The sequence below is a fragment of the Amycolatopsis sp. NPDC059235 genome (assembly GCF_042754125.1).
In the GTDB taxonomy this organism is placed as follows: domain Bacteria; phylum Actinomycetota; class Actinomycetes; order Mycobacteriales; family Pseudonocardiaceae; genus Amycolatopsis; species Amycolatopsis albidoflava.
Genome location: NZ_JBHZAG010000013.1, coordinates 1 through 54,065, shown reverse-complemented (window position 1 = coordinate 54,065; position 54,065 = coordinate 1). Strand labels below are relative to the sequence as shown.

Sequence of the window (54,065 nt, the reverse complement as noted above, 5' to 3'; positions counted from 1 at the left end):
ATCCTCCACTCTGGACTGTCAGTTTTCCCCGGTTCCCGTGCTAGCTATGGGGATCCGTCGCTGCTGTCCGATGTGGTCGAAGACTTCCCGTCGGTGAACTTCGTGTTCGCGCACGGCGGCCGGGGCTGGTGGTACGACGTGGCGGCGTTCATGGCCCAGGCGAGGCCGAACGTGTGGCTCGACCTCGCCGGGCTGCCGCCGAAGAAACTGCCGGAGTACTACGCGCGCTTCGACCTCGTGCGGCTGGCGCGGAAGTGGATCTTCGGCACTGACTGGCCGGGAGTGCCGGGAACCGCGGTGAACGTCCGCGCGGTCGCCGATCTGGGGTTGCCCGCTGACGTCCTGGACGGGGTGCTCTCTGGCAACGCGTTACGGCTGATGCCCGGCTTGCGGTGAGCTACTTCCGCCAGAACAGAAGACCGGGGTGCGGAACGGCGGTTCGTCGCCCCACCAGCCCTGCCAGTCGTGATTCTCCCACGGACCGCGGTGCGGGCCGAACTTGTTGCGCCCCATGATTTCCGCGCCGACGTGGCCGCTGCGGTGCATGTCGCGGGTGAAGTAGTCGTCGAGCCCGCGGGTGCCGCCCGGTTCGCCGCGCATGGGCCAGCTGGCGGTGGCCCCGGCCCAGGCGAAGAGCGGTCCCGGATCGGGATGGCCGAACGGCTGCTCGAGAGTTTGGTCCGGCCCGGCGCCGTAGCCGTCGGCGGAAACGTTGAAGCACTGGACGCGTACCAGCATCGAGACCCCCTGCTTGTCTTTTGCAAGCACTATGCCGGAGGTGATGGTAAAGTGCAAGTGGTCGGAGGAGGTGTGCGATGCCGGACGGTCCGCGCTCGGGATGCCCGATCAACGCCGCGATCGAGGTGATCGGCGACCGGTGGAGCCTGCTGGTCCTGCGCGACATCATGTTCGGCGACCGGCGGCATTTCCGGCAATTGCAATCGCAGTCCGAGGAGGGAATCGCGTCGAATATCCTCGCCGACCGATTGCGCACGCTGACCGAAGCGGGATTGCTCACCCGTGATTCGGCAGGCCGTGGCCAGCGCGCGACTTACAGTTTGACCGAACCCGCGATTCAGCTGGTGCCGGTTTTGGTGCAGCTGGGAAGCTGGGGTTTGCGGCATCGCCCGACTACACCGGAATTGCGTGTGCGCGCGGAACTGCTGGAGGCGGGCGGGCCGCCGCTGTGGGAAGAGTTCATGGCGGAGCTGCGGGAGCGGCATTTGGGGATCGCCCGGCCTGATGGCGACGGGCCGACGGCGACGGAGCGTTTGGCGGCGGCTTATGCGGAGGCTGTCGCGCGGGGTTGACTGCGGGCCGGAGGCGCTTGCCCGGCCCTGGATACGTTCCGCTGGAGTTGATCACTCGATTTGGCATTCGTGCTGTTGGAACGGATCCGCCGTGTGCGCGCGGAACTGCTGGAGGCGGGTGGGCCGCCCGTTGTGGGAGGAACTCACGGCGTGGCTCCGGGAACGGCATTTGGGGATTGCCCGGTCCGGCAGCGGCGGAGCGTTCGGCGGCTTATGCGGAGGCTGTCGCGCAGGGCTGACCGCAGACCCGAGGCGCTTGCCCGGCCCTGGATACCTCCCGTCGAAGTTGATCACTCGATTCGGCATCCGTCCTGCTGAAACGGATCCGCCGAGAGGTCCGGATCGTCACCCTTCCCGACTGAGGAAGGGAGCCGGGAATGCCGGACGAGGACGAGGTGCGCCGGTTGTCGAAGAGAATGGCCGGGATTGTCGGCGCGAATCCGGGACTTCGTGACGACACCGACGACGCTTGCCAAACGGCCTGGCTGGAATTCCTGTGCCGACAGCCGGTTTTGAAGGGGCCGAATAATCTGGCCGGTTGGCTGACCACAGTCGCGCGCAGGCACGCGCTCCGAGCGGTGGAAAAGCGTTCGCAGGTGACCTTTGCCGACAACGCGCAACTGGAGACGCACAAACCGGCGGAGTCGCCCGAGAAGCACGCGTTGGCCGGTGAACTGGCGGCCGCGTTGTGGCGTGCGGTGGAGCAGTTCCCGGAGCGCCATCGGCGGATGGTGTTTCTGCTGGCGCATTATCCGGAGCTGCGACATGACCAGTTGGCGGCGGAATTGGGGGTCGCCACGTCGAGCGTGAGCAAGATCCGGCAACGCTGTTTGACGGCGCTTCGGCGGCGGCTCGAGTCGGAGGGGTTCAGTTATCCCTGACCGCTGAAACCGCCGGTCGGAGGCGCGAACCACGGTACGATCCGGGCCGTGATCCGGACGGCGATCAGGGGGGCGCGGTGAGCGGTGTCAAGGTGTTGGTGACGGGGGCGAGCATCGCGGGACCCGCGCTGGCCCACTGGTTGCGCCGGCGGGGAGCCGAGGTGACCGTGGTGGAACGGGCTCCCGAGTTGCGTCCCGGCGGGCAGGCGGTGGACGCGCGCGGGGTGGCCAAGGACGTCATCGCGCGCATGGGCCTGGACGCGGCGGTGCGCGCGGCGTGCACCGACACCGCCGGCGCGCACACCGTCGACGCGGACGGGCAAGTGCTGGAGACCTTCCGTGCCGACGACGACGGCGGCGACGGGTTCATCGCGGACATCGAGATCCTGCGCGGAGACCTGTCGCGGGTGCTCTATGAGGACACCCGCGACGGCGTCGAGTACCTCTTCGGCGACCGGATCGCCGAACTCGCCCAGGACACCGGCGGCGTCGACGTGGTCTTCGCGGGCGGCGACCGGCGGCGCTTCGACCTGGTGGTCGGGGCCGACGGGCTGCACTCGTCGTTGCGGTCGATGGCTTTCGGGCCGCACGAGCGGTTCCTTCGCCACCTCGGGCACGTGCTGGCCTTCTACAGCGTCCCCAACGAGTTCGGGCTGGATCGCTGGCTGCTCGAATACCAGGAGTCCGGGCGCACCGCGCTCCTGCGTCCCATCCAGGACGCGACCCGCGCGATGGCGATGTTCTACTTCGCCGCGCCTGATTTCGACGTCGACTACCGGGACGTCGCGGCCCAGAAGGTGCTGCTGCGGGAGCGGATGGCTGGCCTCGGCTGGCGGACCCCGGAGATCCTCGCGCACCTCGACGACACCCCGGACTTCTACCTCGACCAGGTCGCCCAGGTGGTGATGGACCGATGGTCGAACGGACGCGTAGGGCTGCTCGGGGACGCGGCGTTCAGCTCGTCGCCGATGTCCGGACAGGGCACCGGACTGGCCCTGGTCGGCGCCTACCTGCTGGCCGGCGACCTGGCCGAGGCCGGATGGGACGCCGACGCCGGGTTCGGCCGCTACGAGGCGCGAATGCGTTCGTTTGTCGAAGCCAATCAGGAGATCGGCCGGTTGAACGCGCGCAGCCGTGACGTCCCGGGGCCTGATGCTGAGCCGGGTCCTGATTTCGCCAGCGAAGAGTTCATGGAGTTGGTCGGGCGCGCGATCAACGGCGTCGAACTGCCGGACTACGCGGAGGTGGAGGACTCCGGACCCTCGGCCAAGCCGTAGGGGATCAGCCGTTCACCGAGCGGAGGGTCCGCATCGCCTCCGCCAACCCCGAGGCGTCTGGGCCCAGCGGAGTGAGAACGATCCGCCGCAAGATCTCCGCACAAGCGGCCCTCGCTTTGACCGCGACCTCCAGCCCGTGCTCCGTCAGCGCGGCGAACGTCACCCGGCGGTCCTCCGGGCTCGGGACGCGGCAGATCAGATCCGCGGCGACCAGCCGGTCCGCCACCTTCGTGAAGCCCCCGCTCGACAGGGCGGCTTCGGTGGCGAGCCGGGTCATCGGCATCCGGTGGTCCGGGGACCGCACCAGGCGCAGCAGGATGTCGAACGACGCGGGGGCCAGGCCGAATCGTTCGGCGATTTCGCCCATCAGCGCGTTCTGCGTGGCCAGATAGCCCTCGATCACGAGGCCCCACCACGTCACGATCTCGTCGTCGTCCGTCTGCGGATCCGGGGTCATCCGGCGGAGTCTACCCGGAATACATCTTGCGCGCGAGAAGTTACCGGGACAATGAAGGGAGCGCATACTCCTGGAAGCGAAGCCGCCGAACGAGGAGCGACGATGATCCACCAGTACACCGAGGGCGATCCCGATCTCCCGGTGCTTCTTCTGCTGCACGGAACCGGCGGCGGCCCGGACGATCTGCTCGGGCTGGCGAGCGAGTTGAGCCCCGGTTCGGGGACGCTCGCGCCGACCGGGCCGGTGTCGGAAAACGGTGCGGCGCGGTGGTTTCGGCGGTTGTCCGAAGGGGTTTTCGACCACGACGACGTCCTCGCGCGAGCGGACGAGCTGGCGGATTTCCTGACCGCCGCCCGCGAGAAGCACGGGTTCGGCAGGGTAGTCGCGGTGGGGTTTTCGAACGGGGCCAACATCGCCGCCGCGGTTGCGCTCACGCGGCCGGACGCGCTCAACGAAGCCATTCTCTTCTCGTCGATGTCCCCGTTGCCGAAGCCGCCACAGCTTGATCTCACCGGCAGCCGCGTGTTCCTTTCCAACGGCGAGCAAGACCCGATGGCGCCGCTGCCCGCCAACGACGAACTCGTGCGGCAGCTTCGCGAACGGCATGCCGAGGTGGCGACGCACCGGTGGCCGGGAGGGCATCAAGTGACCGTCGAAGGAGTAAGCGCGGCCAGGGCTTGGCTCGCTAGGGTCGAGGCATGACCGAGCTGACTCGCGCGCAAAACCTGCTCGCCACCACGATCCTCGCCGACGGACACAACGACCTGCCCTGGGCGCTGCGCGACAAGGCCGGTCCGAACCCGGTCGAAGCGGTGGCCGGCGTGGACCTCACGGTGGCGCAGCCGACGCTGCACACCGACTTCCCCAAGCTCGCCGAAGGCAAGCTGGGCCTGCAGTTCTGGTCGGTGTACGTCCCGTGCGAGTTCAAGGGCGACAGCGCGGTCACCGCGGTGCTGGAACAGATCGAGGTGGTTTACCAGCTCGCCGAGCGCTACCCCGAGCGGCTGCGGCTGGTGACCACGGCCGACGAGGCCGAGGCGGCGTTCGCGGATGGGCGGATCGCGTCGCTGCTCGGTGCCGAGGGCGGGCACAGCATCGCGGAATCCCTTGGCGTACTGCGGATTCTGCGCCGGCTCGGCGTCCGGTACATGACGCTGACGCACAACTTCAACACCACCTGGGCGGACTCCGGAACCGACAAACCCGAGCACGACGGGCTCACCGAATTCGGCCGCGAGGTCGTGCGAGAGATGAACCGGATCGGCATGCTGGTGGACCTTTCGCACGTCGCGCCGAGCACCATGCGCGCCGCGATCGAGGTGTCCAGCGCGCCGGTGATCTTCAGCCATTCGTCGTGCCGCGCGGTCAACGACCATCCGCGCAACATCCCCGACGACGTCCTCGCCCAGCTGCCCGGCAACGGCGGCGTCGCGATGATCACCTTCGTGCCCGCCTTCATCTCCGCCGCGGTCACCGAATGGGACAACCAGCTCCGGGACGCGATGACGGCCGCCGGACAGGAGTTCCTCGACCTCGGCCAGCGCGGCCGGTTCGCCGAGACCTGGGACGCGCCGCCCAAGCCGAAGGCGACGATCGAGGACGTCGTCGCGCACATCGAGCACGCGCGCGAGATCGCCGGGATCGACCACATCGGACTCGGCGGCGACTACGACGGCGTCGGCGAGCTGCCGGTGGGCCTCGAGGACGTGTCGACGTACCCGGCGCTCATCGCCGCGCTGATGGAACGCGGCTGGAGCGACGAGGACTGCGCGAAACTCGCCGGCCGCAACACGCTGCGGGTGCTGCGCGACGTCGACGCCAAGCTCTGAATTAGCGCATCACGGCGAGTGGGCGGACAATCACGGTATGTCCCACGCGCGAAACGACGACCCCACCGGGGCCGCGAAATCGGAAATTCCCGAGGCGCCGGGCACCGAGGTGCCCGGCGCGCTCGACCACGCCGCCCCGGGCGCCGCCCCGGGCGCCGCACCGGGAGCCGAACCCGGACCGCGCCCGCCCGCCGCGAAACCCGCGGGCCGCCGGGGCAAGGTCAAGTCCACCCGCATCAGCGGCACCTGGATCGCCGTGATCGTGGCGATCGTCGTGCTGGCGTTCCTGCTGGTGTTCATCCTGCAGAACCTGGACACGGCGACCGTCCACTTCCTCGGCGCGTCCGGCAGCATGCCGCTCGCGGTGGCGATGCTCTTCGCCGCCATCGCGGGTGCGGCGCTGGTCGCGCTGATCGGCGGGGCGCGCATTCTGCAGCTGCGGAAGCAGGCTCGCCGACGGCGTTAGCCGCATTCCTGTGCTCGCAGGCCCAGCAGGATCTCGCATACCGCGGGATCCCCGCTGAGCTGCACCCGCGTGCGCACTTCCGCCGCGGGCAACGTCCCGCTGCACAGCCGCCAGAACGCGTCCGCGTCGGTCGCCAGCGACGCCAGCGGAGACCGTGACGTAGCCGGGCCCCGGTCGATCGTCCAGCCCACCGCAGTGGCGCGCACGGTCCACCGCCCGGCCCCCTCCACCGAGCACGCCACCTGACGTCCAGCCCGAGCGGTCACCGCGCGCAACGTCTGCGGCAGCGAGCGCAGGAACGTGTCCACCACCGGCGTCCGGAACTCCGGCTCGTCGAGCAGCGGAGCCTCCACCGCCTCCCGGATCTGCTGCTGATGCACCCACTGCTCGGCGTAATCGCGAGCGACCGTCAGCCACAACGGCGTCGCGGCCGGTTCGTCCAGGTCCCGGTGTTTCCACAGCTCGGTCAGCTGCGTCGTGCTGTCCACGAACATCGCGAACAGCACCTCGGGCGACAGCTGCCGGCAGGCGGACACCCAAGACGCCCCCTCGCCGAAGTGGCCGTCGCGGTCTCGCGAGAGCCGCGTGAGCTTCCGGCCGAGGATGTGGGCGGTGAGGTCGTGCACCGTCCATTCGCCGAGCGCGGGCAGTGCCCACTCCGGCGTCCGGAGGTCGGAGAGAACTCCGATCAGCGCCTGTTCTTCTCCGGCGAGCAGCGGCAGCACGTCGATCGGCGGTCCCCACGGCGCGGTCATGCGCGTCATCCAACACCCACCGGCCAGGCATCACAGGGCCGTTCGGCCTACTCGCAGGTAGCATCAGCGCGAACAGTGAGGGGAGCAGCCCGTGGACTACCAGCGACCGAACGGCCGGGGCACCGCCGAGGACGTGGCCAACCTGGCCCGCCGGGCCGGCCAGCTCGCCGGATGGGCGGCGCGCACCGGCTTCGACCTGACCCGCAAACTCCCTGGGATCGACACCGCCGAACGCGGCCTCAAGCAGGTCGAACGCGGGCTGCTGAGCGAGCTGCGCCGCCGCCTCGACGAGGTCGACGATCCGTATCACGCGGCGCTGACCGCGGCGTCCGCGATGAACCGCGCCGACGCCGGAAGCCGCGCGGTCGAGACGACCGTGACGCTGGTGCCCGCGCGCGATCACGTCGAACCGCTGCGCGCGGCGATGGCCGAACTGCTCAACCACTCCATCGGCTTCGGCCGCGAGCGGGCCCGCGAGTACCTCTACGCGATCATCCTCCGCCAGCTCACGCCCGACGAGGCGCGCATCCTCGCCGCGCTGTCGGACGGCTCCCCGTTCCCCGCGATCGACGTCGCCGAGCGCAGCGCCATGGGCGGCACCGGCCGGATCGTGCTCCGCAACGCCTCGACGGTCGGCAAGGCGGCCGGGGTGTCGCTGCCGGACCAGGTGCCCGGCTACGTGACCCGGCTGATCGGCCTCGGGCTGGTCGAACTGGACGAGGAGGTGCCCTCGCTCGAGACGCAGTACGAAATCCTGCTGACCGACGAGTCGGTCCGCGAGGTGGAGAAGCAGGTGAAGCGGATCAAGATCATCCGCCGCACCATCCACGTCTCGCGGCTCGGCGCGCAGTTCTGGCAGGCCTGCGACCCGAGCCTGGGCTGACCCCGATGGGCGAGTTCGTCTCGAAGCTCCTCGACGACTTCGTCCGGCACTGGCCGCTGTATGTCTCCATCCCGATCGTCGCCGCGCTGATCGGGTACGGCACGAAGCTGGTCGCGATCCGGATGATGTTCCAGCCGGTCGAGTTCATCGGCGTCAAACCCTTCCTCGGCTGGCAGGGCATCGTGCCCAAGCGGGCCGCGCGGATGGCGAGCATCGCCTGCGACACGATGACCGAGCAGCTGATCAAACCGGCCGAGGTCGTCGCCCGGCTCGACGCCGACCGGATCGCCAAGGAAATCGAGAAACCGCTGCTCGCGGCGGTCGAGGACATCGTGCGAGAGGTGGCCGGGCACTACCAGCCGGGCCTGTGGGAATCGCTGCCGGTCGGCGTGCAGCGGCTGGTCATCCACCGCGTGCAGGCCGAATCGCCGCACATGGTCAAGGCCGTGCTCGAACTCATCCAGTCCGATGTGGACAGTGTGTTCGATCTCAAGGGCATGGTGGTGACTAGCCTCGTCAAGGACAAACGGCTGCTGAACCGGATCTTCCAGGAAGCGGGCGCCGAGGAGTTCAAGTTCATCGCCCGCTCCGGCCTGGTGTTCGGCGGCCTGATCGGCGTGATCCAGATGGTCGCGTGGGTGCTGTTCAAATTCCCGCCGATCATGCCGCTGTTCGGCCTCTTCACCGGCTGGTTCACCGACTGGCTCGCGCTGCGGATGATTTTCTACCCGCTGGAGCCCAAGAAATACTTCGGCGTCACCTGGCAGGGCCTGTTCCTCAAGCGGCGCGCGGAGGTCGCCGAGGCGTACGGCGAGTTGATCGCGAAAGAAATCATCACGCCGCACAACGTCATCGAGGCGGTGCTGCAGGGTCCGCTTTCCGACCGCGTGCTCGCGCTCATCCAGCAGCAGCTCGACCGCGAGCTGGGCCGCGCGGCGAACGTGGCGAAACCGTTGCTGGTCTTCGCCATCGGCAGCCGCCGCTACCAGGACATGAAGCTGGCCATCTCCGAGCAGATCATGACCCGGCTGCCGGAGACGATGCGCTACATCGAGGATTACGCCACCGACGCGATGGACATCCGGAATGTCCTGGTCGGAAAGATGAAGGAATTGTCGCCCGAGGAGTTCGAGCAGCTGCTGCGCCCGGCTTTCCAGCAGGACGAATGGATTCTCATCGCGACCGGCGCGGTGCTCGGGTTCGCGGTCGGCGAGGCGCAGGTACTGGTGCTGGAGCATCTCGCCGTGTGACGCCTCCCCCTTGTGGAGGAGCGGGCTGGGCCGGGAGACTGACCCTCATGGGTGAGACGGCGGTGCCGTGGCCGCAGGAAATCCGGATCGCGATGGCCATGGTGGGGGGATCCAGCCTGGCAGTGTGGATGGGGGGAGTCGCAACCGAGACGTCGGCGTTGCTGCACGCTTCGCGCACGCCGGACGAGAGTAACGGCTATCGGAAACTTCTCGACCTTTTGCACGCTTCGGTACGGCTTGACGTGCTCACCGGCACGAGCGCGGGCGGCATCAACGCCGCGTGCCTCGGTTTGGCGGAGGCGTACCGGTCGACGCCGGCGATCTTGCGCGACACCTGGTTCTCCGCCGGGTCGCTGGAAAACCTGATCCGCGATCCCGGCGAAACGCAGCCGCGTTCGGTGCTGAACGGCGACAAGGTGCTGCTGGGCGGCCTGGTCCAGGCGATGCACGACATCACCGGATCCGGCGTCGTGCCCACCGAGCCGCCGGACGTGACCGTGCTGCTCACCGGAACCATGCTCGACGGCGAGACCACGCAATACGACGACGCGCTCGGAAACCGCGTGCGGGACACCGAACATCGCATGCTGTTCCGCTTCGACGGTCCATTGTGGAATAACCAGGTACACGGCCCGCTCGCGCTCGCCGCGCGCTCGAGCGCGTCCTTTCCCGGCGCCTTCGAGCTGTCGCGCATGCCGATCGGCCCCGAGGCGGCGGACCGGCTGCATCCGGACATGACCGACTACACCGAGCTGGTGCGTTCGCATTGGCTCGCCGACGGCGGCGTGCTGGTGAACAAACCGCTGCGACCGGCGTTGCGAGAGATTTTCGAACGCTCGTCCTCGACCGATGTGCGGCGGCTGCTGCTGTACGTCGTCCCGACCGTCGACGGCGAAGCCAAGCCGATGGCGTGCGACCCGGCCGATCCGCCGATGCTCGGCACCGCGCTGGCGAAGGTCGCCTCGACGATCATGAGCCAGACCATCAGCGTCGAGCTGGAGGAATTGAGCCGGCACAACTCTTCCGTCACCCGCACCCGGGACACGCGGGTCGCGCTCGCGTCGCTCGGCCTGCGCGGCGGGCAGCTGGTGGACGACCGGGTGCACCGGGCGTACCTCGACCGCCGGGTCGCCCTCGACGCGGCAGACCTGGTGCGAGCGGTCACCCGCCGCTACGAACTGTCCGATGAGGACAGTGGCTGGGCGGCCGGGAATTCGGCTCTGCTGCAAGACATCGCCGCCGACGGGCTGCGTCGCGGGATCCCGGACACGGTGCCAAGCGAATCGGTCCCGGTCGGCGAGATGGTCCGCTACCGGACCTCGACGCTGGAAGACGCGGTCGCCACCGGTATCCAGCTGATCAACGCGGGCTTCCGGATGGGCCCGGATCTCGAGCAGGCGACGCAGCTCAACGAGGCGCGCGCGAAGATGCACGCCGCCCGCCGGAGCGCGGCTCGCGAGGCCCGGCTGTCCGCGTGGGTGGCCCGGCACGAACCGCCGTCGCCAGGTGTGACGATGCCGGACTGGATCGGCCAGCTCGCCGGCGAATGGGCGGATCTTGGGGCGTCGGACGCGGTGCGCGACGCGTGGCCGGAGCTGACCGGCGCGCTGCGGTCGGCCGCTCCGGTGCTGCAAGCGTTGTCGGGCAAGGAAAACCAGTGGTCCGCGGACGCCGCCGACACGGTGACGACGCTGCTGGACTGGTTCGGCCTGGACAACGCGGACGTCGCGGACGGGTTCGTGATGGCGCGGTTCCTGTTGCTGCACATGGCAACCCGCGGGCTCCTGGCCGAAGCCCCGGCAGTGGACCAGCGCGTCGACCTGGTGCAGATGAGCGCGGACAGTCGCACCCTGCTGGACCTGGCGCGACCGCGCGGCCGGGACAAGCTGACCGGGACGCAGGCGAACAACTTCGGCGCGTTCTACAAGGCGTCCTGGCGCGCGAACGACTGGATGTGGGGCCGGATCGACGCCGCGGGCTGGCTGACGCAGTGCCTGCTCGACCCGAAACGCCTGCGGGTGCTGCGCGACATCGTGGGCCCGGAGGAATTCCGGGAGCAGGTAAGGACGACGTTCCGCGAGATCGGCTGGGAGCCGCCTTCTCCCGCGGACAACGGGATGCCCGCGGACCTGCCCGGGCTGCTCACTCAGCTGGGCGACGAGCTGGCTTTCCTCGGCCTGGACGCGAATCTGTCGCCGGTCGGCTTCGGGAAAGAGGTGCCGACCAGCCTTCCGGTGACGTCGATGGTGCTGGCGAAGTCGCGGCAGCTGGCCATCGCGCGGGAGGAATTGCCGGTGCTCGCGAGCCAGGCCGAGGCGGATGCGAAGGAGGGCAACGGAAAAGCGTCGGAGAGTTTCCGGAAGCTGATGGTTTCCCAGCCGCTCGACCAAGAACCGGAGAAAGCCGCCGCCCAGCCGGAAAACTCCGGACAGCAGGACGCGGCTCAGCGCGCGTTCCAAGCCCGCCAAGTCTCCGCCGAACGTTTCGAGGGCGAACTCGGCAGTACTTTGCTCACCAAAACCATTGTCAAAGCCGGAGCCGCCGGGCTCAACGCCGCGTCCACCGCCACGCGGGTCCCGAAAACCCTCCAGCCGCTGGCGAAATTCGCGCAGCTCAGCAGTCGTAGTTCGTGGTGGGTCACACAAGGCGCGACCCGGCTGGGCCGACCCTGGAACCTGCTCGCCGCCGCCATCACCGCGATCGCCGGATTCGTGCTCAGCGGCGAAGGCGGATCCGTCCTGCAGTGGCTCGGCCTGCCGGTCGCCGGCGGTGCGCTCGTGTTCCTCGTGGTGAGTCTGCTGACGTTGAGGCGCACGTGGCGAATGGTGCTCACCGTGCTGGGCGTGCTGGTGGTGGCCGCGTTGCTGTTCGCGGCCTTCCTGCCGCCGATCGCACAGCCGTTGTTCGGCTGGCTCGGCGCCGTTGTGGACGGATGGCGGCGCGGGCAAGCTCCGCTGTGGTGGCTCGCCGTCGTCGCGCTGCTCCTGCTGCCCGCGGTCTGGACGCCGCTGTCCGGGCTCGGGCGGCGAGGCCGCGAGAAGCGGCGGTCGCGTGCGGACAGCCCACGCTCCAGCCCCAGGTAGAACACGATTTCCGGCGCTGGAGTTGCGGTAGCGCCGACGAAGGCCCATGGTCTGGTGTCACAGGTGGCATACCGAAGGTGTGCGACCCAGGCGGACGCGTGCCCAGAACCCGGTCCCGCTAAACATGTTTGTGGTCCTCCTCACCGGGGTATCCACGTCATCCCTGGTGAGGGCGGTGGGCGTGGCATGGATCGCTGGCGGCGCGAAAATTCTCTGTTACGTTTCCAAAGTATGTCCGGAAAGCACTTGATCGAAATCCCGACCAAGGCCGATGGTGCCGCTCTCTGGCGAATCGCACGCGATTCGCAGAAGCTTGATCTCAACTCGCCGTATGCGTACCTGTTGTGGTGCAAGGATTTCGCGGAGACCTCGGTCGTCGCCCGCGTCGACGGTGAGCCAGTCGGATTCGTGATCGCTTACCGAAGGCCGTCCGCACCGGACGTCGCGCTCGTGTGGCAGGTCGCCGTCGACGCGTCGCAACGCGGAAAAGGCCTGGCCGGACAGTTGCTGGACAGTCTGTACACGCGTCTGGTCGGCGAGGGCGTGCAGTACCTGGAAACCACGATCACTCCGGACAACCAGGCGTCGATCCGGCTGTTCGAGTCGTTCGCGAAGCGCTGGAACGCGGATCTGGAACACCGCCGGTTGTTCGAAGTCGCTGATTTTCCGCAGGGGGAGGCGCACGAACCCGAGGATCTTTACCGGATCGGGCCGCTGCGCCGCTAATAACCCGTCAATTTCGCCGAGTAGGAGCGAAAGAAATCGTTATGAGCATCTTCGAAGAGCTCGAATCAGAAGTCCGCAGTTACAGCAGGGGATGGCCGGTCGTCTTCGACCGGGCGCAGGGCAGCCGGATCTACAGCGAGGACGGCAAAGCCTACCTCGACTTCTTCGCCGGCGCCGGCGCGCTGAACTACGGGCACAACAACCCGTACCTCAAGAAGGCGCTCGTCGACTACATCCAGCGCGACGGCGTCACGCACGCGCTGGACATGTTCACCGTCGCGAAGCGGGACTTCCTGGAGACCTTCCAGGAGAAGATCCTCGCCCCGCGCGAACTGGACTACAAGATCGTCTTCCCCGGGCCCGGCGGCGCGAACGCCGTGGAGGCCGCGCTCAAGCTGGCGCGCAAGGTGACCGGCAAGGAATCGGTCATCAACTTCACCAACGCGTTCCACGGCATGACGCTCGGCGCGCTGTCGGTCACCGGCAACTCGATGAAGCGCGGCGGCGCGGGCGTCCCGCTGGTGCACGCCACGCCGATGCCGTACGACAAGTACTTCGACGGCGCGATGCCGGACTTCATGTACTTCGAGAAGCTGCTCGAAGACTCCGGCAGCGGCCTGAACGAGCCCGCCGCGGTGATCGTGGAGGGCGTGCAGGGCGAGGGCGGCATCAACGCCGCGCGGCTGGAATGGCTCAAGGGCCTCGACGACCTGTGCAAGCGGCACAACATCCTGCTCATCCTCGACGACGTGCAGATGGGCTGCGGCCGCACCGGCCCGTTCTTCAGCTTCGAGGACGCCGGCATCTCGCCGGACATCGTCTGCCTGTCGAAGTCGATCGGCGGCTACGGCCTGCCGATGGCGCTCACGCTGATCAAGCCCGAGCTGGACGTCTGGGAGCCGGGCGAGCACAACGGCACCTTCCGCGGCATCAGCCCGGCGTTCGTCACCGCGACCGAGGCGCTGCGCGTCTACTGGAGCGACGACGAACTGGAGAAGTCCACCAAGGCCAAGGGCGAGCGCATCGCGAGCACCTTCAAGGACCTCGTGGAGCGCTACCCGGAGGCGAACCTCGTCGCGAAGGGCCGCGGTCTGGCGCGCGGCCTCGAGTTCGCCAACGGCGACCTGGCGGGCGCGGTCTGCAAGGAGGCCTTCGAGCGCGGCCTGCTGATGGAGACCTCCGGTCCGGACGGCGAAGTGATGAAACTGCTGCCGCCGCTTACCCTCACCGACGAAGAACTGAGCGAAGGCCTCGCGATCATCGAGGAATCCATCGCCGCCGTTCTGAAGTAACCGCCCCGAAGAACAAGAAGGAGCCCTTCACTTGCTGGTCCGCACGCTCGACGAGATCACCGACACCGACGCTGACATCAAGACCGAGAACTGGCGAAGCAAGCGCATCATCCTCGCGAAGGAGGGCGTCGGCTTCTCGGTGCACGAGACCACGCTGTACGCGGGCACGGTGAACGACTTCTGGTACGCCAACCACATCGAGGCCGTTTTCATCACTTCCGGTGAAGGCGAGATCGAGGACCTCGCGACCGGCGAGGTGCACCAGCTCAAGCCCGGCACGCTGTACCTGCTGAACGACCACGACAAGCACCAGGTCCGGCCGAAGACCGAGATCAAGTGCGTGTGCGTGTTCAACCCGCCGGTCACCGGCCGCGAGGTGCACGACGAGAACGGGGTCTACCCGCTCGTCACCGAAGACTCCTGACGCTGAGCCGCTCCCACCACCCCGAGAAAGAAGAAACGCCAGAAGAACTGGAGGCGAGCCACTGTGACGATCATGGACACCCGGGTCGACGACGGTTACCCGACCCGGATCACCGGTACGCCGGAGCACCTTCCGCGCGTGCACCCCACTGTGTGGGGTACCGAGGCTGACGGCCCGATCGACGCCGCGACCCTGGCGAATCACGACGCCAAGGGCTACACGGTCGTCGACGGACTGCTCTCGCCCGGTGAGGTCCAGACGTACTGGCAGGAGGTCGTCCGGCTGTCGTCGGACGAGAAGCTGCGCGACGACGAACGCGTCATCACCGAGGCGCGGACCGGCGAGGTCCGGTCGATCTTCGACGTGCACGAGATCTCCGGCCTGATCGCCGAGCTGATCCGAGATCCGCGGGTGCTCGACCGGGCCCGGCAGATCCTCGGCTCGGATGTCTACATCCACCAGAGCCGGATCAACTACATGCCGGGCTTCAAGGGCACCGGCTTCTACTGGCATTCCGATTTCGAGACCTGGCACGCGGAGGACGGCATGCCGTCGCCGCGTGCGGTGAGCTGCTCGATCGCGCTCACCGACAACTACCCGTACAACGGCGGGCTCATGGTCATGCCGGGCTCCCAGCGCACGTTCGTGCAGTGCGTCGGCGAGACCCCGGACGCCAACTACAAGAGCTCGCTCAAGGACCAGCGGGTGGGCGTGCCGTCGCCGGACGACATCACGAAGCTCGCCGCCGACTACAGCATCGACCAGTTCACCGGTTCAGCCGGTTCGGCGCTGTGGTTCGACTCGAACATCATGCACGGATCGTCGAACAACATCACGCCGTATCCGCGCTCGAACATCTTCCTGGTGTTCAACAGCGTGGAGAACGCGTTGCAGGAGCCGTTCGCCGCCGGCGAGCGGCGGCCGTCGTTCATCGCGGGCCGCAACCCCGCGCCGATCACGCGGTGACCAGCGTTACCTTCGCCAACCGGCGGGTCGCTCGTAACGAAGAATGTGCGCCCTGTTACGTTGTCGCCACCTCGCAGCTCGTCTGCGGAGGCATGGTTGTCCGCGGCGGTCCGGGTTCTTGCTCGGGGTGAGCCCCCCGAACCGCGGGCGGACGGCCGCGATGCACGGGTGGACCGCGCCCCCTGGCGGCCCGGCCGACGATCATTGAGTCCGGCCCCGCACCATCAGATCGGGACTGATGGTGCGGGGCCGGACTCGTCTGTTCAGGGGTCGAATTCACGAAAGAGCGGTTTCTGCGGGCTGCCGCTGACGGTAAGTTGACCTGTCTGGCTGGGGGTGAGCCTGGGAGGTGCGCGCGAGCATGGCCGATGCCGGCGCGCGGGTCGAACTGCTCGGCCCGGTGCGACTGCTCGATGGCAGCCGTGCGGTACCTGTCGGCGGTCCCGGGGTGCGGGGGCTGCTGGCGCTGCTCGCGCTGCGCGTGGGCACGGTGGTGCCGCTCGAGGAGATCATCGACGCGCTGTGGGGCCACGATCCGCCCGCCACCGCCCGCACCATCGTGCACGGCAACGTGTCGCAGCTGCGCCGTCTGCTGCGGGAGATGCCCGAACCGGTCGCGGTGATCAACACCCGCCCGCCCGGCTACCAGCTTTCCCTCTCCCCGGACCGGATCGACGCGCACCGCGCGCGGGCGCTGCTCGACCAGGCCGCGCTGGAGCCGCCGGAGAGCGCGTCGAAACTGCTCGCCGAAGCACTCTCGCTGTGGCAGGGCCCGACGCTGTCCGGCGTGCCCGATTCGGTACGGGCGCCCGAATTGGACGAGCTGCGGCACGCGATCCGCTACGCCAGGGTCAACGCGGATCTGGACCTCGGCCGTTACGACGAGCTGATCGTGGAGCTGAGCCCGATCGTCCGCGCCGACCCGCTCGCCGAACGCATCGCCGGACAGTTGATGCGCGCGCTCTACCACGCCGGGCGGCGCGGCGAAGCGCTCGAGCTGTACCGCACCGTCTCGCGGGCCACGCTCGGTTCGCTCGGCGTCGAACCCGGCGCCGATCTGCGCTCGCTGCACGAGCGGGTGCTCAACGACGATCTCGCCGCGCAGGAGAGCGCGGTGCCGGAGCAGGCCGCCGCGCCGTCTCAGCTGCCGCCCGCGCTGCCGACGCTGGCCGGGCGCGAGGCCGAGGTGGAGTGGCTCGACGGGCTCGCCGAACGCGGCGACAGCACCGTGATCGTGTCCGGCACCGCCGGGGTCGGCAAGAGCGCGCTGGTCATTTGGTGGGCGCATCGCGCGGCCCGGCTGTTCCCGGACGGGGTGCTGTACGCGGCGCTGCAAGGGTTCGACCCGCACCAGCCGCCGCTGGAACCGGGCGATCTGCTGTCGCAGTTCCTGCTCGGCCTCGGCGTGCCCGCCGACGAGGTGCCGGAGCGGGTGCACGAACGCGTCGCGCTGTACCGCTCGCTGATCGCCGGACGGCGGATGCTCGTGCTGCTCGACGACGCGCGGTCGGCCGAGCAGGTGCGTCCGCTGCTGCCGCCGGGCGCGCGGTCGATGACGGTGGTGACCAGCCGGTCGCGGCTGGAGGCGCTGGCGGTGTCCCACGCGGCGAAGCTGCGCGTGCTCGGCACGCTCGCGCCGGAAGCCGCGGTGAGCGTGATCGAGGAACTGGCCGGGCCCGCGGACTTCGACCTCAACCACGCGCTGGCCCGGCTGTGCGGCTACCTGCCGCTCGCGCTGCGGATCGCCGGGGCACGGCTCGCCGCCAGTCCACAGTGGACACTCAAGGACCTCGTCGGCGAGCTGGGGAACGAACGCACCCGGCTGGCCGGCCTGGACGTGACCGGAGCCGACGACGGCGTGCGGGCCGCGTTCGACGTCTCGTTCCGCGGCCTGCCGGACAGCCTCGCCAGGACGCTGCTGCGGCTCGGCGCGGTGCCCGCCCGGCACACCGGACCGCACCTGACGGCGGCCATCGCGGAGATCCCGGTGGCGCAGGCCCGCCGCGAACTCCGCACGCTCGCCGCGCACAACCTGATCGCCGAAACCTCGCGCGACGCCTTCGCCCCGCACGACCTGGTCCGGCTGTATCTGCGCGAGCTCGCGGAAACCGAACTGGACCCGGCGGAACGCGCGGCGGTGCTCGACCGGGCGATCCGCTACCACCAGGCCGCCTCGGACACCGCGCGCCGGAAAATGCTGCGCATCGTCGACCCGCTCGACCTCACCGGCCTCGTGCCGCCGGACGCGCTGCCGCCGCTGGAAACCTTCGCCCAGGCGCAGGACTGGTTCGCCGCGGAATGGCCGAACCTGCTGGCCGTGCTGGACGCCGCACACGCCGACGGCCGCTACGCCGACGTCTGGCGGCTCGCCCGCGTCGCGCACACCTACCGGGTCGTCTGCCCGCTGTACGAGGAATGGATCCGGCTGGTCGACCTCGGCTTGGCTGCCGCCGAGGCCGCCGACGAGCCGCTTGGCCAGTGCTGGATGTTGATCTCCCGTTGCGCGATTGCGCTCACCTTCGAGCTGTCGCAGGGCAGCATCGCCGACGCCGAACGCGCGGTCGGCCTGGCCACTCGGCTCGACGGGCGTTCGCTCATCGTCGCCAAGATCCACCTGGGCAGCGTGCTGACCCTGCTCGGCCGCTACGCGGAGGCGATCGAACGGCTGCTGGAGGCGGTCGCGGAGACCGAACGCACCGGCGATCTCGAACTGCGCGGGCAGGCGCTCAACAACTGCGCCGAGACGGAAAAGCGCGCCGGCCGTCCGGCGGAGGCGATCACCCACCAGCTGGCGTCGCTGAAGATCGACCGGGAGCTTGGCGACGACAGCTACGCCGTGGTGTCGCTGAACAACCTCGCGGAACTGCATCTGGACATCGGCGATCTGGAAGCCGCGGAGCGCTACGCGACCGAGGCTGTGTCGCTGGCGGTGGCGCGGCAGTTCGAGCTGCAGGAGGGCATCCTGCGGGTGACGTTGGCGCGGATCCTGCGCGGCCAGGAACGGCTCGACCCGGCACGGGAGCAGTACCGGCGGGCGGTCGCGTTGTACGAGCGGATGAATCCTCGGCAGGTCGAGGACTTGCGCAAGGAAGCGGCCGACCTGGGATGAGCGGCGACGCCCGGAACTCAGGCGGCGCGGGCTGCGTCTCCGAGGTCCGTGAGGGGAACCTTCAGGGAATCAGAGTCCCTGAAGGTTCCCCTCACGGACAAACTCGGTCCCGCCGGCCGACGGTCCGGTCGGGAGCTGCCTTGGCGGTGCCCGCGGAGGCGCTGGCGTTCGGCGGCGCGGCAGGTGCGGCCGCGGTTCGCCGGTTCCGCGCGGGAGCGGCGGACCTGGAGTGAGCGGGCAGTCGGCGCGCTGCGCTCTTGTACAACGTTCAGCTGTGTTTTCGCAGGTCTGCGTTGTAATAATCGCGCCCGCTTAGCGGATTCTTAGCCATCGGGCGGTCAGCGCGCGTAGGGTCGGCCGCGACGCTGGCGGAGCCCTAGGGGAGGGGCAGGCTGTGAAGCCGGCGACGCGGGACCGCGGCAAGCACCGCGCGGACCTGGAAGAGCCGCCAGGAGCGGCTCGGTGGCGGTTGGCCGGCCGAGATGGGGGTAGGCCGGCCGGCCGCCAGGCTCTATTCGACGTTCGACGTGCAGAGCGCGATCGAGCTGCCGCTGCTCTCGGCGACCTTCTTCCCGTCGACGAGGATCTGGCAGCTGATCTGGTTGGTCACGCCCGCGTTCGCGGTGTCCGCGGTCAGCGAAAGGATCGGCGCGCCTCCGCTGTAAGACGCGTGGCCGTGCCAGTCGTCGGTGCTCGGCGGGGTGGACGCGGTGCGCTGGTCGTTCAGCGTGCCGTAGCGAACGGTCGCGCCGCCCGCCGAGGTCACCACGAAGTCGACCGAATGCTTCTCGCCCGGCTGCGGCGGGATGTGCAGGTCGCCCGCCCGCGCGGTGCCGAACATCGACGGGTACAGCGCCATCGCGCCGCACAGCAGGACGGCGAGTGCGGAAAGCGCGGTTCCGGTGAGGGCGACACCCAATCCGCGCATTGTGCCCTTGGAGGAAAGTACGATTCCCGCAATTCCGCTGACGAGTCCGACACCGGCGAGCGGCCAGGCGAGGAAACCCCAATCCGGCAGGAACGCGACACCGGCCGCGCCGAGGCCGAGCGTGACTCCGAGGCCGCCGGGCCAGTTCGCCTGCCTCCGGGACGGCGCTTGCTGGGGCGGGTGGGGCGGCGTTTGCGTCGATGGACGGAGCGGACCAGGGCGAGTAGTGGTCCGGCTGTGTCGTGCGGGTGCGGCCGGATACGGCTGCTCGGTCGTCATGCGTGCCTCTTCCGCTGTGTTGGCGAAGACGCTAACGCAGATGCCCGCGAAGTTGGAATAATCGTTATCGAGAGATAATGTCATTCATTTACCGCGTCCGGTCAATCGGGGTCATTTCCCGCCGGATTGCGCGAAGCGGCGCCATTTGCTGGCCGAAAAGGACTTCGCGATGATTCCGAAGAGCGACCGAGCGCTTACCCCACGGCCCTGACCTGGCGACGCGGTCGTCCCCGCGCGCCATTCACTGATCGAAAAGGCTGACTTCCGGAGTGATCTCGAGAAGTTCGTGCACCGGCCTGCCGCGCCGTCCGTCGATGGTCGTCGTGCGCACCACGCGCAACCGCGCGGTCACCGGGCGATCGAGATTTTCCTTGATCTGGTCGAGCAGATCCGGGGCGACCGCGCCCTGAATGGTTCCGCCGGATTCCCGTTCCAGATAGAAAATCCGCCGCCGGGTGCGCACGCCGTCGAGGCGTCCGGTCACTGTCTCGTAGCCGACCGCTTCGCGCGATTCGCGCAGGCTGCCCTGCAGCACCCGGGCCTGTTCGGTGGTCATGCTCCGGGTCACCTGCTCGCCCGCGGTGGGCGTGAGCGCCATGCCGATGCCGGCGTGCTTGCTGACCGCGTTGACGACGTCGCTGACCGCGTTGCGCACCGTGTCGCGCTGCAGCAGCACCGCGTCGAGCGCGCCGTCGTCGGAACCGTTGGCGGGCAGGAAATCGCAGAGTTCCTTCACCGCGCGCTCGGACAGCGTTTCGATGCCGTCGTGGATCAGCGCGTCGTCGACCGCCGGTTCCGGGAAACCGAAGAAGATCGCGTTGCCCGCCTGCCCTTTTTGGATCAACGGGGCCTTGTCGCGGTCCGCCTGCTGAACGAAGGTGACCTCATTCGACGGATTGCGGATGATGTGGCCGATCTTCGCCGTCGCGTCCTGCAGCGCGCGGCTGATGTCGGAAAAGGTGTACGCGTCGATGTGCGTTTCGCCGATCACCGACACGTGCAGCAGCGGCGCGCGGCAGGTGCGCTCGAACTTCGCGTTCGCCGCCATCGCGGAGGCGCGCGCGAGGTCGTCGAGCCACGTGCCGCCGGGAATCTCGTCGGCGATCCGCCGGAACTCGTTCCTCACCACACCATCTCCGGGACGCCTCTGCCGCCTTCGGCCCACACCGATTCCCACACGTCCTCGTCTCCGGGACGGCACAGGAAGCCGTCGAGCATGCCGCCGACGGGCTGGATCTGGTCGAGGTACATCGCGGGCTGGCCGACGATGATGCCGCGCAGGGTCAGCAGGCCGTACAGCGCGGTGCGGCCGCTGTCGTCGAGCCGCTTCAGCGCGCCCCATTCGTCGGGCAGCAGCACCACGTCGAGCCCGCGCGGCGGATGCGCCGTGCGGGTGACGAACGCGCCGCCGAGCCAGGCCCGCCCGGACGTGATCACCCGCTGGGCGACCCCGAGGTAGCTGTTGAGCGCGCTGAAGAGGATCTCGCGCTCGTTCTGGTGCGGCGCGTCGTAGACCAGCCGCTCGTAGACGTCGGCGAGGTCGGCGTGGTGGCGGCCGGGCGGCAGCAGGTTCTGTGGCGTCCAGTGCGGAAGCGCCATCGGACCTCCTGACGTCGTCCGGGGCACTCGGCGCCCGCTTACCGTGCGTAGCCGAATCTACCAGGTGGGTGTCAGCCACTGCGTCCAGGTCGGCGGGGCGCGGGTTCGTCGTGCGGCCAGTGCGGACTCCGCTGGTCGTCCTCGGGCCAGCTCAGTTCGCCGGACAGCCGCGGCTCGGGATCGGGCAGCGGATGCCCGGCCGGGTCGTGCGTCGCGTGCTGCCCGTTGTACGGCTCGTCCGGGTCGACGTCCGGATAGTCGTTGTAGACCCGCTCAGGCTGATCGTCGTAGTGCGGGTACGCCGGTTCCTCGTAGTCCTCGTACGGGTTCGCCGGCGGGATGTGCCGGGTCTCCTCGGCCGGTGTCTCCGCAGGCGCGACGGCGGGCCGGTACGGCTCGGCCTCGGTGTCGGCGTCGGCCTTCGGCCGGGACGCGCGCGTGAACAGCCACATGACCGCCGCCCCGAGCAGGAACGAGACGAGCAGCCACAGCCAGATCTGCCCGAAGAGCCAGAGCATCCGCCATCACCTCTGTTCCACTGTGATCTCGACCCGCCGGTCGCTGTCGTCCCCGCTGCCCGAACCGCTCGGGCCGCCCGCGCTCGTGGTGCTGCCCACCGCGAGCAATCGGTCGGGCGGCACGTCCTCGCGGATCAGCAACCGGATCACGGCCAGCGCCCGGTTGCGGGAAAGCTTCAGCGCCGCGCTGCGCCCGCCCGGACCGTCGGCGACCCGGCCGACGAGGCGGTAGCGGAAGTTGTCCGGCGCGTCGCGCAGCAACGGCGCGAGGTCGCGCGCGGCCTGCTCGCCTTGATCGGTGAGCTGCGCGGTGTCCGGATCGAAAGTGATCGGCGCGGCAGCGAGTTTGCGGTCCAGTTCGGCCTGGATTCCGTCGCGGTCGGTCGGCGGCGCGGACGGCGGGGCGGACGAACTCGGCGGCGGGCTGGCCGGCGGTGCCGTCGACGGCTCGGGCGAGGGCGACGGCGCGGATTGTGCCGGCCCGGCACCGCCGGAGGCCTGCGCCGACTCGACCCCGTCGACGCCCTGGACGATGCCGAGCGCGCGGCCGGCGTCCTCGGCCGGGAACCCTTCGAGGGTCGCCTGCCGTCCGGAGAACTTCACGTCGCCGCCGCGGAGACCGGCCGCGTCGAGCGCGGAGCGTGATCGCGCGGCGAGGTCGTCTTGGATTCCGCTGCCCTGCAGCCAAGTGACGATGCCCGCGAGCAGCGCCGTGACCACCACTGCGACGGGGATCAAGCGAAGCCACCCTCGTGCACCGGACATAAAGGGACCCTATGCCGGGCCGCTCGGCTTGGCGACCTGGTAAAGGCCGCCGTTCGGGTGGCTCTCGCGAGCGTGCCGGTACCGGTGGTTACCGGTACCGGCACGGTCGAGGGAACGGCGGTCAGGAGGCGGTCGCGTTGCCCCGCAGGTCGAGGTTGCCCCGCACGTCGAGATCGAGACCCGCCGGGTCGTTCGGCACGAGCGGAGCCAGCTCCGGCCGCTTCGGCGACAGGCCGTCGCCCATGGACTCGCCGCGCAGCTGGCGGCGGATCCACGGCAGCAGGTGCATCTTCGTCCACGCGAGGTCGGAGCGCCGCGACGTCATCCAGGTGGCGGGCTCGCTGCTCGCCGGGTACGGCTCGCGCCAGTCCTCGTCCACCGGGACGCCGAGCACCTCGGCGGTGAGCAGCGCGATCCGGCGGTGCGCGTCCGGCGTGAAGTGCAGCCGGTCGTCGCTCCAGGCGCGCGGGTCGTGCAGCGGCTCCATGTGCCACATGTCGACCATCTTCGCGTCGTGCCGGGCCGCGATCGCCCACAGATGCGTGTTGTAGATCGCGACCTTGCCGCGCAGCACGCTCATCACCGACAGCTGCTTGGTGTCCGGTCCGTTGAAGATCACCACCGGGATCCCGGCCGCGCGCAGCTTCGCCACCCCCGCCTCGAAGCGCGCCGCGATGGCGTCGACGTCCGCGCCCGGCACGATCACGTCGTTGCCGCCCGCGCACAGCGTGACCAGGTCGGGCTTCAGCTCCAGGGCGATCGGGACCTGCTCGTCCATGATCTCGTCGAGCATCTTGCCGCGCAGCGACAGGTTCGCGTACTGGAAACCGGGCTCCCCGCCGGCCAGCATCTCGGCGAGCCGGTCGGCCCAGCCCCGGAACGTCCCGTCGCCCCGATGGTCGTTGAGGCCTTCGGTGAAGCTGTCCCCGATGGCTACGTAGCTGTTGATCCCGTACACGCTGGGTTCCCCTTTCCCGCTGGTGCGCGCCTGTTCCCCGTGAAGTCCCGGATGTAGTTGTACACCCCAACTAACAGTCGGATATCCCCATATCCTTCCCGCCGGACACGACTGGTTCGCGGCGATGTCACAGTCTCTTACCTTGTCGGGGTCTTGCGCCTCCCTATTACGGCATTTTCACCGGGACGAACCTCACGATCGGGGCGATACCAGGCGCCGTGTGGGGTAGGTCTCCCGACCTGGGGGTCCGCGGCGAGTTGCGGCAGTCTGGAAGGTGTGACAGACGAGACTGCGAAGGGGCCGGCGCGGGAGTCGCTCACGCAGATCCTCGGCGGGCGGCGCGGCGCGATCGACGCCAGCATCCCGCCCGCCGCGTTCGTCGTCGGCTGGCTCTGCTCCGGCCAGTCGATCGCCTGGGGAGCCGGGGTCGCGATCGGCGTCGCCGTGCTGCTGGGCGCGTACCGGCTGATCCGCGGCGACAAGGCGCGCGCGGTGGTGGTGAGCCTCGCCGCGGTGGTGATCGCCGCGCTGATCGCGATGCACACCGGCCGGGCCGAGGATTTCTTCCTGCTGCAGCTGTTCTCGAACGCGGCGAGCGCGCTGCTGTTCGCGGCGAGCATCGCGGTGCGCTGGCCGTTGCTCGGCGTGATCGTGGGACTGCTCCTCGGGCAGAAGACCCGCTGGCGGCGCGATCCGGCCCTGCTGCGCGCGTACTCGTGGGCGAGCGGCGTGTGGGTGCTGCAGTACTTGCTGCGCGTGGTCGTTTACGGCCTGTTGTGGTGGACCGGGCAGGTGGTGGCGCTCGGAGTGGCGCGCACCGTGCTGTCCTGGCCGCTGGTGGCGGCGACGGTGGCGGTGAGCGGCTGGGTCCTTTACCGGAGCCTCCCAGCAGAACACCCGGGCCTTCGCCTGGCGAAAGACCCGGGTGCGGGCGAGTCCGAAAACGGACCCGGAAGTTAAGGCGGCCCCCGGCGAGGGGGGAGGGTCCGGGGGCCGGTTCCTACGGTACCCGGACCGGAGGGGTTGAGTCGACGGTTTCGACTCTTCCGCTCAAGTTTTGGTGGCATTCACCCGTCGGGATGGTCGCGGGGTGTCCTCGCCCCACGCTCCCACCGCCGCGAGCCACGCCGCGCCGAGCACGCCATCGGAGCTGGTCAGAACGGTGAGACCGGCGAATTCGGCCCGCACGCGAGCCCCCGCCGGGCTGTTTTCGGCCAGCACGCTGCCCACGAGCACGATCGGAGTTTTTTCTCCCGGCTCGCGCGTGGCGCGAGCCACGCGCACGAGATGCCGGGCGCCGCGCGCGACGATTTCCTCCGCGACGGGCTCGCCGGCGACCGCCGCGGCACTCACCAGCGGCGCGTACCGGGCGAGCCGGACCGGGGGTTCCGCGTTGGAATGGGTCACCAGTTCCCACATGACGGCGAAGCGGTCCGACAAGTCCACTGCGGACGGTCCGAACGCTTCGGCGAGGACCGCCTCGGCCAATCCGCCGAGCGGGCCGTCGCCTTCGAGCGCGGCGAGCGTGGCGCGCACGGCTTCGCGGCCGAGCCAGAACCCGGAGCCTTCATCGCCGAGCAGCCAGCCGTGACCGCCCGCGGTCGCGACCATCCGGCGGCCGCGGATGCGCCCGGCGATCGAGCCGGTGCCCGCGACGAGCACAGTCCCGTCCGGCTCGGCCGTCGCGGAGGCGTAAGCCACCTCGGCGTCGCCCGTGACGCGGACGAGGCCGCCGAGTCCGATGCGCTCCCACGCCGCGGTGAACTCCGCCGCGACCGCCGGGTCGGACAGCTTGCTCTCGCCCGCCATGCCGACCACGACGCCGAGCACGTCGGTCCGTCCGTCCAAAGCGGATTCGATGGCTCCGGCGATCCGGGCCGCCGCCTCCGCGGGCGGATGCGCGTTGGGGTTCGCGCCGCCCGCCGCCGCGGTGCCGTGCACGACGCCGGCGGCGTCGATCGCGATCGCTCGCGTCGAGGTGCCGCCGGCGTCCACGCCTACTACGAGACTCACCGGGTCTTGGTCACCTTCAGCAGACCGCGCGGGTTGTCCGGGTTGCCCCCGCGAGCGAGCGACAGCCCGAGCGCGATCCGCTGGATCGGCAGGATTTCCAGCACTGGAGCCAATTCCTCGACGGTCGGGGCGACCGGGATGCGCAGCGCGGCGGGCACGTCCTGGGCCGCCGAACCGACCGCGAGCACGTCCGCGCCGCGCTCGCCGACCGCTTCGAGAACCTCGCGCATGGCTTCGCCGCCGCGGCCGAGGCTGGTGGCGGCGAGCACGGCGGTCTCGCCGTCGACCGCCGCGACCGGACCGTGCAGCAGGTCCGCGCCGCTGTACGCGCGGGCCGCGAGGTAGCTCGTCTCGGCCAGCTTCAGCGAAGCTTCGAGCGCGCTGGCGTAGGAGTAGCCGCGGCCAGTGGTGAGAACGCGGTCGACAAAGCGATATCGGTCCACCGCGCGCTGCACGCCTTCGACGGAACCGTCGAGAGTCTGCTGGGCCAGTTCGCCGATCTTCTCGGCGTCCTCTCCCTTGCCGCCGCGGATCGCGTCGATGAAGAGGTACAGCGCCATCAGCGTCGCGGAGTACGTCTTGGTCGCCGCCACCGCCTTTTCGAGGCCGGCGCCGATGTCGACACCCAGTTCCGAAGCCGCGCGCAGCGGCGAATCCGGGGTGTTGGTGACCGACACGGTCAGCGCGCCCTGACGGCGGGCGGCCTCGGTGACCTCGATCAAGTCCGGCGAACCGCCGCTCTGGCTGACCGTGATGAAGAGCACGTCGCGCAGGTCCGGGCGAGCGCCGTAAAGCGTCGCGGTGGACGGCGACACGAGCCCCGCGGGCAGGCCGAGGAGTACCTCGATCAGGTATTTCGCGTACAGCGCGCCGTGGTCGCTCGAACCGCGAGCGGCGAGCAGAGCGAACCTCGGCGGGTTCTGTGAAATCTTTTCCGCGACTTCTGCGATGCCGGACCGCCGCTCGACCAGCCCGGCGAGAACGCTGGGCTGCTCCGAGATTTCCGCGGCCATGTGCTCGCCGGGACGTAGTTGGGTCATCACTTTCCTCTCCGCCGGGACGGGGGTCCCGGTGTGCTGAGCGGCGTCCGGTCAGGTCTAGACCAATGCTAGCCGGGCGGAGCGGGTCGGGAGAAGGGTACGTTTCCTCACGGGGCAGTGGCGCGTTTAATGTGGGAAGACTGAGGGAGCCGGGCATGCTGGAGACACCCCCCGCGAGCGAGGCGGGGACTGCTGCGCGAGGGCAGCGCGAACCCAAGTACTGGGCGCTGAAGCAGCATCTGCTGGACCTGCTCGACGCACTGCCGCCGGGATCGCCGATCCCGACCGAGCGGGCGCTGGCGGGAGAATTCACCGTTTCGCGCACCACTGTGCGCCAGGCGCTGGCGGATCTCACCGCCGAGGGCAGACTGCACCGCGTCCAGGGCAAGGGCACGTTCGCCGCCGAGCCGAAGCTCGCGCAGCGGCTGCAGCTGTCCTCTTATACCGAGGACATGCGCAAGCAGGGCCTGAAGCCGTCGTCCCAGCTGCTGGAGCTCGAAGAGCTGCCGGTCGAGGGCGAGATGACGAAGCTGCTTCAGCTGCGCAACGGCGCGAAGATCCTGCGGCTGCGCCGGCTCCGGCTCGCCGACGGCCAGCCGATGGCGCTCGAGACCACGCACCTGCCGCTCGGCCGGTTCCGCGGGCTGCGCAAGCACATCACCGCGGGCGGTTCGCTGTACGCGGTGCTGCGCGAGCATTACGGCGTCGAGCTGGAGCGCGCGGAGGAGACGATCGAGACGTCGCTGGCCGGGCCGCAGGAAGCGGAGATCCTCGGCGCGGACGTCGGCATGCCGGTGATGATGCTGACCCGGCATTCGTTCGCCACCGACGGCAAGCCGGTCGAGTTCGCCCGCGCGGTCTATCGCGGCGACCGGTACAAGTTCGTCACCACGCTGCTTCCCTGACCGCGTGAGCATCGCGGGGGACACTGGCATCCGCTGGGGCACGCCCGCGGCTCGCGGCGTGCTCTGGACGACCATCCTCGGTTCGGGGATGGCGATGCTCGACGGCACCATCGTGAACGTCGCGCTGCCCCGGATCGGCGAGGAACTCGGCGCGTCGGTCGCCGGTCTGCAGTGGATTCTCGACGGCTACCTGCTGGCGCTGGCCGCGCTGATCCTGGTCGCCGGGTCGCTCGGCGACCGCTACGGCAGGCGGCGCGTGTACCTGGTCGGCGTGGTGTGGTTCGGGCTCGCGTCCGGGCTGTGCGCGGCGGCGACGTCGACCGAGCTGCTCGTGCTGTTCCGGGTGCTGCAGGGAATCGGCGGGGCGTTGCTGACGCCGGGTTCGCTGGCGATCCTGCAGTCGTCGTTCTCGCACGAGGACCGGGCGCGCGCGATCGGCTCGTGGTCCGGGCTCGGCGGGATCGCGGCGGCGGTCGGGCCGTTGCTCGGCGGACTGCTGGTGCAGGCGTGGTCGTGGCGGCTCGCGTTCCTGATCAACCTGCCGCTCGCGGTGGTCGTCGTGCTGATGGCGCGGCGATTCGTGCCGGAGTCGCGGGATACCGCGGCGACCGGGCATCCGGACTACGTCGCCGCGGCGGTCGGGGCGCTCGGGCTGGCCGGGGTCACCGGTGCGCTGGTCGAGGCGCCGGTGCGCGGGATCGGCGATCCGGTCGTGCTGGTCGCGTTGGTGGTCGGCGTCGCCGGGCTGGGGTTGTTTCTTTGGCTCCAGCACCGTGCTGCCGAACCGCTGGTGCCGCCCTCGTTGTTTCGCGACCGGACGTTCACGCTGTCGAACGCGCTGACGTTCGTGGTCTACGCGGCGCTCGGCGGCGTGATGATGCTGCTGGTTCTGCAACTCCAGGTGTCGCTGGGATATTCGCCGACGCTCGCCGGGCTGGCCGGATTGCCGATCACGGTGATCATGCTGCTGCTTTCCGGCCGGTCGGGGGCGCTCGCGCAGCGGATCGGGCCGCGGCTGCAGCTGGTGGTCGGGCCGATCGTGGTCGGCGTCGGGATGCTGCTGCTGACGCGGGTCGGGCCGGGGTCGTCGTACCTCGGGTCGGTGCTGCCCGCGGTGGCGGTGTTCGGGCTCGGACTGGCCACTGTGGTCGCTCCGGTGACCGCGACGGTGCTGGCCGCCGCGCCGGACCGGTACGCCGGGGTCGCGTCCGGGGTCAACAATGCGATCGCCCGATCGGGTGGACTTCTGGCGGTGGCGATTTTGCCCGCCGCGGCTGGTTTGACGGGTTCGGCGTATCGGGATCCGGTCGCGCTGACTGCCGGGTGGCAGACGGCGCTGGTCATCTGCGCGGTGCTCGCGATCGCCGGCGGGCTTATCGCGTTGGGAATTCACAACGGGGTGCTCGGCGCCGTCGAGCCGGATGACGCGCCGCATCCCGGGGATTGTCTGCATTGCGGGGTGGAAGGGCCGCCCACGCACGTCCATCCAGGCGGGCGTCGCTGATCTTTCGGTGGGGGAAGTGTGCTGGGGTTTGTCGGTGCCGGTGAGCTGACCGCTGCCATCGTGACCGGGCTCGACGGGAGCTTGCCGGTCGCGTTGTCGCCGCGTTCGCGGGAGATCAGCGCGGCGCTGGCCGCTCGCTATCCGGACGTGCGGGTGTGCGCGAGCAACCAGGAAGTGCTTGATCAGGCGGACACGGTGGTGCTGGCCGTGCGGCCGCCGGTCTTGCGGGAAGTGGTCGCTGAGCTGACTTTCCGGCCGGAGCACGCGGTGATCAGCGCGGTGGCCGGCGTGCGGGTGGAGCAGTTGCGGGAGCTGGTCGCACCGGCTTCGCGGGTAGTGCGGTCGATTCCGTTGCCGCAGGCGGCGCAGCGGCAGAGCCTGACGGCGATGTATCCGGAGGACGGTGTCGCGCGGGAGTTGTTCGAGCGCGTGGGCGGGGTGGTGGTGCCTCGCGACGAGCCGGGTTTGGAAGCGTTCAGCGCGGCTACGTCGACGTTCGCCGCGCATCTGGACTATCTGGCGACTATCGCCGGGTGGATGAGCGCGCAGGGGGTCGAGGCTGAGGTGGCTTCGGCGTATGTGGCGCACATCTTCGCGCAGGTCGGGAAATCACTGGCCGGTGGCGGGCCGTTGGCGGAGCTGACTGCCCGGCATATGACTCCGGGCGGGATCAACGAGCAGTTGCTGACTCACCTTCGGGCTGAAGAGGTGCCCGAGGCAGTGCGGCAGGGGCTGGACGCGGTGCTGGCCCGGTTGCGCGGATCAGCCGCGGGAGCGGGCGACTAGCCGGGTCTCGATGCGCTGCAACGCCGTGATCAAGGTGCCGGCCTCTTCGGCATCGGTGAACGTGCCGTCGAGGAGTGCGGACCAGCTGTCGCGCAGCCGCTGCAGGTTCTCCGCCGCCTTTTCGGTGGGGTAGAGGCGGACGCGCCGGGCGTCGTCGGGGTCGGACTCCCGGCGCAGCAGGCCCTTGTTCTCCAGGCCGCGGACGGCCCGGCTGACGTTGCTGGAGATCATCTGGGTGGCCTCGGCCGCGGCGTTGACCGTGGTTCCCGGGTGCCGGTCGACGAACCGCATCACCGCGCCTTCCAGCGGCGTCCCCGACTCGGCGTCGGCTTCCTTGGCGGCGTTGATGTGCCGGGCCACCGCGAGGATCAGGTCGGCGAGCTCGAAGAGCTGATCGTCTTTCACCTGGCCAGCATAGCTATCTTTTGACAGGTATCTCCTCGACGGCGTAGCTTAGCTATCAGATGATAGCTAAGGAGGCGGCCATGACCGCAGGCAAGAACGCGCTGATCATCGGGGCGTCGCGGGGGCTGGGCTACGCGCTGGCCGCCGAGTTCCTCCGCCGCGGCTGGCAGGTCACCGCGACCGAGCGCACGCCCTCCGCGCTGCACGAGCTGGCCGGGCTGACGGTGGAGACCGTCGACATCGCGGTGCCCGAACAGGTCGCGGCGCTGCGCGAACGGCTGGCCGGGACGACGTTCGACCTGCTGTTCGTCAACGCCGGAACCAACTACACGACCGACCCGTCGGCCACCTTCGCCGACGTGTCCACCGAGGACTTCGCCCAGGTCATGGTGACCAACGCGCTGAGCCCGATGCGCGTCGTCGAGACCCTGCAGGACCTGGTCCCCGCGACCGGCACGATCGGGGTGATGTCGTCAGGCCAGGGCAGCGTCGCCGACAACACCAATGGCGGCTTCGAGGTCTACCGGGCGAGCAAGTCCGCGTTGAACCAGCTCATGCGCAGCTTCGCCGCCCGGCACGCCGACGACCCGCGCACGCTGCTGCTCCTGGCGCCCGGCTGGGTGAAGACGGACCTGGGCGGGCCGGGTGCGCGGCTGACTGTCGACGAGAGCATCCCCGGCGTCGCCGACACGATCGAGGCTTGGACGGGCAAGGGCGGGCTGCACTACCTGGACCGCCAGGGTCAGACCGTCAACTGGTGACCGGCGCAGTCCCGTTAATCGCCCCAATGCCACTTTGGGTGCGCTGGACGCACCGAACGCCACTTTGGGTGCGTCAGATGCACCCAATGTGGCATTGGGGCGCGGTCTAGGCGAGCAGCTCGGCCAGCATCGCCGGATCGATGTTCCCGCCGGAGACGACCGCGACGGTGCGTCCGTCGGGGAGCTCGTCCGCGTGGTGCAGGTACGCGGCCGGGGCGGTGGCCCCGCTTGGCTCGGCGACCAGGCGGCCTTGCCGGGCCAGGGCGCGGACAGTGTCGCGGATTTCGTCCTCGGTCACGGTGATCACGCCGTCCAGGACGTGCCGCAGGTGCGCGAACGTGAGCTCGGACGGTTGCGCGCGCAGGCCGTCGGCGATGGTGCGGGCGCGTTCGGCGATGGGCCAGTCCACGATCTCGCCCGCGGCGAGACTGGCCGCGGTGTCGCCGGCCAGTTCCGGCTCGACGCCGTAAACCTTCGCGTTCGGGCACTTCGCCTTGATCGCGGTGCCGACCCCGGAGGCGAAGCCGCCGCCGCTGACCGGCACCAGCACGGTCTCGACGTCCGGCAGGTCTTCCGCGATCTCGAGGCCGACGGTGCCTTGCCCGGCGATGATGTCCGGGTGGTCGAACGGCGGGATCAGCGTGAGACCGCGTTCCTTGGCGAGCGCGAGCGCCGCCGATTCCCGTTCCGCGATCGGCACTTCGCGGACTTCCGCACCCCAGCGAAGAGTGGCTTCGACCTTCAGCCGCGGAGTCACGTCCGGCACCACGATCACCGCGGGAATCCCGAATTCGCGCGCGGCGTAGGCGACTGCTTGCGCATGGTTGCCGCTCGAATACGCGACCACGCCGCGTTTCCGTTCGGTGTCGGTGAGTGCGGCGATCGCGTTGTACGCGCCGCGGATCTTGAACGCGCCGATCGGTTGCAGGCTCTCGGGTTTCACCCAGAATTCGCCGGGAACCCAGAGCTGGCGCAGCAGCGGGGTGTGCACCGCGGTGCCCTTCACCCGCTCGGCCGCGGCTTCGATGTCGGAGATCGTCACGAGGTGCATGAGGCGAGTATGTCAGGAAAGTGTGAGCTTTAGTCTATCCATTTTGGACAGTCAACGTGGCGTCCCTCACGCCGGGGCAACGAAGGGAGCGTCTCAGGCGACTTAACCGTTGAAGAAACAGGGACAACGACCGGGAACGATCAGATCGGAATCATGAGCGAGGAGCAGAAGGAAACCGCGGAGGACAAGAAGAAACTCCGGACGACCTCGGTGCTCGCCGCGGCGCTGGCGGCGGTCACCGCCGCGTTGCTGGGTTCGACGCTGGGGGTCGCGGGGACAGTCATCGGCGCCGGAGTGGCCAGCGTGGTCAGCACGGTCGGCGGTGAGTTGTACCTGCGTTCTCTGCAGAAGACTCGTGATGCCGCGCGGAAGGCCATGGAAACGGCTGGGCGGCGCAGTCGCGGCGCGATCGCCCCGGTGCGGGTGCCGGTTGACGACGTGGCGTCGGCGAATCCTGGCGAGGCGCCGACGGTGTACCTGCCCGCCGATTTGGCGAATATGCCTACGGTTCGGTTGTCCGAGCTGAAGCCGACTGAACCGGAGAAGTCCGACAGCCTGGGCGAGAAGCTGCGCAAGATGCGGTGGCCGTTGATCATCGCTTCTAGCGTGGTGGCGTTCGTCGTCGCGTTGGTTGTCTTGCTCGGTCTGGATTGGACGACCAAGGGGAGTGTGTCCACCGGGTTGATTCCCCGGCAGCCGGATACCAGCCAGCAGCGGGACGATCATCCGGACAACACGCCGAGCACCGCACCGCAGACACCCCCGCCCGGTGAGTCGAAGCAGAACAACCCGACGTCCACTCCGACCACGACGCCGAGCGCTCCGCCGTCCTCCCAGCAGCCGACGCAGCAGACGCGCCCGCCGTCCACGTCCTCGAACCCGCCCACGAGTTCACAGGCCCCCGCGACCAGCCAGACGCCGACCGCCCCCGCAGTCCCGTCAAACGCGGGCGAGTAACTCCCCGCGGCGGTCCGTGAGGGGAACCTTCACAGACTCTGAGTCCCTCAGGGTTCCCCTCACGGCCCACCTGAGTCCGTTACGAAAGCCGGGCCTTCAGCCCCTCCGCGGCGGCCTTCGGATCCGCCGCCTCGGTGATCGCCCGGACGACGACAACCCGGGAAGCCCCCGCGTCCAGCACCTCCGGCAACCGGGCCTCGTCGATCCCGCCGATCGCGAACCAAGGCCGCTCCGTCCCGAGAGCCGCGGTAGACCGGACCAAGCCCAGCCCCGGCGCGAACCGGCCGGGTTTCGTCGGGGTGGGCCAGCACGGGCCGGTGCAGAAGTAGTCCACGCCGGTCTCCGCCGCCGCAGCCGCGGCCTGCTCCTCCGAATGGGTGGAACGGCCGATCACCACGTCGTCGCCCAGCACTCGCCGCGCCAGCGAGACCGGGATGTCGTCCTGCCCCAGATGCAACACATCCGCCCCCACCGCCAGTGCCACATCCGCTCGGTCGTTCACCGACAGCAGTGCGCCATGCCGTGCGCAGGCCTCCGCCAGCACTTCCAGCGCGGCGATCTCCTGCTTGGCCTCCAGCGGCGAGCCGCCAGTCTTGTCCCGCAGCTGCACGATGTCGACGCCACCGGCCAACGCGGCGTCCGCGAACTCGGCGAGGTCCCCACGCGAGGTGCGCGCGTCGGTGCACAAGTACAGCCGGGCGTCGGCGAGACGGGTGCGAATTTGGTCTCCGGTCAAGGCAGGCATGGCGGTGACGTTACCCGCGCGCTACGGTGTGGGAGTCCGCACGGGAGCCCGAGGCACGGGCTGAGAGGGAGCTGCCGCTCCGACCGTGGAACCTGATCCGGGTCATGCCGGCGCAGGGAGCGTGATTCCACTGTGAACACCAGCACCACAACCGTCACTGTCGTCGGCGGCGGCGTCATCGGGCTGTCCGCGGCCTGGCGCGCGGCCGCCCAGGGATGGCGCGTCACGGTCGTCGACCCGGATCCCGTGCGCGGCGGCGCGTCCTGGCTGGCCGGCGGGATGCTCGCCCCGGTCACCGAGGCGTGGCCGGGCGAGGAAGCCGTGCTCAGCCTGGGCGAAGCGTCGCTGCGACGCTGGCCAAGTTTCGCGCGGGAGTTAGCCGCCGAAGGGACCGATCCCGGGCTGGCCGAGCACGGCACGATCGTCGTCGGGTTCGACAGCGCCGACGCCGGGCACCTCGACATCCTCGCCGGGTACCTGCGTTCGCTCGGGCGCGACGTCGAGACGCTCACCGGGCGTGCGGCGAAGCGGCTCGCGCCAGGGCTTGGCGCGGTTCGCAGCGGCCTGCATGTGCCCGGCGATTTAGCCGTGGACAACCGGAAACTGCTCACAGCGCTGAGCGAAGCGGCTACGAAGCGTGGGGTCGAGTTCCGTCGGGAACGGCTCAAGAACCTCTCCGAAGTCTCCGGCCCGGTGATCCTTGCCGCCGGGGCGTGGACCGGCCAGCTGCATCCGTTGCTGGAGCACGCTGTACGTCCGCTGAAGGGCGAGATTCTGCGATTGCGTCCGCGTCGGGGCTGCCTGCCGCCTCCGCCGTACACGGTGCGCGCGATGGTCGAGGGACGGCCGATCTATCTGGTACCACGAGAAGACGGCGAACTGGTTCTTGGCGCGACGCAGTACGAAGCGGGTTTCGACCAAGCTGTCACCGCGCGCGGCGTACGTGAGCTACTGGAGAACGCGGAGCGGATTCTGCCCGGCATCACGGAGTACGAGCTGGTGGAAGTCGCCGCTGGACTGCGTGCCGCTAGCCGTGACGCTTTGCCGTACATCGGCGAAGTGAGCGAAGGCGTGTACGCGGCGACAGGACATCACCGCAACGGTTTGCTGATGGCACCCGCGACCGCGGACGCCGTGGTCGCGTGGCTGGCCGGCGAAGCCCCGTCGCCGGAGGTCGCCGCGGCGACGCCCGCCCGGCTGGTCGAGAAGGAGCGAGTCTGATGGAGATCAAGGTCAACGGCGAGTGGCGGGAGTTTCCCGACGACAGCACCGTTTCCGCGGTCCTGGACGCGCTGGGAGCGGAGCGCCGCGGCGTGGCCGTCGCGGTCAACGGCGAGGTCGTGCGGCGTGGCGAATGGGAAGAAGCGGTCGTGCCGAAGGGCGCGAACCTCGAAGTGCTGACCGCGGTTCAAGGAGGTTGAGCATGGACGACCTGATCATCGGCGAACACAAGCTGTCGTCGCGATTGATCATCGGCACCGGTGGCGCGGCGAATCTCGAGGTGCTGGAACGCGCGCTGGTCGCGTCGGGCACCCAGCTGACCACCGTGGCGATGCGCCGAGCCGACGCCGAGGGCGGCTCCGGAGTGCTGGAGCTGTTGCGGCGCTTGGACATCGAGCTGCTGCCCAACACCGCGGGCTGCCGGACGGCGGCCGAAGCCGTGCTCACCGCCCAGCTGGCCCGCGAGGCGCTGGAAACGAACCTGATCAAACTCGAGGTGCACGCCGACGACCGGACGCTGCTGCCCGATCCGCTGGAGACGCTCGAAGCCGCCGAACGCCTGGTGGCGGACGGATTCACGGTGTTCGCCTACACCAACGACGACCCGGTGCTCGCCCTCCGTCTCGAGGAGGCGGGCTGCGCCGCGGTGATGCCGCTCGGCGCCCCGATCGGCACCGGGCTGGGCATCCGGAACCCGCACAACATCGAGCTGATCGTCTCGCGCGCGTCGGTGCCGATCGTGCTGGACGCTGGGATCGGTACCGCTTCGGACGCGACGCTGGCCATGGAACTCGGCTGCTCGGCGGTGCTTCTGTCGACGGCGGTGACCCGGGCCGCGGATCCGGAACGGATGGCGTTGGCGATGCGGAGCGCCGTGGAGGCGGGGTATCTGGCGCGGGGCGCGGGACGGGTGCCGCAGCGGTTTTGGGCGCAGGCGTCCAGCCCGCCTCGCTAGACCTCGACGACGATTTTGCCGCGCACACCGCCGTTTTCGAGCGTGCGGTGTGCCTCGGCGATGTCCGCCAGCGGAAACACCCGGTCTACCAACGGCCGCACCAACCCGGCATTGACCCACCGGCTCAGATCAGCGAGCAGATCCGCCTTGGGGTTCCCGCTGAAACCGCGCACCCACCGCTTCGGGCGTAGCGAGTTCGCCGCGACATAACCGACCGAGCGGGCCGGACGGTCGAGGTCGAACGCGATCGCGACCATCCGCCCGCGCGGGGTCAGCAGCCGCCGGAACGTGTCGAGGTCGCGGCCGACGGTGTCGAGAATGACGTCGAACTTCCCCAGGTCGCCGGGATCGCGGTAGTCGAGTGCGACATCCGCCCCGAGTTCCCTTGCCAGTTCCAGGTTTTTGGCGCTCGTCAGCCCGGTCACGTGTGCGCCCATCGCTGTGCCGAGCTGCGTCGCCACAAAACCGACCCCGCCGGTCGCGCCGCGAATCAGCAGGCGTTCTCCGGGCTTGAGATGGGCTTTGTCGCGCAGCGCGGTAATCGCGGTGATGCCCACGGTCAGCGACGCGGCTTGCGCGGGATCGAGGCCGGCGGGTACGTGGTCCAGCCGATCCGCGGCCATCACGTAGTACTCGGCGGCAGTGCCCATGCGCCGCCCGCCGCCCCAGACGAGGTCGCCGACGGCGAACCGGCTCGTCCCGGGTTCCACCACCTCGCCGACCAGGTCCACGCCGATCCGCTTGGGAAAACGCTTGCCGCTGAACGGAAGCAGCTTCCCGGACCGCATGGAGAGTTCGCCGCCGTTGACCGAGAGCGCGCGCACCCGGACGAGGACTTCGCCGGGACCGGGCACTGGTGTCGGGACCGTGGTCTCGCGCAGGACTTCCGGCGGTCCGTAGCGGTCGTAGGTGATGGCTCGCATCGAAGTGGAAGGCATGTTCCACTTCTAGCACGGAAAGTGGAAGGGGTCTTCCGATTCGCGTAAAGTGAGAGAGTGCCGGAAAAATCGACTCGGTTGCGCACCGACGCCGCCCACAATCGCGCGCAGATTCTCGAGGTCGCGAAGCGCACCTTCGAGACCGAGGGCCTGGACGTGTCGATGAGCGAACTCGCGCGCCGCGCGGGGCTCGGCGTGGCCACGGTGTACCGCCATTTCCCGACCAAGGCCGATCTCGTCGCCGAAGCCTTCGCCGAGCCGATGGCCGAATGCGCGGGGATGCTCGACGAGGCGCTCGCCGACCCCGACCCGTGGCGCGGGTTTTGCCGGGTGATCGAGGAAGTGTGTGCGATGCAGGCACGCAACCACGGTTTCTCCGCCGCGATCGTGACCGCGCTGCCGGATCAGGCGCGTTTCGCGGAGCTGCGGGACCACGCGTTGCGGGGGTTCACCGAGTTGATCCGCCGGGCGCAGGAAGCCGGTGCGCTGCGGGCCGACTTCGCGGTTTCCGACCTGTCGTTGATCTTGCTGGCGAACGGCGGGCTGCGGTCGGGCGCGGGAGCCGCGGCTCCGGCGGCGTCGCGGCGGCTCGCCGGTTATCTGCTGCAGTCGTTCCGCACGGAGACGGCCGCGCCGCTGCCGACGCCCGCGGAGCTTCCGCTCGACGGGTCGGTGCTCTGAATGGGCGGCCAAGCTGCACAAATAGCCTGGTAATGGTGATTTCGCCCGCGCTTGACGCGGATTGTGCACGGGTACGCCGTATGGTTGACGGCACCCTTTCCGGCGCACCCAGCGGCGGGCACCAGCGTCAGAAGGAGCCGATCGTGACTCTTTCCTCGGTCCAGGACGTAACGGGCCGGTTGTATCTAGCGGTGGGACGGCTTTCCCGCTCGCTGCGCCAGGCCGGCGCGCCCGGGCCCGGACACGGGTCGATCTCGGCGCTGGCCACGCTCGTGCACTTCGGCGAGCTGCGCCTCGGCGACCTCGCCGCGAAGGAAGGCGTCGCGGCGGCCACGATGTCGCGGATCGTGGCCACGCTGGTGGAAGCCGGTTACGTCACGCGCGAGTCCGACCCGGTCGACCGCCGCGCCTGGCTGGCCCGCGCCACCGAGGAAGGCGAACGCCTCGTCTCCGGCGTGCGGTCCACCCGTGTGCAGGAGCTCAACCGCCGCCTCGACCGGCTCACACCCGAGGCCCGCGAGTCGATCATCGCCGCGCTGCCCGCACTGGAGGCCTTGATTTCCGACGAGGGTTAGCGATCCTCAGGGGCCAGCCGCCAGAATGCCGACACGGGGCCGACTTTGGCGCCCATCGGGTACGAGTGTTCGACGGCCTGCGACACGAACCACTTGCCGTAACGCGCCGCTTCGATCACCGGCATGCCCTTGGCCAGCCCAGCGGTCAGCGCGGACGCCATGGTGTCGCCAGCCCCGTGCGTGTGCGGGGTCTGCCAGCGCGGGCCGGGCAGTTCCACGAACGTCGTGCCGTCGAAGAGCAGGTCGACGCACTCCGGGTCGGACTGCAGGTGGCCGCTCTTCACGAGCACGTACTTCGGCCCGAGCTGGTGCAGCACGACGGCCGCGGTGTGCATGCCTTCGCGGTCGGTCACGGTCATGCCGGTGAGCAGCCGCACCTCGTCCAGGTTCGGCGTGAGCACGGTGGCGCGCGGCAGGAGTTCGTCGCGCAGCGCGGCGAGGCCGTTGTCGTCGAACAGCGATTGGCCGGTCATCGCCGCGGCCACCGGGTCGACCACGAACGGGATCGCGCCGTCGCGGCCGATCCCGGCCTTGTCGCAGGCCGCCGCGACCGCGTGGATGATCTCCGCGGACGCGAGCATGCCGGTCTTCGCCGCGCCGACGCCCATGTCCTCGGCGACCGCCTCGATCTGCCCGGCCACGATGTGCGGCGGCAGGTCGGCGCGGTCGTGCACGCCGAGCGTGTTCTGGACGGTGACCGCGGTGACCGCGACCAGGCCGTGCACCCCGCAGGTCAGGAAGGTCCGCAGGTCCGCCTGCAGCCCGGCGGCCCCGCCGGAATCGGATCCGGCGATGGTGAGCGCGGAGGGCGGGCTCGGGTTCTCAGTCATGTGCGCGTTCCGACTTCTGGTCTGGTCCATTGAGGCAACTGTGCTTCATTCACAGTCCACCACGATGGCACAGTAAGTGTTCGTGCTGGTCCCCGTGACGAAGGAGACATCAGTGAAGCTCGCCGCGGCCGGTCTCCTGCTCCTGTCCACGCTGGCGGTACCGGGGGTCGCCAGCGCGGACAGCCCCAAGCTCTCCCACGTGACCACGGTCGGCGTGCACAACACCTACGATCCCGCCGCGTACCCGTACCTCGCGCAGGCGCTGGACAACGGCTCGTCCCTGCTCGAACTCGACGTCTGGCCAGACTTCTTCACCCACGAGTGGAAGGTCAGCCACTCCAATCCGCTGGGCAACGGCAACAATTGCGTCGACGCGCATTCGGCGGCGGACCTTTACTCCGGCGGGACGAACAAGGATCTCGAATCGTGCCTGGACGACATCCGGATCTGGCTCGGCGCGCATCCCGGTCGCCCGCCGCTCACGCTGAAGATCGAAATGAAGACCGGCTTCTCGGCGAATACCGGCCTCGGCCCGGCCCAGCTCGATGCCGCCTTCCGCGACCACCTCGGCGACGCCGTGTTCAAGCCAGCCGATCTCCTCGGCACCCACGCCACGCTCGACGAAGCGTCCAAAGCGGACAATTGGCCAACGCTGGACGCGTTGCGGGGCAAGGTGCTCACCGAGATCATCCCGGGCACGGTCGAAGAGGGAAACCCGACCGACACGCTGCACACCGACGTCGAGTACGCCGGCTATCTGCTGGACCAGAAGGCAGCCGGAAAGCTGAATTCGGTGCAGATTTTCCCGACCGTGCACGGTGCCGCGGGCGGCGATCCGCGCGACAAATACTCCGCGGAGCAGAAACCGTGGTTTGTCGTTTTCGACGGGGACGCCAGCGAATGGCTCGCGAAGGCCGGAATGTCCTGGTACGACGAAAACCACTACTACGTGGTCATGACGGACGGGCAGAACGTCGCGCCCGCGATCGACGACCACAACCCGACCGTCGACCAGGCGACTCAGCGCGTGGCGGAGCTGGCCAAGCAGCACGCCTCCGTGGTGACGTCCGACTGGACCGGCCTCACGACCGTGCTGCCGACGGTGGATTCGCGCGGCTAGAACCGAGGCGGTGGTTTCAGCACGGACATCCGGTATTGGTACACCGCTTGCGCTTCGGCGATCCCCGGCCGCGGCGTGACGCCCGATTTGCGGATCGTTTTGACCGCCGAAGCGGTGCGATGTTCGGTGACCAGGCCGTCGACCTCGTGCTGCACCTCAAGGGGCAGCCTCGCCCACAACGCTTCCGGTGTCTCGCTCATCCGGCCAGTGTCGCATTCACTGCGGGTTCGCGAGCCGCCAGAACGGGGAAACCGGGCCGACTCCCGCACCCAGCGGATACGCCTCCAGGACGCAGCGTTCGATGAACCGCTTCGCCTCCGCGACCGCGGTGGGCACGTCCGCGCCCTTCGCGAGCGACGAGGTGATCGCCGACGCCATGGTGTCGCCGCCGCCGTGGGTGTTTTCCGTGTCGATGCGCGGGCCGCTCAACTCGATTACCGCTGAGCCGTCGGTGAGCAGATCGACGCAATCGGCGGCGTCGTAAAGGTGCCCGCCCTTGACCAGAACCCACTGGGAACCGAACTCCAGCAACGCTTCCGCGGCTGTGTGTTGGCTCTTTGTGTCGGTAACGCTGACGCCGGTCAGCAGCCGGACCTCGTCGAGGTTCGGCGTGATGAGCGTGGCGCGCGGGAACAATTCGGTCCGGATCGCTTCCAGTGCTTCTTCGCGCAGCAGAGCGTGGCCGGTCATCGACGCGGCCACCGGGTCGACTACGAACGGAGTGCCCGTGGTGCGTCCGATGTGGACTTCGTCGAGCGTTTTCGCCACCGCCTGAATGATTTCCGCGGTGGCGAGCATGCCGGTCTTCGCCGCGTTGACGCCCATGTCCTCGGCGACCGCTTTGATCTGCGCGGTGACGACGTCGACGGGGATCTCGGAGAACCCTTGCACGCCAAGCGAATTCTGCACGGTGACCGCGGTGAGCGCGACCAGCCCGTGCACGCCGTTGGCGAAGAACGTGCGCAGGTCCGCCTGCACGCCCGCACCACCGCCGGAATCGGATCCGGCGATGGTGAGGGCGGTGCGTGGGGTGACTGTCACTGGTTGACCACGGGCAGGTAGACCTTGTTGCCCTGCTCGGAAAACTCCGCGGACTTCTCGGCCATGCCCGCCTCGATCGCCTCCACAGAGGACAGACCGTGCTCCTCGGCGTACTTGCGCACGTCCTGGGTGATCCGCATCGAGCAGAACTTCGGCCCGCACATCGAGCAGAAGTGCGCGGTCTTGGCCGGTTCGGCGGGCAGCGTCTCGTCGTGGAAAGCCCGCGCGGTGTCCGGGTCGAGCGACAGGTTGAACTGGTCGTTCCACCGGAATTCGAAGCGGGCCTTGGACAATTCGTCGTCCCAGTCCTGCGCGTACTGGTGGCCCTTGGCGAGGTCGGCGGCGTGCGCGGCGATCTTGTAGGTGATCACGCCGGTCTTGACGTCGTCGCGGTTGGGCAGGCCGAGGTGCTCCTTCGGCGTGACGTAGCACAGCATCGCCGTGCCGTACCAGCCGATCTGCGCCGCACCGATCGCCGAGGTGATGTGGTCGTACGCCGGCGCGATGTCCGTGGCGAGCGGGCCGAGCGTGTAGAACGGGGCCTCGCCGGTGAGCTTTTCCTCCAGCTCGACGTTTTCCTTGATCTTGTGCATCGGCACGTGGCCGGGGCCTTCGATCATCACCTGCACGTCGTGCTCGCGCGCGATGTGCGTCAGCTCGCCGAGGGTCTCCAGTTCGGCGAACTGGGCGCGGTCGTTGGCGTCCGCGATCGAGCCCGGACGGAGGCCGTCGCCGAGGGAGAACGTGACGTCGTACTCGCGCAGGATCTCGCACAGCTCGGAGAAATGCGTGTACAGGAAGGATTCCTGGTGGTGCGCGAGGCACCAGGCGGCCATGATCGACCCGCCGCGGCTGACGATGCCGGTGACCCGGCGCGCGGTCAGCGGGATGTAGCGCAGCAGCACGCCGGCGTGCACCGTGACGTAGTCGACGCCCTGCTCGCACTGCTCGACGATGGTGTCGCGGTAGATCTCCCAGGTGAGCTTTTCCGGCTCCCCGTTGACCTTTTCCAGCGCCTGATAGATCGGCACGGTGCCGACCGGGACCGGCGAGTTGCGCACGATCCACTCGCGGGTCTCGTGAATCCGCTTGCCGGTGGAGAGGTCCATGATCGTGTCGGCTCCCCAGCGGGTGGCCCACACCATCTTGTCGACCTCTTCCTCCACAGAGGACCAGACGGCCGAATTTCCCATGTTGGCGTTGATCTTCACCAGGAAGTTCTTGCCGATGATCATCGGCTCGGTCTCCGGGTGCTTGCGGTTGGCCGGAATCACCGCGCGCCCGCGGGCGACCTCGTCCCGCACGAACTCCGGAGTACAGCGTTCGCGCGCGGCGATGAACTCCATTTCCCGGGTGATCACCCCGGCTTTCGCCCAGCCGAGCTGGGTGTTGTGCTCCCGCCCGTCGGCCCAGCCGGACCGCAGCGGGTGTAGTCCATTGTGGACATCGATGTTCGCGTCCGGATCGGTATAGGGCCCGGACGTGTCGTACACGTCGAAGTGCTCCCCGTTCGACAGGTCGATCCGCCGCGCCGGAACCCGCAGTCCGGATTCGGTGCGGTGATAGACCTTGTGCGAGCCGGTGATCGGCCCGGTGGTGACGGACGGGGCGATGGCACCCTGGTTTTCCAGCGTCGTCAACGACGTTCACTCCCTACGCCGGCATTACCCGGTCAGGTTCATGCGGTCGGTGACGCCGGGTGTCCGCGAGATGGACACCAGCCACCCTCTCAGCCCGCCAAGGCGCGAGCTCCCGCGTTGCATTCGGTTGAGGTTGCTCTTGCGACGATGCCATGGCGCCTCGGTCGGACACAACCCCGCCGCTCGTCTGGCCGAAGGACAACGAAGGCCTCCCCGGGAAAATCCAGGGAGGCCTTCGGGAAAATCGGGAGACGCGGAGCGGGTCAGGCGTCGGCGGGTTCTTTCGGCGGCAGCCAGGTCAGGCCGGGCACACCCCACTTGTTTTTCTTCAGCATCTTCTTCGCCGCGCGCGCGTGGCGGCCGACTAGACGGTCCAGATAGATAAACCCGTCGAGGTGATCGGTCTCATGCTGCAGGCAGCGCGCGAAGTAACCGGTGCCCTCGACCTCGATCGGATTTCCCTCGACGTCGAAGCCGGTCACCTTCGCCCACGTGGCGCGTCCGGTCGGGTACGACTCGCCGGGGGCGGAGAGGCAGCCCTCCCAGTCGTCGTCCGGGTCCGGCATGGTCTCCGGGATCTCCGACGTCTCGAGCTTCGGGTTGACCACCACGCCCTTGTGCTCGACGCCCTCGTCGTCCGGGCAGTCGTATACGAACACCCGGAGGTCGAGCCCGATCTGGTTGGCCGCGAGGCCCACGCCCTCGGCCGCGTACATGGTCTCGAACATGTCCTCGACGAGGGTGGCCAGCTTGTCGTCGAACTCGGTGATCTCGCGCGTGGGCTGGTGCAGCACAGGTTCGCCGGCGATGCAGATGGGGTGGACGGTCACGGACGCCGAGTTTAGTCGGACCCTTCTGGTACACCTGGATCGGACCGTGACGCGCCGTGTCGGATGCCCATGTCGAGCATGGGTTCCGTGGTTCAATGACGCCCGCGGAAGGACTGCCGACACCGATTGCGAGGACCGCATGGACGCCGCGGAGTCGATGGCTGGAAACCAGCCGTCGCCGCCGGAGAATGTCGGTGGCCTGACCGAACGCGAACTGGACATTCTCGCGTTCGAGCGGCAGTGGTGGCGCCACGCCGGGGCGAAGGAGAACGCCATCCGGGAGCGCTTCGGACTGTCCTCCACCCGTTACTACCAGTTGCTGAACACGCTGCTGGCCAAGCCGGAGGCCGTCGCGGCCGATCCGATGCTGGTCAAGCGGCTGCGCAAAACGCGCGCCGCCCGTCAGCGCAAACGCGGGGCCCGGCGGTTGGGGATCGAGCTGTCATGAGCGTCTTCTCGGGACTGTCCCGGCCGTTGAAGGCCGCGGGAGTCGCGCTGATCGGGATCGCGGTGGTCGCGGCCGTCATCGGCGGCGTCACCGTGCTCAACACGAGCGGCGACCAGAACGCCGGACCGAGCACGTCCGGCGAACCCACCGCACCCGGCGGATCGTCGTCCGCGCCGGAGCAGTCGTCCTCGGCCGCACCCAGTTCCGCGCCGCCGTCGTCGCCCTCCTCGTCGGCCCCGGCCTCGTCGTCCGCCGCGTCGTCGGCTCCGGCGTCGGGCCAGCCCGGACAGCCCGGCGGCCAGCCGGGCCAGCAGCCAGGACAGCCGGGCCAGGCGGGCCCGGACCAGCAGGCGTCGAACAAGTGGGTCACCCTGCGCGTCTACAACAACTCGCTGGTCAAGCACCTCGCCGAACAGGCCGCCGCCGACTTCCGCAATTCGGGCTGGAACGTCGCCGAGGTCGGCAACTACGCGCAGGGCAACATCCCGGCGACCACGGCCTACTTCCGGCCGGGCACCGACGAGGAAGCCGCCGCGAAGCAGCTGGCCAAGGAGTTCGGCTTCCAGGCCCAGCCCCGGTTCGACGGCATCCAGAACTCGAGCCCCGGCGTGATCGTGATCATCACGAAGGACTACCAGCCCGGCGGGCGCAAAGGCAGCTGACCTTTCCCGATACTGGTGACGGCCCGCGCTACGGCGCGGGCTTTGTCATGTCTCAGGGGCCGCGCTCCGGGCGTTGGGCTGGTCCGCGTTCGGAGCGGCGAGCCGCGTGGCTCCTGCGGAGGTCCGTGAGGGGAACCCTGAGGGAATCAGAGTCCCTCAGGGTGGCTCTCACGGACCTCGACCTCGCGCGCCGCGCCGCTTCGGTCGGTGCCGAGCGAGCGAACCGGCGCCAACACTCACGAGCAGCTCAACGCTCCTGCTGCGCCTGCGCGTAAGCCTCCAAAGTCGCCAACTGCGCCGCGTCCAGCGAAGGTCGCACCGCCTCCCGAGCCTTGTCCAGATGCGCCGCGGTCACCTCGCGCGCCTCCAGCGACTCGCGCATCGCCGTCAGCGCCGCCTCCCGGATCAGCGCGGCGCAGTCGGCGGCTGAGTAGCCCTCGAGCGCTTCCGCGGTGGCCGCGAGGTCCACATCGGACGCCAGCGGGGTGTGCTTGGCCGTCGCGGCGAGGATCGCGGCGCGGGATTCGGTGTCCGGCGGCGGCACGTAAATCCGCCGCTCCAAGCGTCCGGGGCGCAGCAAAGCCGGGTCGACCAGTTCGGGCCGGTTCGTCGCGCCCAGCACGACGACCTCGCGCATCGGCTCCACGCCGTCCAGTTCAGTGAGCAGCGCGGCGACCACGCGGTCGGCCACGCCGGAGTCGGACGACTGGCCGCGGCGCGGGGCGAGCGCGTCGATCTCGTCGAGGAAGATCAGCGACGGGGCGGCGTCGGCGGCCCGGCGGAATAGGTCGCGGACCGCGCGTTCCGATTCGCCGACCCATTTGTCCAGCAGCTCCGCGCCCTTGATCGCGAACACGTTCAGCGCGCCGGTGCCCGCGAGTGCCCGGACCAGGAACGTCTTGCCGCCGCCGGGCGGGCCGTACAGCAGCACGCCGCGCGGCGGTTCGATGCCGAGCCGGGCGAACGAATCCGGGTAGCGCAGCGGCCACAGCACCGTCTCGGTGAGCGCTTCCTTGACCGACGTCATGTTGCCGACGTCGTCCAGGGTCAGGCCGCCGGTGGCCAGATTGTCCGAAGTGGACAGCGAGATCGGCCGGACGGTGGCCAGCGCGTCGAGCAGATCCTGCTGGGAGATCTTGGGTTCCTCGACGTCCCGCTGGCGCAGCGCGGCCCGCAACGCCGCGTCCCGGCGCAGGGCGAGCAGGTCGGCGGCGACGAAGCCGGGGGTTCGTTCGGCGAGGACGCCCAGGTCGGCCCCGGATTCGACCGGCACGTCGCGCAGCAGGATCCGCAGCAGTTCGACGCGCGTTTTCGCTTCCGGCAGCGGCAGCCCCAGCTCGCGGTCGAGCAGGTCGGCACCGCGCAGCCGCGGATCCACCGACTCGGCTCGCGCGGTCGTCGCCACCACCGCCAGCCCGTCCTGGCGCAGCGCGGAGCGAAGTTCTTCCAGCACCACGGTGGCCACCGGAGGCGGCTGCGTGGCCGGGAGCAGCGCGTCGATGTCGTTGATCAACAGCACGCCGGGACCGTCGCCGTTCGTCGCCCGGTCGATGGCCTCGCGCAGCGAACGGTGCGCCGCATTGGGTTCCAGCACCGCGATATTCGGCGCGGTCACCGACACCACGCGCACCTTCTCCGCGGCGGCGACCGACCGCACCAACGTGGCCTTGCCGACGCCTTCCGGTCCGGACAGCAGCACACCCAGATGCGCCGAAGTGCCCAGCTTCGCCAGCAATTCCGGCCGGTGGAACGCCAGGTCGAACCACTCGGCCAGCTTGCGCGCCGCGCCTTCGGCTCCGACCAGATCGGCGACCGGCACCGGCTCGTCCAGCTCTTCCTCGCGAGCCTCGGTGACGACTTCTTCGACGATCTCCGCGTCGAGGTAGTCCTCGGCGGCGGTGACAGCGGTGGTGCGGACGAGCGCGGTCGCGGTGCGCATCGGCGGTTCGCTAGTCGGCGCGCCGGTGCGGGCACCGTCTCGCCAGCTGACCACAGTGGACGGTCCAACCACGACAACGCCAGCCGGTTCGGTAGCGGTAACGGTCAGCAGTTCGTTGGTCCAGGTCGCCCCGATCACGCGGGACAACTGCCCGCGCACGGCGGCGACGTCCGATCCCGGCGCGGGCGCGAGGTCTTGCGGCAGCAAGGAAACTGCGTCGCCACGAGTGAGGACCTTGCCCGTGAGCGCGAGCCGCAACGTCTGCGGCGACACCGAAACGGACGCCAGCCGCGACCCGGACACGGTGACCGTGCGGGCAGCGGTGACCTCTGCCGGCGAGACCACGACCTCGCCGCCCTCGGCGACGCCGAGGTTCGACATGGTGACGTCATCGGTCAGCACGACACCCGGCATCGCTTCCTCGGCGGCGGGCGCGGCCAAGGCGGCGCTGCGCCGCGCGCCGGTGAGGTACACGGCGTCCCAGGCCCGCAGGCCGAGCGCGTCGAGCACTTCGGGGTGCAGCCGGACAACTCCCCGCCGCGCGTCGAGCGCGGACGGCGTGTGCCGGACGGTCAGGGTGATCTGCGGATCGCTCACGCTGCTCACCCTAATGAACCGGCGGGCGGTTGTGCGCGAACGAAAGGCCGCTTACGGCATCGCTGACCAGTCGCGGATCGCGGCGACGAACTCCTCGGGCGCGTCGGACTCCACGTAAAGCCCTACGCCGTCAAGGCTTACGGTCTGATGGTTCGGGAAGGACGCTTCCAGCCGCTCGCGTTCGCGGGGCCGGAAACCGATTTGAGCGTTGCCCCACACGATCAGCGTCGGCAGGTCGGGAAGGCCGGCCTCGATCTCGGCGAAGAAGGTCCGGCTGGCGAGCATCCGGCCGGGGAGCACGCCGGAGGCCTGGCGTCGCTCGGGCGTGTCCATCGCACGGCGGTAGTGGGTCATCTCGGCCTCGGTCAGCTTCCGTTTTCGGTGCCCCATCGGGAGAAACGCCTTGACGACGAGGTTGAGCCTGCGCGCCAGGAAGCGCATCGGAGGTCCGCCGGCGATACGGCCGAAAGCCTCGAAGTACGGGTCGCCGTTGACCGGCCAGGCCCAGGCGTTGACGAGGACCAGCCGTTCGAAGACTCCGGGCAGGCGCTGTGCGGCGGCCAAGCCGATCGGACCGCCCCAGTCCTGTCCGACCAGCGTGACCCCGCCGAGGCCGAGCGCGTCGACGAACCCGGCGACCACGTCGGCGTGCTCCTCGGGCAGGCAGCGATAGCCGGGTTTCGGCGTCGACAGCCCGAAGCCCGGGTAGTCGAGGGCGACGCACCGGAAGTCGTCGCGCAGGGCGCGGATCACGTCGCGCCAGAGGAACGACCAGGTCGGATTGCCGTGCAGGAGCAGCAGCGTAGGGCCGGATCCCTCGTCGACGTAGTGCACGGTGTGCCCGTCTATGTCGACGAAGCGGCTTTCAAACGGGAACAGTTCGTCGTCGACCCAGCCGGGCCGTGCGCTCTCAGCCATATCCGCCCCTCGAACTCGTCGGCTGTCCTTCGACGTCCGAGCTACCGCTTCGCCCAGCCGTCGAAGGACAGGATGTCACCGACCGGCGGTCGGGCGGCGGGGGAGAACTCCTGCTGGGTCGAATATGCCACCGCGAGCAGGCCGATCTGCGCGACCTCCTCCGGAATCCCCAGAATCCGCGCGACGTCCGTCTCCCCGCCGCCGAGGTGGTAGCTGCACAGCGAACTGGCCAGCCCGTGCGTGCGCAGGGCGAGCTGGAAGCTCCAAATCGCAGGGTAGATCGAGCCGTAGTACGCGGAGAGCTCGGCGGTGCCCGTCGGCACCGGGCCGGGCATGCACGGCAGCACTAGCGCGGGTACCTGGTCGAGGTGCTCGACGAGGTGGCGAGCCGAGTCCAGCATCCGCTTGTCGACGAGGTGCGCGTACTTCCGCCACGATTCCTCCGCGGCTTCCCGGGTGACGGCCGCGATTTCCTTGCGCATCGCGGGATCGAGCACGACCACCCAGCGTTGGGCGGCGAGCAGGGAACCGGCGGCCGGGGCCTGCTGCGCGATCCGCAGGCAGTCCTCGAGCACGGCCCGCGGAACCGGCCGCGCAAGGTCGAGCTTTCGCCGGACGGAGCGGGTTGTGGTGAGCAGGGTGACGGCATCCACTGTGGACCTCCCAGGCGCGTACTTACAGCGTAAGCGTACGGTGTAAGTACGAGGCTGTCGAGGACTTACGCCGTAAGCTCGCGGGATGGCCCGGGAAACCCTGACGCGCGAGAAGGTGCTCGACGCGGCCCTCGCTTTCGTCGACCAGCACGGCATGGCGGCGTTGTCGATGCGCAAGCTCGCCGCGGAGCTGGGCGTCGAAGCGATGTCGCTCTACAACCACGTGCGGAACAAGGGCGACCTGCTGGACGGCCTCGTGGCCCGGATGTTCGAGGCGGTCCCCGTGCCCGATCCGGACGCGCCGTGGGACGTCCGGATCCGCGGCCTGGCCGAGGGGCTTTACGCGCAGTTCCGGCAGCATCCGGCGGTGCTGCGGACCCTGGTCGCGGAGGAGGCCAACCCGCGTTCGCCGGGGGCGTTGAAGGTGATCGACAGCATGCTCGGCGCCCTGCTGGACGCCGGACTGGACGACACCGAGGCCGTGCGCGCGTACCGCTCCCTGACCGGTCTCACGTTCGGGGCCGCGCTCACCGAGGAAACCGGCCTGGCCGGGGCACCGCTAGATCGCGCCGAGCCGGTCGACGACTGGTTCCGCCGCATGGCGACGCCCAGCGAAACGCCGAACCTGCACCGCCTGTTGCCGGTGCTGACCGACGCTGATTGCCGACAGGACTTCGAGGCGCAGCTGGACCTGCTGGTGTCCGCGCTGGGAAAGGCCTGAAACTACCGGCGCCGAATGCCGATCCGACGCCAGCTGCGACGCCGCTGAGTCGGCCCGGAGGTGGCCGAACTGTGGTCCCGCTCCCGAAGATTCCGGCTCCGCACCAGGTCCGAGTTCGTCCGCCGCACGGCGCGCATCGCCGCACCGGCGACGCGGCCTGAGGCCGGACGCAACCGCAGCCGTCGGTGGCTGCGGGCCCGGCGGATCGCGCGACGCTCCCGCGGCGGCACCTCCCAGGCCTCCGGGTGCGCGGCGAGCCAGCGGTGCCGGTAGACCGAATACGGGATGTGCAGCAGGTACAGCACCAGCGCGATCGCCAGCGCGACCAGCGGGAACACGATGATCGCGGCGGCCAGCAGGCCGACGCCCACCAGCAGTGGCGCGATCGCCTTCGCCGGGGCCTTCACGGTCTTGAGCGACAGCGTCGGGATGCGGCTGATCAGCAGCGCGGCGACCGCGATGGTCCACACCAGCACCACGTACTGCTCGGACCACCAGCCCTCGCCCCACTGCAGCGTGGCGATCAGCGGCAGCATCGCGACCAGCCCGCCGGCCGGCGCGGGCACGCCGACGAAGAACTCGGCGGCGTACGGCGGTTGGTCGGTGTCGTCGAGCAGCGTGTTGAAGCGGGCGAGCCGCAGGATCATGCAGACCGCGAAGATCAGCGACGCGACCCAGCCGATGCGGTCGCCGTGCGCCTGCCAGATGTAGAGCACCAGCGCGGGCGCGACGCCGAACGAAATGCCGTCCGACAGCGAGTCGAGTTCGGCGCCCATCTTGGACGTCGCGTCGAGCAGGCGGGCGATCCGGCCGTCGAGGCTGTCGAGGACGGCGGCGATGCCGATCGAGCCGATCGCCATCGCGTAGTTGCCGGTGAGGGCGAACTGCACCGAGGAGAGACCGGCGCAGAGCGCGAGCACGGTGATCGCGTTCGGCAGCAGCCGGACGCCCGGGGTGGTCACGCGGACCATGGTCAGCTTTCTCCCAGCGCAGGAAGTTCGGCGAGCACGGTTTCGCCGCCGACGGTGCGCTGGCCCTTGGCCACCACGACCCGGCTGCCCGGCGGCAGGTAGGTGTCGACGCGCGAGCCGAAGCGGATGATGCCGTAGGTCTCGCCCGCGGCCACCTTGTCGCCCTCGCGGACGTCGCACCGGATGCGGCGCGCGACCAGACCGGCGATCTGCACGACGACGAGCTCGTGGCCGTCGACGGTGTGCAGCACCAGCGAATTGCGCTCGTTGACCTCGCTCGCCTTGTCGAGGTCCGCGGAAAGGAATTTGCCCGGCTTGTACGCGACCTTCGAGATCACGCCCGCCGCCGGCGTGCGCTGGACGTGCACGTCGTAGACGGAGAGGAACACGCTCACCCGCATCCGCGGCTCGGCGGGCAGGCCGAGCTCGGCGGGCGGAACCGCTTCTTCGATGAGCGAGACGGTGCCGTCGGCGGCCGAGATCGCGACGTTGTCCCGCAGCGGGGGCACGCGCTTCGGCTCGCGGAAGAACGCCGTCATGCCCGCGGTCGCGAGCGCGCCGACCACGCCGAGGCGCTTGGAGAACCGGCGCGCCACGATCGTCGCGGCCAGACCGCCGAGGAGGAACGGCCGTCCTGCCGGGTGCATCGGCGGGAACGTCTCGCGGGCCAGCTGGACAGCGTGCGCGAGGGGGTTACCGGTGGGCTGGCCGCTCATGGGTCGAGTTCCCCGCTGTTCGTCTCGGTCGGTGTAAGGGTCCGATTTGGGCTTCCCCACGCTACCGCCCGCCTGCGGCGGACCCGGCGGCCCCTGGTCGTAAGGGTTGCCCCGGCGCGGGTGGGCGCGACCACAAACCGGTAACGACGCGTCGAACAATCCGATAACACCGGGTAGTTGACGCCGCTCGGGACCGGTGCCCGGGCCGACCTGGCGAGGGAGACGATGGCGGTACCCGATCTGCTCGCGCAGTTGCTGCGCGCCTGGCGCCGGGATGTGCTTTCGGCGCCCGTTCCCCAGCTCGTCGACCCTGTGCACGCCGCCCGGCTCGTGCGCGACGCGGCCCGGGTGCATGCGTCCCCCGACGAAGCACGCACCCGGGCGCGGAACGGGTCAGTTTAGTCCGCGACCAAGGTGTTCTGACAGATCGTCGGGAAACCGTTACCAACGGTCACGATCGCGCCGGCCCGCGGTCGCGGCGCTGACCAGCCGCAACACGAGCAGCAGCACGATCGCGCCCAGGATGGCGACGCCGAAGCTCGGGAAATCGAACTCGAAGTGTTGCTGCTCACCGGTCGCGAGCCGGTAGACGAAGCCGCCGAGGGCCGCCCCGACCACGCCGACCAGCACGCTGACGAGACAGCCCTGCCGCTGCCGTTCCCGGCCGCCGACCACGAGGTTCGCGATCCAGCCGACCAGCGCGCCGAAGACGATCCACAGGATGATGCCCATGCTCGCGAGGATACCTTCGGGCTATTGCACAAGAGCTGTTGTACAACTACTCTTGTGCATCATGGAGGTCCGCGATTCCCAGGTGCTGGCCGCGATGTCGCATCCGCTGCGCCGCCGTCTGCTGGACATGCTGAAACTCGACGGCCCGGCCACCGCGTCGGTGCTCGCGGAGAAAACCGGGCAGGCGGTGGGCAATGTGAGCCACCATCTGAAGGTGCTTTCCGGGGCCGGTCTGGTGGTCGAAGCGCCGGAACTGGCGCGGGACCGGCGGGAGAGATGGTGGCGGCGTCCTTCTGATGCGTTGTCCTGGGCCACCGCGGATTTCGCCGGGGATCCGGTGGCGGAGGTCGCGGAGACGGTGAGCCTCGATCGGCAGATGACGTTGTCCCGGGGGTGGCTTTCGGAATTGGAGACCGCTCCCGCGGAATGGCGTGACGCGTGGTTCTCGTCTGATGCGTGGATGCGGTTGACGCCTGCGGAATTGGCGGAGCTGAATGAGCGGATGGCCGCGCTGTTCGCGGAATTCGGCGCTAAGGCGGCTTCTGATCCTTCGGCGGAACGGCAGTCGGTGTTCGTGTTTGGGCGTGGTTTCAGAGCCGAGCCGTGAAGGGCGCCGCGTTCCGTCTCTTGTGGACTGGACAGACAGTCAGCACAGTCGGTAGTGCGGTGGCTAGTGCGTCGGTTCCGTTGGTGGCGTTGCTGGTGCTGCACGCCTCGACGTTCGAGGTCGCTTCGCTGACCGCTGCTGCGTGGATTCCCTGGCTTGCGGTGGGTTTGCCCGCCGGGGCTTGGGTTGACCGCTGGCCTAAGCGCCGGGTGATGCTGGTCTGCGACGCCATCCAGATGGCGGCTTTCCTTGTTGTGCCTATTTCGTGGGCCGCTGGATTTCTCTCTGTCGGGCTGCTGCTGGCTGCCGCTTTGGTCGGTGGCTTCGCGAAGGTGTTCTTTTCTCTTGCCTATCGGGCTTTCCTTCCTTCCGTTGTGGACGATGCCGATCTGCTGGGTGCCAACGTCCGGCTCCAAGGCGCGGAATCCGCGGCGCAGGTCGGCGGTCCTGGGTTGGCTGGACTGCTGGCTTCGGCGTTCGGGCCGGTCAGCGGTGTGCTGGTGGATGCGTTGAGCTTCGGGTTTTCCGCACTGTGCCTGGGTTTCCTGCGTGCGGACGAACCGCCTCCGCGCCCGCGTACGCGTTTAGGCGTCGAAATCGCCGAAGGACTGCGAATCGTGGCCCGGGATTCGTACCTGCGAGTGCTGGTCCTCTCCGGCGGGGTCGCGAACCTGGCCCTGAACGGTTTTTACGCCGTGGCAGTGGTTTTTCTCGTGGACGTGCTTGGCCAGGGCCCGGGTGCCGTCGGATTCGTGCTCGCCCTTGGCGAAGTCGGCGGAGTGCTCGGCGCGACGTTGGTGAGCCGGGTCGCCCGACGAACCGGCACCGCTTGGGGATTCCTGTGGTGCGAGGCGCTGGTAGTACCGGCGATGCTGCTCGGCCCGCTGGCTCGGCCAGGGTGGGGTCTGACGCTGTTCGTCCTCGCCGGAGCAGGAATCGCGGCGGGCGTGGTCGGATCGAACGTGCTGGGCGCGACGTTCCGGCAGCGGTATTGCCCGCGCCATCTTTACGGCCGGATCAGCGCGAGCTCGTCGATGGTCAACTACGGCACCATCCCGCTGGGCGCCTTGCTGGGCGGGGCGCTCGGACAGACCGCGGGGGTGCGGGTGGCGATGTTCGCGATGGTGGGAGTCCAGCTGGCGTCGCTTGTGGTGCTGCTGCTGGGACCGTTGCGACGGGCGCGGGACTTTCCCCAAGTCGCACTGGCTGTGGACAACCCGGCTGAAGTGGGCGGTGTTGTCAGTGGGGGCGGATAGACTGGACCAGGGCCGTCCCCCGGAGAGGGCGGGGGCTGCGTTGGCGGGGGCTGCGTTGGCGGGGGCTGCGTTGGCGGGGGCTGCGTTCGCGC

At 69.3% G+C, this 54,065-nt stretch carries 58 protein-coding genes, 1 pseudogene and 2 riboswitches (1 of these 61 running past the window's edge); of the genes and pseudogenes, 33 read left to right on the top strand and 26 right to left on the bottom strand.

Annotation, left to right across the window (positions count from 1 at the left end; translation table 11 throughout):
- Nucleotides 1–396: the final stretch of an amidohydrolase family protein gene (locus ACFXI3_RS11940; protein WP_378399515.1), read on the top strand. Its footprint begins 459 nt before the window's first position; 396 of the gene's 855 nt are visible here — the last part of the coding sequence; its start codon lies beyond the left edge, outside the window; its stop codon occupies nt 394–396.
- A gap of 18 nt (nt 397–414) precedes the next feature.
- On the opposite strand, the pseudogene ACFXI3_RS11935 reads toward ACFXI3_RS11940, so the two are convergent.
- Nucleotides 415–738 (bottom strand): annotated as a pseudogene (locus tag ACFXI3_RS11935) (deaminase); the annotation flags it as partial.
- A 77-nt stretch (nt 739–815) separates the two neighbouring features.
- Here ACFXI3_RS11935 and ACFXI3_RS11930 point away from each other — a divergent pair.
- The 3 genes from ACFXI3_RS11930 (at nt 816) to ACFXI3_RS11920 (ending at nt 3,468) form a co-directional block, all read left to right on the top strand.
- On the top strand, nt 816–1,310 hold the full coding sequence (locus ACFXI3_RS11930) for a winged helix-turn-helix transcriptional regulator (RefSeq protein ID WP_378399514.1): 495 nt from the start codon (nt 816–818) through the stop codon (nt 1,308–1,310).
- 377 nt (nt 1,311–1,687) lie between these two features.
- Entirely contained in the window at nt 1,688–2,191 is a 504-nt protein-coding gene (locus tag ACFXI3_RS11925; protein WP_378399513.1) for an RNA polymerase sigma factor, read from the top strand.
- Nucleotides 2,192–2,268: 77 nt separating this feature from the next.
- A complete protein-coding gene (locus ACFXI3_RS11920; protein ID WP_378399512.1) occupies nt 2,269–3,468 on the top strand; it encodes an FAD-dependent monooxygenase in 1,200 nt (399 codons plus the stop codon).
- 4 nt (nt 3,469–3,472) lie between these two features.
- Here ACFXI3_RS11920 and ACFXI3_RS11915 read toward each other — a convergent pair whose 3' ends face one another.
- Nucleotides 3,473–3,925 (bottom strand): MarR family winged helix-turn-helix transcriptional regulator, encoded by a 453-nt coding sequence (locus tag ACFXI3_RS11915; RefSeq protein WP_378399511.1) that lies wholly within the window; start codon nt 3,923–3,925, stop codon nt 3,473–3,475.
- A gap of 102 nt (nt 3,926–4,027) precedes the next feature.
- Between ACFXI3_RS11915 and ACFXI3_RS11910 the strand changes: the two genes are divergently transcribed.
- From ACFXI3_RS11910 to ACFXI3_RS11900, 3 genes are read left to right on the top strand one after another with little or no spacing between them, the layout of a single operon-like run.
- On the top strand, nt 4,028–4,627 hold the full coding sequence (locus tag ACFXI3_RS11910) for an alpha/beta hydrolase (RefSeq protein WP_378399510.1): 600 nt from the start codon (nt 4,028–4,030) through the stop codon (nt 4,625–4,627).
- Nucleotides 4,624–5,754, top strand: coding sequence for a dipeptidase (locus tag ACFXI3_RS11905; protein ID WP_344265125.1), 1,131 nt, complete (start codon nt 4,624–4,626; stop codon nt 5,752–5,754). Before ACFXI3_RS11910 ends, ACFXI3_RS11905 begins: the two co-directional genes overlap by 4 nt.
- A 37-nt stretch (nt 5,755–5,791) precedes the next feature.
- Nucleotides 5,792–6,220 (top strand): lipopolysaccharide assembly LapA domain-containing protein, encoded by a 429-nt coding sequence (locus ACFXI3_RS11900; protein ID WP_378399509.1) that lies wholly within the window; start codon nt 5,792–5,794, stop codon nt 6,218–6,220.
- Here ACFXI3_RS11900 and ACFXI3_RS11895 read toward each other — a convergent pair.
- A complete protein-coding gene (locus ACFXI3_RS11895) occupies nt 6,217–6,975 on the bottom strand; it encodes a maleylpyruvate isomerase N-terminal domain-containing protein (RefSeq protein WP_378399508.1) in 759 nt (252 codons plus the stop codon). The two genes, ACFXI3_RS11900 and ACFXI3_RS11895, sit on opposite strands and share 4 nt — an antisense overlap.
- Nucleotides 6,976–7,066: 91 nt before the next feature.
- On the opposite strand from ACFXI3_RS11895, the gene ACFXI3_RS11890 reads away from it, so the two are divergent.
- The 8 genes from ACFXI3_RS11890 (at nt 7,067) to ACFXI3_RS11855 (ending at nt 18,708) form a co-directional block, all read left to right on the top strand.
- The gene (locus tag ACFXI3_RS11890; protein WP_344265116.1) at nt 7,067–7,858 is read left to right on the top strand and encodes an Abi-alpha family protein; all 792 of its coding nucleotides are present in this window, start codon (nt 7,067–7,069) and stop codon (nt 7,856–7,858) included.
- 5 nt (nt 7,859–7,863) lie between these two features.
- Nucleotides 7,864–9,108 carry a DUF445 domain-containing protein gene (locus tag ACFXI3_RS11885; protein ID WP_344265113.1) on the top strand — a complete coding sequence of 415 codons (1,245 nt, stop codon included), beginning with the start codon at nt 7,864–7,866 and terminating at the stop codon, nt 9,106–9,108.
- Nucleotides 9,109–9,155: 47 nt separating this feature from the next.
- The gene (locus ACFXI3_RS11880) at nt 9,156–12,191 is read left to right on the top strand and encodes a patatin-like protein (RefSeq protein WP_378399507.1); all 3,036 of its coding nucleotides are present in this window, start codon (nt 9,156–9,158) and stop codon (nt 12,189–12,191) included.
- A 231-nt stretch (nt 12,192–12,422) separates the two neighbouring features.
- On the top strand, nt 12,423–12,917 hold the full coding sequence (gene ectA / locus ACFXI3_RS11875; RefSeq protein ID WP_378399506.1) for a diaminobutyrate acetyltransferase: 495 nt from the start codon (nt 12,423–12,425) through the stop codon (nt 12,915–12,917).
- A 41-nt stretch (nt 12,918–12,958) separates the two neighbouring features.
- Nucleotides 12,959–14,209, top strand: coding sequence for a diaminobutyrate--2-oxoglutarate transaminase (gene ectB, locus ACFXI3_RS11870; protein WP_344265104.1), 1,251 nt, complete (start codon nt 12,959–12,961; stop codon nt 14,207–14,209).
- A 31-nt stretch (nt 14,210–14,240) separates the two neighbouring features.
- Entirely contained in the window at nt 14,241–14,633 is a 393-nt protein-coding gene (locus ACFXI3_RS11865; protein WP_093572617.1) for an ectoine synthase, read from the top strand.
- Between the two features lie 63 nt (nt 14,634–14,696).
- A complete protein-coding gene (thpD, locus tag ACFXI3_RS11860) occupies nt 14,697–15,599 on the top strand; it encodes an ectoine hydroxylase (protein ID WP_344265098.1) in 903 nt (300 codons plus the stop codon).
- Between the two features lie 361 nt (nt 15,600–15,960).
- Nucleotides 15,961–18,708: a BTAD domain-containing putative transcriptional regulator gene (locus ACFXI3_RS11855; protein ID WP_378399505.1), complete on the top strand. Its 2,748-nt coding sequence runs from the start codon at nt 15,961–15,963 to the stop codon at nt 18,706–18,708.
- A 511-nt stretch (nt 18,709–19,219) separates the two neighbouring features.
- Here the strand turns inward: ACFXI3_RS11855 and ACFXI3_RS11850 are convergent.
- The 6 genes from ACFXI3_RS11850 to ACFXI3_RS11825 form a co-directional block, all read right to left on the bottom strand.
- Entirely contained in the window at nt 19,220–19,915 is a 696-nt protein-coding gene (locus tag ACFXI3_RS11850; RefSeq protein ID WP_378399504.1) for a hypothetical protein, read from the bottom strand.
- Nucleotides 19,916–20,156: 241 nt separating this feature from the next.
- On the bottom strand, nt 20,157–21,041 hold the full coding sequence (locus ACFXI3_RS11845) for a hypothetical protein (RefSeq protein ID WP_067580198.1): 885 nt from the start codon (nt 21,039–21,041) through the stop codon (nt 20,157–20,159).
- Entirely contained in the window at nt 21,038–21,514 is a 477-nt protein-coding gene (locus ACFXI3_RS11840; RefSeq protein WP_344265085.1) for a DUF6932 family protein, read from the bottom strand. Before ACFXI3_RS11840 ends, ACFXI3_RS11845 begins: the two co-directional genes overlap by 4 nt.
- Nucleotides 21,515–21,585: 71 nt before the next feature.
- On the bottom strand, nt 21,586–22,032 hold the full coding sequence (locus ACFXI3_RS11835) for a LapA family protein (protein ID WP_378399503.1): 447 nt from the start codon (nt 22,030–22,032) through the stop codon (nt 21,586–21,588).
- 6 nt (nt 22,033–22,038) lie between these two features.
- Nucleotides 22,039–22,770: an OmpA family protein gene (locus ACFXI3_RS11830; protein WP_378399502.1), complete on the bottom strand. Its 732-nt coding sequence runs from the start codon at nt 22,768–22,770 to the stop codon at nt 22,039–22,041.
- Nucleotides 22,771–22,918: 148 nt separating this feature from the next.
- Nucleotides 22,919–23,755, bottom strand: coding sequence for an SGNH/GDSL hydrolase family protein (locus tag ACFXI3_RS11825; protein ID WP_378399501.1), 837 nt, complete (start codon nt 23,753–23,755; stop codon nt 22,919–22,921).
- Between the two features lie 276 nt (nt 23,756–24,031).
- On the opposite strand from ACFXI3_RS11825, the gene ACFXI3_RS11820 reads away from it, so the two are divergent.
- Nucleotides 24,032–24,715, top strand: coding sequence for a DUF3159 domain-containing protein (locus ACFXI3_RS11820; RefSeq protein WP_344265073.1), 684 nt, complete (start codon nt 24,032–24,034; stop codon nt 24,713–24,715).
- 90 nt (nt 24,716–24,805) lie between these two features.
- On the opposite strand, the gene ACFXI3_RS11815 is transcribed toward ACFXI3_RS11820, so the two are convergent.
- Nucleotides 24,806–25,768 carry a BadF/BadG/BcrA/BcrD ATPase family protein gene (locus ACFXI3_RS11815; RefSeq protein WP_344265070.1) on the bottom strand — a complete coding sequence of 321 codons (963 nt, stop codon included), beginning with the start codon at nt 25,766–25,768 and terminating at the stop codon, nt 24,806–24,808.
- Nucleotides 25,765–26,808 (bottom strand): SIS domain-containing protein, encoded by a 1,044-nt coding sequence (locus ACFXI3_RS11810; RefSeq protein ID WP_378399500.1) that lies wholly within the window; start codon nt 26,806–26,808, stop codon nt 25,765–25,767. Before ACFXI3_RS11810 ends, ACFXI3_RS11815 begins: the two co-directional genes overlap by 4 nt.
- Before the next feature lie 155 nt (nt 26,809–26,963).
- On the opposite strand from ACFXI3_RS11810, the gene ACFXI3_RS11805 reads away from it, so the two are divergent.
- From ACFXI3_RS11805 to ACFXI3_RS11795, 3 genes are read left to right on the top strand one after another with little or no spacing between them, the layout of a single operon-like run.
- Nucleotides 26,964–27,713, top strand: a complete 750-nt coding sequence (locus tag ACFXI3_RS11805; protein ID WP_009084055.1) for a GntR family transcriptional regulator — start codon at nt 26,964–26,966, stop codon at nt 27,711–27,713.
- 4 nt (nt 27,714–27,717) lie between these two features.
- Complete coding sequence (locus tag ACFXI3_RS11800; protein ID WP_344265062.1) at nt 27,718–29,217, top strand: MFS transporter; 1,500 nt, start codon at nt 27,718–27,720, stop codon at nt 29,215–29,217.
- Nucleotides 29,218–29,235: 18 nt separating this feature from the next.
- Nucleotides 29,236–30,003 (top strand): NAD(P)-binding domain-containing protein, encoded by a 768-nt coding sequence (locus tag ACFXI3_RS11795; RefSeq protein ID WP_378399499.1) that lies wholly within the window; start codon nt 29,236–29,238, stop codon nt 30,001–30,003.
- Here ACFXI3_RS11795 and ACFXI3_RS11790 read toward each other — a convergent pair.
- A complete protein-coding gene (locus ACFXI3_RS11790; protein ID WP_378399498.1) occupies nt 29,980–30,408 on the bottom strand; it encodes a MarR family winged helix-turn-helix transcriptional regulator in 429 nt (142 codons plus the stop codon). The genes ACFXI3_RS11795 and ACFXI3_RS11790 overlap by 24 nt on opposite strands.
- Before the next feature lie 80 nt (nt 30,409–30,488).
- Between ACFXI3_RS11790 and ACFXI3_RS11785 the strand changes: the two genes are divergently transcribed.
- Nucleotides 30,489–31,169, top strand: coding sequence for an SDR family NAD(P)-dependent oxidoreductase (locus ACFXI3_RS11785; RefSeq protein WP_378399497.1), 681 nt, complete (start codon nt 30,489–30,491; stop codon nt 31,167–31,169).
- A 106-nt stretch (nt 31,170–31,275) separates the two neighbouring features.
- On the opposite strand, the gene ACFXI3_RS11780 is transcribed toward ACFXI3_RS11785, so the two are convergent.
- Nucleotides 31,276–32,220, bottom strand: coding sequence for a threonine/serine dehydratase (locus ACFXI3_RS11780; protein WP_378399496.1), 945 nt, complete (start codon nt 32,218–32,220; stop codon nt 31,276–31,278).
- A 153-nt stretch (nt 32,221–32,373) separates the two neighbouring features.
- Here ACFXI3_RS11780 and ACFXI3_RS11775 point away from each other — a divergent pair, with 153 nt between their 5' ends.
- Nucleotides 32,374–33,177 (top strand): hypothetical protein, encoded by an 804-nt coding sequence (locus ACFXI3_RS11775; protein ID WP_378399495.1) that lies wholly within the window; start codon nt 32,374–32,376, stop codon nt 33,175–33,177.
- A gap of 79 nt (nt 33,178–33,256) precedes the next feature.
- Here ACFXI3_RS11775 and thiE read toward each other — a convergent pair whose 3' ends face one another.
- A complete protein-coding gene (gene thiE, locus ACFXI3_RS11770; RefSeq protein ID WP_378399494.1) occupies nt 33,257–33,922 on the bottom strand; it encodes a thiamine phosphate synthase in 666 nt (221 codons plus the stop codon).
- Between the two features lie 30 nt (nt 33,923–33,952).
- A riboswitch (TPP riboswitch) is annotated at nt 33,953–34,058 on the top strand.
- Between thiE and thiO the strand changes: the two genes are divergently transcribed.
- The 3 genes from thiO (at nt 34,055) to ACFXI3_RS11755 (ending at nt 36,098) form a co-directional block, all read left to right on the top strand.
- On the top strand, nt 34,055–35,143 hold the full coding sequence (gene thiO / locus ACFXI3_RS11765) for a glycine oxidase ThiO (RefSeq protein WP_378399493.1): 1,089 nt from the start codon (nt 34,055–34,057) through the stop codon (nt 35,141–35,143). It overlaps the preceding riboswitch by 4 nt.
- Nucleotides 35,143–35,343, top strand: coding sequence for a sulfur carrier protein ThiS (gene thiS / locus ACFXI3_RS11760; RefSeq protein WP_344265038.1), 201 nt, complete (start codon nt 35,143–35,145; stop codon nt 35,341–35,343). The genes thiO and thiS overlap by 1 nt, the downstream gene beginning before the upstream one ends.
- 2 nt (nt 35,344–35,345) lie before the next feature.
- Nucleotides 35,346–36,098 carry a thiazole synthase gene (locus tag ACFXI3_RS11755; protein WP_037807946.1) on the top strand — a complete coding sequence of 251 codons (753 nt, stop codon included), beginning with the start codon at nt 35,346–35,348 and terminating at the stop codon, nt 36,096–36,098.
- Here the strand turns inward: ACFXI3_RS11755 and ACFXI3_RS11750 are convergent.
- Nucleotides 36,095–37,036, bottom strand: a complete 942-nt coding sequence (locus tag ACFXI3_RS11750; protein ID WP_378399492.1) for an NAD(P)-dependent alcohol dehydrogenase — start codon at nt 37,034–37,036, stop codon at nt 36,095–36,097. The two genes, ACFXI3_RS11755 and ACFXI3_RS11750, sit on opposite strands and share 4 nt — an antisense overlap.
- A gap of 57 nt (nt 37,037–37,093) precedes the next feature.
- Between ACFXI3_RS11750 and ACFXI3_RS11745 the strand changes: the two genes are divergently transcribed.
- Nucleotides 37,094–37,717: a TetR/AcrR family transcriptional regulator gene (locus tag ACFXI3_RS11745; RefSeq protein ID WP_378399491.1), complete on the top strand. Its 624-nt coding sequence runs from the start codon at nt 37,094–37,096 to the stop codon at nt 37,715–37,717.
- Nucleotides 37,718–37,860: 143 nt separating this feature from the next.
- On the top strand, nt 37,861–38,292 hold the full coding sequence (locus tag ACFXI3_RS11740) for a MarR family winged helix-turn-helix transcriptional regulator (RefSeq protein ID WP_037718524.1): 432 nt from the start codon (nt 37,861–37,863) through the stop codon (nt 38,290–38,292).
- Here the strand turns inward: ACFXI3_RS11740 and thiD (ACFXI3_RS11735) are convergent.
- The gene (thiD, locus tag ACFXI3_RS11735; protein WP_378399490.1) at nt 38,289–39,122 is read right to left on the bottom strand and encodes a bifunctional hydroxymethylpyrimidine kinase/phosphomethylpyrimidine kinase; all 834 of its coding nucleotides are present in this window, start codon (nt 39,120–39,122) and stop codon (nt 38,289–38,291) included. The two genes, ACFXI3_RS11740 and thiD (ACFXI3_RS11735), sit on opposite strands and share 4 nt — an antisense overlap.
- Nucleotides 39,123–39,234: 112 nt before the next feature.
- Between thiD (ACFXI3_RS11735) and ACFXI3_RS11730 the strand changes: the two genes are divergently transcribed.
- Nucleotides 39,235–40,242, top strand: coding sequence for a phosphatidylinositol-specific phospholipase C domain-containing protein (locus ACFXI3_RS11730; RefSeq protein WP_377926692.1), 1,008 nt, complete (start codon nt 39,235–39,237; stop codon nt 40,240–40,242).
- On the opposite strand, the gene ACFXI3_RS11725 is transcribed toward ACFXI3_RS11730, so the two are convergent.
- The 4 genes from ACFXI3_RS11725 to ACFXI3_RS11710 all read right to left on the bottom strand — a co-directional run bounded on the left by ACFXI3_RS11725 (nt 40,239) and on the right by ACFXI3_RS11710 (nt 43,753).
- Complete coding sequence (locus ACFXI3_RS11725; protein WP_116200384.1) at nt 40,239–40,442, bottom strand: hypothetical protein; 204 nt, start codon at nt 40,440–40,442, stop codon at nt 40,239–40,241. The genes ACFXI3_RS11730 and ACFXI3_RS11725 overlap by 4 nt on opposite strands.
- A gap of 16 nt (nt 40,443–40,458) precedes the next feature.
- Nucleotides 40,459–41,283 carry a bifunctional hydroxymethylpyrimidine kinase/phosphomethylpyrimidine kinase gene (thiD, locus tag ACFXI3_RS11720; protein WP_378399489.1) on the bottom strand — a complete coding sequence of 275 codons (825 nt, stop codon included), beginning with the start codon at nt 41,281–41,283 and terminating at the stop codon, nt 40,459–40,461.
- Nucleotides 41,280–42,923, bottom strand: coding sequence for a phosphomethylpyrimidine synthase ThiC (gene thiC, locus ACFXI3_RS11715; RefSeq protein ID WP_344265009.1), 1,644 nt, complete (start codon nt 42,921–42,923; stop codon nt 41,280–41,282). Before thiC ends, thiD (ACFXI3_RS11720) begins: the two co-directional genes overlap by 4 nt.
- Nucleotides 42,917–43,049: riboswitch (TPP riboswitch) on the bottom strand. Its footprint overlaps the gene before it by 7 nt.
- Nucleotides 43,050–43,186: 137 nt before the next feature.
- Nucleotides 43,187–43,753 (bottom strand): peptide deformylase, encoded by a 567-nt coding sequence (locus tag ACFXI3_RS11710; protein WP_182896458.1) that lies wholly within the window; start codon nt 43,751–43,753, stop codon nt 43,187–43,189.
- Between the two features lie 139 nt (nt 43,754–43,892).
- On the opposite strand from ACFXI3_RS11710, the gene ACFXI3_RS11705 reads away from it, so the two are divergent.
- Together ACFXI3_RS11705 and ACFXI3_RS11700 are read left to right on the top strand one after the other, a co-directional pair.
- On the top strand, nt 43,893–44,201 hold the full coding sequence (locus tag ACFXI3_RS11705) for a DUF3263 domain-containing protein (protein ID WP_009084016.1): 309 nt from the start codon (nt 43,893–43,895) through the stop codon (nt 44,199–44,201).
- Complete coding sequence (locus ACFXI3_RS11700) at nt 44,198–44,863, top strand: LytR C-terminal domain-containing protein (protein WP_378399488.1); 666 nt, start codon at nt 44,198–44,200, stop codon at nt 44,861–44,863. Before ACFXI3_RS11705 ends, ACFXI3_RS11700 begins: the two co-directional genes overlap by 4 nt.
- A gap of 247 nt (nt 44,864–45,110) precedes the next feature.
- Here ACFXI3_RS11700 and ACFXI3_RS11695 read toward each other — a convergent pair whose 3' ends face one another.
- From ACFXI3_RS11695 to ACFXI3_RS11685, 3 genes are read right to left on the bottom strand one after another with little or no spacing between them, the layout of a single operon-like run.
- Complete coding sequence (locus ACFXI3_RS11695; protein ID WP_378399487.1) at nt 45,111–47,399, bottom strand: AAA family ATPase; 2,289 nt, start codon at nt 47,397–47,399, stop codon at nt 45,111–45,113.
- Between the two features lie 51 nt (nt 47,400–47,450).
- Nucleotides 47,451–48,317, bottom strand: coding sequence for an alpha/beta fold hydrolase (locus ACFXI3_RS11690; RefSeq protein ID WP_378399486.1), 867 nt, complete (start codon nt 48,315–48,317; stop codon nt 47,451–47,453).
- Between the two features lie 41 nt (nt 48,318–48,358).
- The gene (locus ACFXI3_RS11685; protein ID WP_378399485.1) at nt 48,359–48,970 is read right to left on the bottom strand and encodes a nitroreductase family protein; all 612 of its coding nucleotides are present in this window, start codon (nt 48,968–48,970) and stop codon (nt 48,359–48,361) included.
- Nucleotides 48,971–49,055: 85 nt separating this feature from the next.
- Here ACFXI3_RS11685 and ACFXI3_RS11680 point away from each other — a divergent pair, with 85 nt between their 5' ends.
- On the top strand, nt 49,056–49,691 hold the full coding sequence (locus ACFXI3_RS11680) for a TetR/AcrR family transcriptional regulator C-terminal domain-containing protein (RefSeq protein ID WP_344264990.1): 636 nt from the start codon (nt 49,056–49,058) through the stop codon (nt 49,689–49,691).
- Nucleotides 49,692–49,693: 2 nt separating this feature from the next.
- Here ACFXI3_RS11680 and pssA read toward each other — a convergent pair whose 3' ends face one another.
- Together pssA and ACFXI3_RS11670 are read right to left on the bottom strand one after the other, a co-directional pair.
- Nucleotides 49,694–50,662: a CDP-diacylglycerol--serine O-phosphatidyltransferase gene (gene pssA / locus ACFXI3_RS11675; protein ID WP_344264987.1), complete on the bottom strand. Its 969-nt coding sequence runs from the start codon at nt 50,660–50,662 to the stop codon at nt 49,694–49,696.
- Between the two features lie 2 nt (nt 50,663–50,664).
- Nucleotides 50,665–51,378: a phosphatidylserine decarboxylase gene (locus tag ACFXI3_RS11670; protein WP_354739999.1), complete on the bottom strand. Its 714-nt coding sequence runs from the start codon at nt 51,376–51,378 to the stop codon at nt 50,665–50,667.
- A gap of 225 nt (nt 51,379–51,603) precedes the next feature.
- On the opposite strand from ACFXI3_RS11670, the gene ACFXI3_RS11665 reads away from it, so the two are divergent.
- A complete protein-coding gene (locus ACFXI3_RS11665; RefSeq protein ID WP_344264981.1) occupies nt 51,604–51,780 on the top strand; it encodes a hypothetical protein in 177 nt (58 codons plus the stop codon).
- Nucleotides 51,781–51,819: 39 nt separating this feature from the next.
- Here ACFXI3_RS11665 and ACFXI3_RS11660 read toward each other — a convergent pair whose 3' ends face one another.
- Nucleotides 51,820–52,110 (bottom strand): GlsB/YeaQ/YmgE family stress response membrane protein, encoded by a 291-nt coding sequence (locus ACFXI3_RS11660; RefSeq protein WP_344264978.1) that lies wholly within the window; start codon nt 52,108–52,110, stop codon nt 51,820–51,822.
- A 61-nt stretch (nt 52,111–52,171) separates the two neighbouring features.
- Between ACFXI3_RS11660 and ACFXI3_RS11655 the strand changes: the two genes are divergently transcribed.
- Nucleotides 52,172–52,717, top strand: a complete 546-nt coding sequence (locus ACFXI3_RS11655; protein ID WP_378399484.1) for an ArsR/SmtB family transcription factor — start codon at nt 52,172–52,174, stop codon at nt 52,715–52,717.
- Nucleotides 52,714–53,973 (top strand): MFS transporter, encoded by a 1,260-nt coding sequence (locus tag ACFXI3_RS11650; protein WP_378399483.1) that lies wholly within the window; start codon nt 52,714–52,716, stop codon nt 53,971–53,973. Before ACFXI3_RS11655 ends, ACFXI3_RS11650 begins: the two co-directional genes overlap by 4 nt.
- Nucleotides 53,974–54,065 lie beyond the last annotated feature (92 nt).

Bases quoted from the DNA above. Each gene is read 5' to 3' on its own strand.
- ACFXI3_RS11755 (WP_037807946.1), top strand. From the start codon at position 35,346: ATGGACGACCTGATCATCGGCGAACACAAGCTGTCGTCGCGATTGATC.
- ACFXI3_RS11855 (WP_378399505.1), top strand. From the start codon at position 15,961: ATGGCCGATGCCGGCGCGCGGGTCGAACTGCTCGGCCCGGTGCGACTG.
- ACFXI3_RS11850 (WP_378399504.1), bottom strand. From the start codon at position 19,915: ATGACGACCGAGCAGCCGTATCCGGCCGCACCCGCACGACACAGCCGG.
- ACFXI3_RS11775 (WP_378399495.1), top strand. From the start codon at position 32,374: ATGAGCGAGGAGCAGAAGGAAACCGCGGAGGACAAGAAGAAACTCCGG.
- ACFXI3_RS11835 (WP_378399503.1), bottom strand. From the start codon at position 22,032: ATGCTCTGGCTCTTCGGGCAGATCTGGCTGTGGCTGCTCGTCTCGTTC.
- ectA (WP_378399506.1), top strand. From the start codon at position 12,423: ATGTCCGGAAAGCACTTGATCGAAATCCCGACCAAGGCCGATGGTGCC.
- ACFXI3_RS11895 (WP_378399508.1), bottom strand. From the start codon at position 6,975: ATGACCGCGCCGTGGGGACCGCCGATCGACGTGCTGCCGCTGCTCGCC.
- ACFXI3_RS11880 (WP_378399507.1), top strand. From the start codon at position 9,156: ATGGGTGAGACGGCGGTGCCGTGGCCGCAGGAAATCCGGATCGCGATG.
- ACFXI3_RS11810 (WP_378399500.1), bottom strand. From the start codon at position 26,808: ATGACCCAACTACGTCCCGGCGAGCACATGGCCGCGGAAATCTCGGAG.
- ACFXI3_RS11670 (WP_354739999.1), bottom strand. From the start codon at position 51,378: ATGAGCGGCCAGCCCACCGGTAACCCCCTCGCGCACGCTGTCCAGCTG.
- ACFXI3_RS11900 (WP_378399509.1), top strand. From the start codon at position 5,792: ATGTCCCACGCGCGAAACGACGACCCCACCGGGGCCGCGAAATCGGAA.
- ACFXI3_RS11655 (WP_378399484.1), top strand. From the start codon at position 52,172: ATGGAGGTCCGCGATTCCCAGGTGCTGGCCGCGATGTCGCATCCGCTG.
- thiE (WP_378399494.1), bottom strand. From the start codon at position 33,922: ATGCCTGCCTTGACCGGAGACCAAATTCGCACCCGTCTCGCCGACGCC.
- thiD (WP_378399490.1), bottom strand. From the start codon at position 39,122: ATGACTGAGAACCCGAGCCCGCCCTCCGCGCTCACCATCGCCGGATCC.
- ectB (WP_344265104.1), top strand. From the start codon at position 12,959: ATGAGCATCTTCGAAGAGCTCGAATCAGAAGTCCGCAGTTACAGCAGG.
- ACFXI3_RS11910 (WP_378399510.1), top strand. From the start codon at position 4,028: ATGATCCACCAGTACACCGAGGGCGATCCCGATCTCCCGGTGCTTCTT.
- ACFXI3_RS11785 (WP_378399497.1), top strand. From the start codon at position 30,489: ATGACCGCAGGCAAGAACGCGCTGATCATCGGGGCGTCGCGGGGGCTG.
- ACFXI3_RS11750 (WP_378399492.1), bottom strand. From the start codon at position 37,036: ATGCCTTCCACTTCGATGCGAGCCATCACCTACGACCGCTACGGACCG.
- ACFXI3_RS11690 (WP_378399486.1), bottom strand. From the start codon at position 48,317: ATGGCTGAGAGCGCACGGCCCGGCTGGGTCGACGACGAACTGTTCCCG.
- ACFXI3_RS11915 (WP_378399511.1), bottom strand. From the start codon at position 3,925: ATGACCCCGGATCCGCAGACGGACGACGACGAGATCGTGACGTGGTGG.
- thiS (WP_344265038.1), top strand. From the start codon at position 35,143: ATGGAGATCAAGGTCAACGGCGAGTGGCGGGAGTTTCCCGACGACAGC.
- ACFXI3_RS11680 (WP_344264990.1), top strand. From the start codon at position 49,056: ATGGCCCGGGAAACCCTGACGCGCGAGAAGGTGCTCGACGCGGCCCTC.
- ACFXI3_RS11705 (WP_009084016.1), top strand. From the start codon at position 43,893: ATGGACGCCGCGGAGTCGATGGCTGGAAACCAGCCGTCGCCGCCGGAG.
- ACFXI3_RS11925 (WP_378399513.1), top strand. From the start codon at position 1,688: ATGCCGGACGAGGACGAGGTGCGCCGGTTGTCGAAGAGAATGGCCGGG.
- ACFXI3_RS11805 (WP_009084055.1), top strand. From the start codon at position 26,964: ATGCTGGAGACACCCCCCGCGAGCGAGGCGGGGACTGCTGCGCGAGGG.
- ACFXI3_RS11660 (WP_344264978.1), bottom strand. From the start codon at position 52,110: ATGGGCATCATCCTGTGGATCGTCTTCGGCGCGCTGGTCGGCTGGATC.
- pssA (WP_344264987.1), bottom strand. From the start codon at position 50,662: ATGGTCCGCGTGACCACCCCGGGCGTCCGGCTGCTGCCGAACGCGATC.
- ACFXI3_RS11780 (WP_378399496.1), bottom strand. From the start codon at position 32,220: ATGCACCTCGTGACGATCTCCGACATCGAAGCCGCGGCCGAGCGGGTG.
- ACFXI3_RS11725 (WP_116200384.1), bottom strand. From the start codon at position 40,442: ATGAGCGAGACACCGGAAGCGTTGTGGGCGAGGCTGCCCCTTGAGGTG.
- ACFXI3_RS11665 (WP_344264981.1), top strand. From the start codon at position 51,604: ATGGCGGTACCCGATCTGCTCGCGCAGTTGCTGCGCGCCTGGCGCCGG.
- ACFXI3_RS11840 (WP_344265085.1), bottom strand. From the start codon at position 21,514: ATGGCGCTTCCGCACTGGACGCCACAGAACCTGCTGCCGCCCGGCCGC.
- ACFXI3_RS11930 (WP_378399514.1), top strand. From the start codon at position 816: ATGCCGGACGGTCCGCGCTCGGGATGCCCGATCAACGCCGCGATCGAG.
- ACFXI3_RS11700 (WP_378399488.1), top strand. From the start codon at position 44,198: ATGAGCGTCTTCTCGGGACTGTCCCGGCCGTTGAAGGCCGCGGGAGTC.
- ACFXI3_RS11885 (WP_344265113.1), top strand. From the start codon at position 7,864: ATGGGCGAGTTCGTCTCGAAGCTCCTCGACGACTTCGTCCGGCACTGG.
- ACFXI3_RS11905 (WP_344265125.1), top strand. From the start codon at position 4,624: ATGACCGAGCTGACTCGCGCGCAAAACCTGCTCGCCACCACGATCCTC.